Annotated in this window: 48 protein-coding genes and 3 CRISPR repeat arrays (1 of these 51 running past the window's edge); of the genes, 32 read left to right on the top strand and 16 right to left on the bottom strand. The window is 65.7% G+C overall.

Annotated elements, in window-relative coordinates; genetic code table 11:
- The 8 genes in view from cas3 to cas2e are tightly spaced (at most 10 nt apart) and all read left to right on the top strand, a layout consistent with a single transcriptional unit that may run on beyond the window.
- Positions 1-1043 carry the 3' portion of a CRISPR-associated helicase Cas3' gene (cas3, locus tag FB466_RS12675; RefSeq protein WP_141918847.1) on the top strand. 1855 nt of this gene lie to the left of the window's left edge, so only the last 1043 of its 2898 coding nucleotides appear in the window; its start codon lies off the left edge, out of view; its stop codon occupies positions 1041-1043.
- Complete coding sequence (casA, locus tag FB466_RS12670; protein ID WP_141918846.1) at positions 1015-2646, top strand: type I-E CRISPR-associated protein Cse1/CasA; 1632 nt, start codon at positions 1015-1017, stop codon at positions 2644-2646. The genes cas3 and casA overlap by 29 nt, the downstream gene beginning before the upstream one ends.
- Positions 2643-3347 (top strand): type I-E CRISPR-associated protein Cse2/CasB, encoded by a 705-nt coding sequence (gene casB, locus FB466_RS12665; protein ID WP_141918844.1) that lies wholly within the window; start codon positions 2643-2645, stop codon positions 3345-3347. The genes casA and casB overlap by 4 nt, the downstream gene beginning before the upstream one ends.
- Positions 3344-4477 (top strand): type I-E CRISPR-associated protein Cas7/Cse4/CasC, encoded by a 1134-nt coding sequence (gene cas7e, locus FB466_RS12660; RefSeq protein ID WP_141918842.1) that lies wholly within the window; start codon positions 3344-3346, stop codon positions 4475-4477. Before casB ends, cas7e begins: the two co-directional genes overlap by 4 nt.
- On the top strand, positions 4477-5199 hold the full coding sequence (gene cas5e / locus FB466_RS12655) for a type I-E CRISPR-associated protein Cas5/CasD (RefSeq protein WP_141918840.1): 723 nt from the start codon (positions 4477-4479) through the stop codon (positions 5197-5199). The genes cas7e and cas5e overlap by 1 nt, the downstream gene beginning before the upstream one ends.
- The gene (gene cas6e, locus FB466_RS12650; protein ID WP_141918839.1) at positions 5199-5882 is read left to right on the top strand and encodes a type I-E CRISPR-associated protein Cas6/Cse3/CasE; all 684 of its coding nucleotides are present in this window, start codon (positions 5199-5201) and stop codon (positions 5880-5882) included. The genes cas5e and cas6e overlap by 1 nt, the downstream gene beginning before the upstream one ends.
- 10 nt (positions 5883-5892) lie before the next feature.
- Positions 5893-6852 (top strand): type I-E CRISPR-associated endonuclease Cas1e, encoded by a 960-nt coding sequence (gene cas1e, locus FB466_RS12645; RefSeq protein WP_281285179.1) that lies wholly within the window; start codon positions 5893-5895, stop codon positions 6850-6852.
- Positions 6849-7214 carry a type I-E CRISPR-associated endoribonuclease Cas2e gene (gene cas2e, locus FB466_RS12640; protein ID WP_141918835.1) on the top strand — a complete coding sequence of 122 codons (366 nt, stop codon included), beginning with the start codon at positions 6849-6851 and terminating at the stop codon, positions 7212-7214. The genes cas1e and cas2e overlap by 4 nt, the downstream gene beginning before the upstream one ends.
- Positions 7215-7435: 221 nt before the next feature.
- Positions 7436-8901: a CRISPR direct-repeat array (repeat unit 27 nt; unit sequence GTGCTCCCCGCGTAGCGGGGATGATCC).
- A 576-nt stretch (positions 8902-9477) separates the two neighbouring features.
- Here the strand turns inward: cas2e and FB466_RS12635 are convergent.
- Positions 9478-11520 carry a HelD family protein gene (locus tag FB466_RS12635; protein ID WP_141918833.1) on the bottom strand — a complete coding sequence of 681 codons (2043 nt, stop codon included), beginning with the start codon at positions 11518-11520 and terminating at the stop codon, positions 9478-9480.
- On the opposite strand from FB466_RS12635, the gene FB466_RS12630 reads away from it, so the two are divergent.
- Both FB466_RS12630 and FB466_RS12625 read left to right on the top strand, forming a co-directional pair.
- Positions 11509-11781: a hypothetical protein gene (locus FB466_RS12630; protein WP_141918831.1), complete on the top strand. Its 273-nt coding sequence runs from the start codon at positions 11509-11511 to the stop codon at positions 11779-11781. The genes FB466_RS12635 and FB466_RS12630 overlap by 12 nt on opposite strands.
- A gap of 241 nt (positions 11782-12022) precedes the next feature.
- Positions 12023-12469: direct repeats of the CRISPR family, unit length 27 nt; unit sequence CTGCTCCCCGCGTAGCGGGGATGATCC.
- Positions 12470-12608: 139 nt separating this feature from the next.
- Positions 12609-14120: a leucyl aminopeptidase family protein gene (locus FB466_RS12625; protein ID WP_141918829.1), complete on the top strand. Its 1512-nt coding sequence runs from the start codon at positions 12609-12611 to the stop codon at positions 14118-14120.
- Between the two features lie 13 nt (positions 14121-14133).
- Here the strand turns inward: FB466_RS12625 and FB466_RS13925 are convergent, their stop codons facing one another.
- The 6 genes from FB466_RS13925 to FB466_RS12595 all read right to left on the bottom strand — a co-directional run bounded on the left by FB466_RS13925 (position 14134) and on the right by FB466_RS12595 (position 21294).
- Positions 14134-15072, bottom strand: a complete 939-nt coding sequence (locus tag FB466_RS13925) for a WxcM-like domain-containing protein (RefSeq protein WP_141918826.1) — start codon at positions 15070-15072, stop codon at positions 14134-14136.
- On the bottom strand, positions 15069-15494 hold the full coding sequence (locus FB466_RS12615; protein ID WP_141918824.1) for a GtrA family protein: 426 nt from the start codon (positions 15492-15494) through the stop codon (positions 15069-15071). The genes FB466_RS13925 and FB466_RS12615 overlap by 4 nt, the downstream gene beginning before the upstream one ends.
- Positions 15481-16458, bottom strand: coding sequence for a glycosyltransferase family 2 protein (locus FB466_RS12610; protein ID WP_246054669.1), 978 nt, complete (start codon positions 16456-16458; stop codon positions 15481-15483). Before FB466_RS12610 ends, FB466_RS12615 begins: the two co-directional genes overlap by 14 nt.
- A gap of 3 nt (positions 16459-16461) precedes the next feature.
- Complete coding sequence (locus FB466_RS12605; RefSeq protein WP_141918822.1) at positions 16462-17583, bottom strand: DegT/DnrJ/EryC1/StrS family aminotransferase; 1122 nt, start codon at positions 17581-17583, stop codon at positions 16462-16464.
- Positions 17583-19766 (bottom strand): hypothetical protein, encoded by a 2184-nt coding sequence (locus FB466_RS12600; protein WP_141918820.1) that lies wholly within the window; start codon positions 19764-19766, stop codon positions 17583-17585. The genes FB466_RS12605 and FB466_RS12600 overlap by 1 nt, the downstream gene beginning before the upstream one ends.
- A gap of 166 nt (positions 19767-19932) precedes the next feature.
- Complete coding sequence (locus FB466_RS12595) at positions 19933-21294, bottom strand: threonine/serine exporter family protein (RefSeq protein WP_141918818.1); 1362 nt, start codon at positions 21292-21294, stop codon at positions 19933-19935.
- Positions 21295-21395: 101 nt separating this feature from the next.
- Between FB466_RS12595 and FB466_RS12590 the strand changes: the two genes are divergently transcribed.
- From FB466_RS12590 to FB466_RS12580, 3 genes are read left to right on the top strand one after another with little or no spacing between them, the layout of a single operon-like run.
- Positions 21396-21605 (top strand): hypothetical protein, encoded by a 210-nt coding sequence (locus FB466_RS12590; RefSeq protein ID WP_141918816.1) that lies wholly within the window; start codon positions 21396-21398, stop codon positions 21603-21605.
- Entirely contained in the window at positions 21566-21922 is a 357-nt protein-coding gene (locus FB466_RS13545) for a hypothetical protein (protein WP_170206128.1), read from the top strand. Before FB466_RS12590 ends, FB466_RS13545 begins: the two co-directional genes overlap by 40 nt.
- A 36-nt stretch (positions 21923-21958) precedes the next feature.
- Positions 21959-22369, top strand: a complete 411-nt coding sequence (locus FB466_RS12580) for a hypothetical protein (protein WP_141918812.1) — start codon at positions 21959-21961, stop codon at positions 22367-22369.
- 374 nt (positions 22370-22743) lie between these two features.
- A CRISPR array of direct repeats spans positions 22744-24873; the repeat unit is 27 nt; unit sequence CTGCTCCCCGCGTAGCGGGGGTGATCC.
- Between the two features lie 176 nt (positions 24874-25049).
- Here the strand turns inward: FB466_RS12580 and FB466_RS12575 are convergent.
- Entirely contained in the window at positions 25050-25454 is a 405-nt protein-coding gene (locus FB466_RS12575; RefSeq protein WP_211344833.1) for a cupin domain-containing protein, read from the bottom strand.
- Positions 25455-25467: 13 nt separating this feature from the next.
- Entirely contained in the window at positions 25468-25746 is a 279-nt protein-coding gene (locus FB466_RS13800) for an MmyB family transcriptional regulator (RefSeq protein ID WP_342777461.1), read from the bottom strand.
- A gap of 123 nt (positions 25747-25869) precedes the next feature.
- On the opposite strand from FB466_RS13800, the gene FB466_RS12565 reads away from it, so the two are divergent.
- From FB466_RS12565 to FB466_RS12510, 12 genes are all read left to right on the top strand, one after another.
- Positions 25870-26604 (top strand): SDR family NAD(P)-dependent oxidoreductase, encoded by a 735-nt coding sequence (locus tag FB466_RS12565; RefSeq protein ID WP_141918809.1) that lies wholly within the window; start codon positions 25870-25872, stop codon positions 26602-26604.
- A 193-nt stretch (positions 26605-26797) separates the two neighbouring features.
- Complete coding sequence (locus tag FB466_RS12560; RefSeq protein ID WP_141918807.1) at positions 26798-27280, top strand: hypothetical protein; 483 nt, start codon at positions 26798-26800, stop codon at positions 27278-27280.
- The gene (locus FB466_RS12555) at positions 27277-28587 is read left to right on the top strand and encodes a S8 family peptidase (RefSeq protein WP_141918804.1); all 1311 of its coding nucleotides are present in this window, start codon (positions 27277-27279) and stop codon (positions 28585-28587) included. Before FB466_RS12560 ends, FB466_RS12555 begins: the two co-directional genes overlap by 4 nt.
- 2 nt (positions 28588-28589) lie before the next feature.
- Entirely contained in the window at positions 28590-29918 is a 1329-nt protein-coding gene (locus tag FB466_RS12550; RefSeq protein ID WP_141918802.1) for a hypothetical protein, read from the top strand.
- 443 nt (positions 29919-30361) lie between these two features.
- Positions 30362-30721, top strand: a complete 360-nt coding sequence (locus FB466_RS12545; protein ID WP_141918799.1) for an L-rhamnose mutarotase — start codon at positions 30362-30364, stop codon at positions 30719-30721.
- A gap of 37 nt (positions 30722-30758) precedes the next feature.
- The gene (rhaI, locus tag FB466_RS12540; RefSeq protein ID WP_211344841.1) at positions 30759-31928 is read left to right on the top strand and encodes an L-rhamnose isomerase; all 1170 of its coding nucleotides are present in this window, start codon (positions 30759-30761) and stop codon (positions 31926-31928) included.
- A 46-nt stretch (positions 31929-31974) separates the two neighbouring features.
- Entirely contained in the window at positions 31975-34011 is a 2037-nt protein-coding gene (locus FB466_RS12535) for a bifunctional aldolase/short-chain dehydrogenase (RefSeq protein WP_141918795.1), read from the top strand.
- Positions 34008-35504, top strand: a complete 1497-nt coding sequence (locus FB466_RS12530) for a rhamnulokinase (protein ID WP_141918793.1) — start codon at positions 34008-34010, stop codon at positions 35502-35504. The genes FB466_RS12535 and FB466_RS12530 overlap by 4 nt, the downstream gene beginning before the upstream one ends.
- A gap of 162 nt (positions 35505-35666) precedes the next feature.
- Positions 35667-36596, top strand: coding sequence for a 2-hydroxyacid dehydrogenase (locus FB466_RS12525; RefSeq protein WP_141918791.1), 930 nt, complete (start codon positions 35667-35669; stop codon positions 36594-36596).
- Between the two features lie 205 nt (positions 36597-36801).
- Complete coding sequence (locus FB466_RS12520; RefSeq protein WP_246054668.1) at positions 36802-37707, top strand: FadR/GntR family transcriptional regulator; 906 nt, start codon at positions 36802-36804, stop codon at positions 37705-37707.
- A gap of 9 nt (positions 37708-37716) precedes the next feature.
- Positions 37717-38997, top strand: a complete 1281-nt coding sequence (locus tag FB466_RS12515) for an alpha-hydroxy acid oxidase (protein ID WP_141918786.1) — start codon at positions 37717-37719, stop codon at positions 38995-38997.
- 165 nt (positions 38998-39162) lie between these two features.
- Positions 39163-39981: an AraC family transcriptional regulator gene (locus tag FB466_RS12510; RefSeq protein WP_141918784.1), complete on the top strand. Its 819-nt coding sequence runs from the start codon at positions 39163-39165 to the stop codon at positions 39979-39981.
- On the opposite strand, the gene FB466_RS12505 is transcribed toward FB466_RS12510, so the two are convergent.
- Positions 39903-40313, bottom strand: coding sequence for a VOC family protein (locus tag FB466_RS12505; protein WP_141918781.1), 411 nt, complete (start codon positions 40311-40313; stop codon positions 39903-39905). The genes FB466_RS12510 and FB466_RS12505 overlap by 79 nt on opposite strands.
- Before the next feature lie 341 nt (positions 40314-40654).
- Here FB466_RS12505 and FB466_RS12500 point away from each other — a divergent pair, with 341 nt between their 5' ends.
- On the top strand, positions 40655-41878 hold the full coding sequence (locus FB466_RS12500; RefSeq protein WP_141918779.1) for a DNA cytosine methyltransferase: 1224 nt from the start codon (positions 40655-40657) through the stop codon (positions 41876-41878).
- A 34-nt stretch (positions 41879-41912) separates the two neighbouring features.
- Entirely contained in the window at positions 41913-42764 is an 852-nt protein-coding gene (locus FB466_RS12495) for a GIY-YIG nuclease family protein (RefSeq protein WP_141918777.1), read from the top strand.
- A gap of 23 nt (positions 42765-42787) precedes the next feature.
- On the opposite strand, the gene FB466_RS12490 is transcribed toward FB466_RS12495, so the two are convergent.
- On the bottom strand, positions 42788-44458 hold the full coding sequence (locus FB466_RS12490) for a hypothetical protein (RefSeq protein WP_141918775.1): 1671 nt from the start codon (positions 44456-44458) through the stop codon (positions 42788-42790).
- A 35-nt stretch (positions 44459-44493) separates the two neighbouring features.
- Entirely contained in the window at positions 44494-48276 is a 3783-nt protein-coding gene (locus FB466_RS12485) for a bifunctional proline dehydrogenase/L-glutamate gamma-semialdehyde dehydrogenase (RefSeq protein ID WP_141918773.1), read from the bottom strand.
- Between the two features lie 207 nt (positions 48277-48483).
- Between FB466_RS12485 and FB466_RS12480 the strand changes: the two genes are divergently transcribed.
- On the top strand, positions 48484-49311 hold the full coding sequence (locus FB466_RS12480) for a siderophore-interacting protein (RefSeq protein ID WP_141918771.1): 828 nt from the start codon (positions 48484-48486) through the stop codon (positions 49309-49311).
- 89 nt (positions 49312-49400) lie between these two features.
- On the top strand, positions 49401-50003 hold the full coding sequence (locus tag FB466_RS12475) for a TetR/AcrR family transcriptional regulator (RefSeq protein WP_141918769.1): 603 nt from the start codon (positions 49401-49403) through the stop codon (positions 50001-50003).
- Between the two features lie 65 nt (positions 50004-50068).
- Here FB466_RS12475 and paaZ read toward each other — a convergent pair whose 3' ends face one another.
- Positions 50069-52105: a phenylacetic acid degradation bifunctional protein PaaZ gene (paaZ, locus tag FB466_RS12470; RefSeq protein WP_141918767.1), complete on the bottom strand. Its 2037-nt coding sequence runs from the start codon at positions 52103-52105 to the stop codon at positions 50069-50071.
- 141 nt (positions 52106-52246) lie between these two features.
- Here paaZ and FB466_RS12465 point away from each other — a divergent pair, with 141 nt between their 5' ends.
- Positions 52247-52594 (top strand): hotdog fold thioesterase, encoded by a 348-nt coding sequence (locus FB466_RS12465; protein ID WP_170206050.1) that lies wholly within the window; start codon positions 52247-52249, stop codon positions 52592-52594.
- 52 nt (positions 52595-52646) lie between these two features.
- Here FB466_RS12465 and FB466_RS12460 read toward each other — a convergent pair whose 3' ends face one another.
- The 3 genes from FB466_RS12460 to FB466_RS12450 are packed head-to-tail and all read right to left on the bottom strand — an operon-like array spanning position 52647 to position 55449.
- Positions 52647-53519: a 3-hydroxyacyl-CoA dehydrogenase family protein gene (locus tag FB466_RS12460; RefSeq protein ID WP_141916685.1), complete on the bottom strand. Its 873-nt coding sequence runs from the start codon at positions 53517-53519 to the stop codon at positions 52647-52649.
- On the bottom strand, positions 53516-54250 hold the full coding sequence (locus FB466_RS12455) for an enoyl-CoA hydratase/isomerase family protein (RefSeq protein WP_141916683.1): 735 nt from the start codon (positions 54248-54250) through the stop codon (positions 53516-53518). The genes FB466_RS12460 and FB466_RS12455 overlap by 4 nt, the downstream gene beginning before the upstream one ends.
- The gene (locus FB466_RS12450; RefSeq protein ID WP_141916682.1) at positions 54250-55449 is read right to left on the bottom strand and encodes an acetyl-CoA C-acyltransferase; all 1200 of its coding nucleotides are present in this window, start codon (positions 55447-55449) and stop codon (positions 54250-54252) included. Before FB466_RS12450 ends, FB466_RS12455 begins: the two co-directional genes overlap by 1 nt.
- A gap of 324 nt (positions 55450-55773) precedes the next feature.
- Between FB466_RS12450 and FB466_RS13535 the strand changes: the two genes are divergently transcribed.
- Together FB466_RS13535 and FB466_RS12440 are read left to right on the top strand one after the other, a co-directional pair.
- Positions 55774-56289: a hypothetical protein gene (locus FB466_RS13535; protein ID WP_170206044.1), complete on the top strand. Its 516-nt coding sequence runs from the start codon at positions 55774-55776 to the stop codon at positions 56287-56289.
- On the top strand, positions 56286-57671 hold a 1386-nt coding region (locus FB466_RS12440), incomplete at its 3' end, for a S8 family peptidase (protein ID WP_141918765.1). The genes FB466_RS13535 and FB466_RS12440, both read left to right, overlap by 4 nt.

Genomic DNA, 57671 nt, shown 5'->3' with positions numbered 1-57671 from the left:
CCCACTCCCGCTACCTGGCCGCCGACCGGATGCGCAAAGACGCCGAACTGCTTGACGCGTTCGGCTCGCCCCGCCGCAGCACCGGGCGACCACGCGCATGTATTGTGGTGGCCTCCCAGGTGATTGAGCAGTCCCTCGACATCGACTTTGACCTGATGGTGACCGACCTCGCCCCCATCGACCTGCTCTTGCAGCGCTCGGGGCGGTTGCACCGGCACCCGCGCGGGGCAGGCCAATCGGAGCGACCGGCCGCGCTGCGCACACCCCGGCTCGTCATCACCGGGGTGGACTGGACGACGACCCCGCCCGAGCACGACCGCTCCTACGGAAAGATCTACCACCCGCATGTGCTGCTGCGCACCCTCGCGGAACTCGCGGGGCGGGACACCCTCACGATTCCCGACGACATCGCGCCTCTCGTGCAGCGGGTGTATGACGGGGAGGGGTACGGGCTGCCCGGCTGGGACGAGGCCCTCACCGCGGCCCGCGAATCCTTCGAACGGGGTCGGGAGCTCACGGAGCACGAGGCGGACGGTTTCCGGCTGGGCGAGGTGCGGGCCACCAAGTCGCTGCTGGACTGGGCCCCCGTGGGGGTGGGTGCCCTCAACGACGACGCTCAGGCCACCGCGAGCGTGCGCGATAGCGGCGAGTCGCTGGAGGTGCTGGTGCTCACCCGCAACGCGGACGGCCAGTACACCACCCCGCCGTGGCTGGTGACGGATGGCGGCGTCCCGCTCCCCCACAACGAGCTGCCCTCGGATGCGCTGGCCCGCGTCATCCTCGGCACCGCCCTGCGGCTGCCCGAATCCATCTGCCGCCCGCGCGAGATCGACGCCCACATCGAACAGTTGGAGCGCTCATTCGATCTGCCCGCGTGGCACACCCACCGACTGCTCGGCGGCGAGCTGGTGCTGGTTCTCGACCGGGTACATCCCGGCGACGACTCCCCCTACCGCGCCACCCTCGGCACCCACACCCTGACCTACCACCACAGCACCGGATTGGAGATCGCCTATGGCTCAGCCACTCGACCACAGGGGTAGCGAGGTTACCCGATTCAACCTGGTGAGCGAGCCGTGGATTCTCTGCCGCCTGGCAGACGGCACGGTTGCCGAGTTGTCCCTGCGCGAGGTTTTTGCCCGCGCCAACAGCATCGCCGAGGTGGTGGGCGAGGTGGCCACGCAAACGTTTGCGATCACGCGGCTGCTGCTGGCCATCCTGTATCGCGCCCTCGGCGAGGGGTACCGCGAGAGCGAGGACTGGGCCGAGCTGTGGGCGGAGGGCCTGCCCCGGCCCATCATCGACGCCTACCTGGATGCCCACGAGCCCCGCTTCGACCTGCTGCACCCGGTCGAACCGTTTTTTCAGGTCGCCGACCTGCGCACCTCGAAGGGCGAGCACAAGGACGTCTCGCAGCTCATCTTCGACCTACCGGCCAACAACCGGTTGTTCAGCACGCGGGCCGGGGCGGGTATCGAGCGGCTGTCGTTCGCGGAGGCCGCGCGCTGGCTGGTCAACGCGCAGGCGTTTGACTCCTCAGGGATCAAGTCGGGCGCGGTGGGGGATGACCGGGTGAAGGGAGGCCGGGGGTATCCGATTGGTGTGGCCTGGGCGGGCCTGCTGGGCGGCATCCTGGTGGAGGGCGACACACTCAGCCGGACACTCCTGCTCAACCTTGTGGACCCATCGGAGTGGGGCGGCGCGGCCCAGAACGACCTGCCGCCGTGGGAGCGGCCCCAGTCAACCGAGGTGTGCCCGGATCGGCCACCGCGCGGACCGGTGGACCTGTACACCTGGCAGAGTCGACGGGTCCGGCTGTTTACCGACGCCTCCGGCGTGGTGGGAAGCCTGGTGTGTAACGGAGACCGGCTCACCCCGCAGAACCAGCACGGCGTCGAGCCGATGACGGCCTGGCGGCGCAGCACACCGCAGGAGAAGAAGCTGGGGCTGCCGCTCGTCTATATGCCGCTGGAGCACGACCCGAGCCGCGCCTTCTGGCGGGGTATCTCGGCGCTCATCCCCAAGCGGGTGGACTCCTACAGCGGTTCGGAGGCTGCCGCCCGCCAGCCCTCGGGTGTGCTCTCCTGGTTGGCCGGGCTCCAACTGGACGGCTACCTGCCTCCCGATACCGTCCTCCGGCTACGCGCCATCGGGGTCGTCTACGGCACCATGAGCGCGGTCGTATCCGAGATCGTGGATGACCGACTCACGCTGTCCCTCGCCGTGCTGTCGAGCGAATCGGCCCGGCTGGGCTCGATTGCCGAGGCCGCGGTGGAGCGGGCCGATAAGGGCGTGCGTGCCCTCGGTAACCTGGCGGCAAACCTCGCAATCGCGGCCGGTGGGGTGCCCGCCGGATTCGAGGAGCGCGCCCGCGAGGAGGGGTTCGCCGCCCTGGACGGCCCCTACCGCTCGTGGCTGGCCGGGCTCACCCCGGCGAGCGACCCGGATGCGGCCTACGCCGCGTGGCAGGCGAGGGCCTACCGAATCCTCCGCGACCTCGGCTCCGCACTCATTGACGAGTCGGGGCCCGCCGCGTGGGCCGGACGGGATCACCGGGGGAGCCGGATGAACACCGCCCGCGCCGAGCTGTGGTTCATCCGCCAGCTCACCACCACCTTCATCACTGCAAAGGAGCACAGCGCATGACCACCACACTGGATACCCCCAGCCGCCCGCAGACGGCATCGTCTCGACTGTTTCAGCACGTCAATAGGAGCGTCGCCCGGCTGCAAACGGGGTACCTGCTCGACCGGGCGTGGGCCGTCAGTGAGTTGGCCCGCATCCGACACGGCGTGGGGAAGCCGCTGGGGTCGAGCGTGGAGTTGATCGGCCTCACCACCGCGCAGTTGGAGCCGGAATCGCCCACGCTGCCGGATGCCCCCACCGCGCTGGAACTGGCCGCGTACACCGCGATCACGTTCTACGCCATGCACCAGCAGTCGCAACGGAAAGCCCCGATGCACGTACCCACGGTCTCACTCGGCACGGCCGCGTGGCGGCTGAGCACGAGCGGCGGCTCCGAGGAGGCCGTTCAGCGCCGCTTCGAGGCGCTCGGCACGGCCAGCACCTGGGAGGAGGCCACGTATCACTCGCGCGGGATTATCCAGCAGCTGCGTAGTGAGGCCATCCCCCTCGACTACGCACTCTTTGCGACCGACCTCTTTCTGCTGCACCAGCCCGAGTACGCCTCCCGCGTGCGCAACCGCTGGGGGCGCGACTTCTACCGCACCCGAAAAGAGGTTGACGGCGCGAGCACACCCCCGCCGAACGACGACGCAGCAACCGACTCCGACACCACCGACATCACGACCGCCGACATCACCAAAACCCCAGGAGAACCCTCATGACCCGCACAATCATCGACATCGACATTCTGCACACGGTGCCACCGAGCAACCTGAACCGTGACGACACGGGCAGCCCCAAGTCGGCCATCTACGGCGGGGTGCGGCGCGCCCGCGTATCCAGTCAGGCGTGGAAGCGCGCCACCCGGCTCGCATTCTCGCAGCACCTCGACCCCAGCCAGCTCGGCGAGCGCACCAAGCGCGTGGTTGAGGTCCTGGCCGACCGCGTGGTGGCGGGGGAGGCCTCCATCGCCCGCGAGGAGGCGCTCGCCCTGGCCGGGCAGGTGCTCACGGCCGCCGGGATCAAGCTGGCCACTCCGCGCGCCAAGAAGGGTGAGGAGCCCGGCCCCGATGAGTCGCAGTACCTGCTTTTCCTCAGCAGCCGACAGGTGGACCTGCTGGCCGAGATCGCCATTGCGGCGCACAGCAGCGACGACCCCAAGGCCAGTATCAAGGCGGCCGAACCCAAGAAGAAGCTGAGCCTGGAACACTCGGTAGATATTTCCCTGTTTGGCCGGATGGTGGCCGACTCAACCGACCTCAACGTGGATGCCGCCGCCCAGGTGGCGCACGCCATCAGCGTGCACGCGGTCGAGAACGAGTTCGACTACTTCACGGCCGTTGACGACCACAAGCAGGCCAGCGAAGAAGAGGAGGACTCGGGGGCCGCCATGATCGGTAACGTCGAGTTCAACTCCTCCACCCTGTACCGCTACGCGACCGTTGACGCCAACCGGCTCAACGACAACCTGGGCAGCGCCGAGGCGACGCGCGCAGCGGTGGAGGCGTTTGTGAAGGCGTTTGCAAGCAGTATGCCCACGGGCAAGCAGAACAGCTTCGCCAACCGCACGGTGCCGGATGCCGTGGTCGTCAGCATCCGTGATTCGCAGTCGGTGAACATGGTTGGTGCGTTCGAGGAGCCCGTGGTGGGAGTGCGGATTGCGACCGCTGCCGCGCGCCTGGCGGCCCACACCCAGGACGTAAACGCCAATTTTGGCACCACCCCCGTGGCCGTCTGGGTCGTCGCAGGTCAGGCCGCGCAGGCGCTCACCGTGCTGGGCGAGAAGGTCTCGCTCGACGAGCTCGTCGCACGGGTGGGGGCTACCGTGGCCGAGCGGATCACCGCACACTAATGGGCACGCTTCTCATCCCCCTGTCGGGCCCGCTCCAATCGTGGGGGTCAAGCAGCCGCTTTGCCACGCGCGCCACGGAGAAGGCCCCCACCAAGAGCGGCGTGATTGGCCTGCTGGCCGCGGCCCGCGGGCTGCGCCGCACCGACCCATTGGCCGAGCTCCTCACCCTGTCGTTTGGCGTGCGGGTGGATCAGCCGGGGAAAATCGTGCGGGATTTCCAGACGGAGCGCAGCCTGGACGGCTCGGTATCCATGCCGCTGTCCTACCGCTACTACCTGGGCGATGCCACCTTCCTGGCCGGAGTGGAGAGCCCCGACCTGACCCTCCTGGAGGCGCTGCAGCAGAACCTGAAGCAGCCGAGGTTTCCGCTCTACCTGGGGCGGCGCTCGTGCCCTCCGGCGGGGCCCGTGTGGGCATCCGTGGTTCCGGAGAACCTGGTGGACGCCCTCACCGACGCCGAGTGGCGGGCCACGGCCGTCCACCGGGCCGCACACCGCACCCAGGAGACCGTGACCCTGCAACTTCTCGTGGACGCCGAGGCAACCGACCCCTCGGCCGAAACCTACCGCGACGAGCCCGTGAGCTTTAACCCCGAACGGCGCGAGTACGCGTGGCGAAAGGTGCGCAGCAGCGATGTTGTGGTGCGGAATCCCGACTACGTCCCGTCCCACTCCGGGCGGCCGTCGCACGACCCCACAGACTTCACGGCGGAAGGATTTTAGTGTTTCTCACACGTTTCCAGCTCAACCCCCAGCGGCGAGGGGGTCGTAAACTTCTCGCCTCCCCGCAGGCGATGCACGCGGCCGTCCTGGCGGGCTTCCCGCACCCGGAGGCCACCGAGGCCGGTCGGGTACTCTGGCGAATCGACGCCGAGGACCACGCCGTGTACCTGTACATTGTGAGCCCCGGGCGGCCCGACCTCACCCACCTGGTCGAGCAGGCCGGATGGCCCACAACCGAAACCTGGACCACCCAGTCCTACCTTCCCGTGCTGGATCGTGTCCAGCCCGGGCAGCGCTGGGCCTTCCGGCTAACGGCCAACCCTATCCGGGTGCTACCGCCCGCCCCCGGTGAAAAACGGGGAAAGCGGATGGGGCACGTCACACCGCTGCACCAGCAGGAGTGGCTCCTACAGAAATCGGAGAGTAACGGGTTTCAGCTCACAACCCGCGTGGAGACGGATGCGCTAGGTGCCACACGGACCGCTGTGGATGGCCTCCTGGTCGGCAACCAGCTGACCCGGCGTTTCGACCGGGAGTCGTCGAGCGTCACGCTCAAAACCGTCACCTTCGACGGGGTGTGCGAGGTCACCGACCGTGACCGCTTCGTGCACGCCCTCACCCGGGGGATCGGACCGGCGAAGGGCTACGGATGCGGGCTGCTCACGATTGCCCCGGTCCCCTAGCATGAGCGGGATGGGCGCGCGTCCGCCGGAACTGACCGAACTGGCGCGGGTGGATGACCGGATCTCCTTCCTCTACCTGGAGCGCTGTGTCATCCACCGCGAGAGCAACGCGATCACCTCCACCGACGACCAGGGCACAGTGCACATCCCCGCCGCCTCGCTGGGGGTGCTGCTCCTGGGGCCGGGCACCCGGGTGAGCCACCAGGCCGTGATGCTGCTGGCCGAGAGCGGCTCAACGGTTGTGTGGGTGGGTGAGCAGGGGGTGCGGTACTACGCGCACGGTCGCTCCCTGGCGCGCAGCTCGCGGTTGTTGGAGCGTCAAGCCCTGCTGGTCTCGCGCCGACAGACCCGGTTGCGGGTCGCGCGGGATATGTACGGCATGCGTTTTCCCGGTGAGGACGTTTCGGGACTCACCATGCAGCAGCTGCGCGGACGGGAGGGGGCCCGAGTGCGCAAGGTCTACCAGACCCACTCGGCCCGGACGGGCGTCGAATGGAAGCGGAGATCCTACGAGGTGGACGACTTTTTCGCCGGTGACCCCGTCAACCAGGCGCTCTCCGCCGCCAACACCAGCCTGTACGGGGTGGTGCACTCGGTGATTGTTGCGCTCGGCTGCGCTCCCGGGCTCGGGTTTGTGCACACCGGCCATGTGCGCTCGTTTGTGTACGACATCGCGGACCTGTACAAGGCGGAAATCACAATCCCACTGGCCTTTGATCTGGCCGCCGACCCGCCGCTCGACATCCCCGGCGAAACACGGCGAGCCTTACGCGACCGGTTGCACGGGGGCGCGTTCCTGAACCGGTGCGTGGCAGATATCCAGAACCTCCTGCGGGTGGAGGGTGAGGCGGGGGAGGACGCGGCAGACCTCCCGGACCCCCACGAGGAGGACAGGGACGTAATGCGGCTCTGGGATGACGGCGAGGAGGATGTCGAGGGTGGCGTCTCCTACGGGGCTGACGACTCGTGATTGTTCTTGTGCTCTCGGCCTGCCCGCCCGGGCTGCGCGGCTACGTGACCCGCTGGCTGCTGGAAATATCCGCTGGTGTCTTTGTGGGGCACGTGTCGAAACGGGTTCGGGAACTCCTGTGGGAGAAATCCATCACCATGATCGGTTCGGGGCGGGCGATCATGGTTTTTACGGCCCGCAACGAACAGCGGATGTCCTTCACAGTTCACGGGCACCACTGGACCCCGGTAGATATCGACGGAATCTCGCTCATGTTGCGGCCGCACGACCCGGCGAGCCGGGAAGGGCCCGCCGGGTCGGGGAGCAGACCCAAAACAGGCTGGAGTAAGGCAGCGAAGCGGCGCAAATACGGCGGCGGGTAGCCGCGTTGGCCGGGGTGAAGGGTTCCTCGGGGTGAGAAGACAACAACACAATTTATGCATATGGTGCGTGACGGAGTAGGTGAGAGGTGAAACCTCAACGGGTTAGCGCGGAAGCCGCGACGCTAAGGCATACGATGTGCAGCATACAGTGGCACCTTGGTAGGTCAATAGAAGTGATTGTAAAACGGGAGTTTTGGGTTTAAAACACCTGATCAGTTAGTGTGCTCCCCGCGTAGCGGGGATGATCCGGTGGCGCGGCCGCCGCACACCGGCGGATCAGAGTGCTCCCCGCGTAGCGGGGATGATCCTGCTACCGCTGCTCGCCAAGCTGCCGCTCGTCGGTGCTCCCCGCGTAGCGGGGATGATCCTCATGACGTTGAACACTCCAAAATCAGTCTCCAGTGCTCCCCGCGTAGCGGGGATGATCCCTCTTCAAAGTACCGCGCGATAAGCGCTGACCCGTGCTCCCCGCGTAGCGGGGATGATCCCTTGGCGAGCAGGGTCGGGTTGTGCGACTCGACGTGCTCCCCGCGTAGCGGGGATGATCCGGGCATGGCCCTGGGAACGACCCTCGTCGGTGCGTGCTCCCCGCGTAGCGGGGATGATCCGATTAAAGGTTGTCCCGAGACCTGTTACTCCGGGTGCTCCCCGCGTAGCGGGGATGATCCTACAACCTCTTCTGCCGGTCGGCCCGCACCGTTGTGCTCCCCGCGTAGCGGGGATGATCCGTGGTCCGGTATACCCGCCCGGCTCGCGTGCCTGTGCTCCCCGCGTAGCGGGGATGATCCTACCGGCAGGGCTCCTACCTCACTGATGCTCACGTGCTCCCCGCGTAGCGGGGATGATCCCCGAGCGATAGCGACCTGGTGCCGGGTGGTCGCGTGCTCCCCGCGTAGCGGGGATGATCCGGGCTTGGCGGTCTGCTCAGTAGCCCGGAGATTGTGCTCCCCGCGTAGCGGGGATGATCCCGCTGACGGAACCGTGCAGGCCCGCAACGTTGGGTGCTCCCCGCGTAGCGGGGATGATCCCCTCGCCGGACGTGCCGGTCACGGCAGCGAGGTGTGCTCCCCGCGTAGCGGGGATGATCCGGCCCGGCTCTTCACCAGCTCAGCCGTGATGGTGTGCTCCCCGCGTAGCGGGGATGATCCCGGCGGCGACCTCGTAACCCAAACCCTCGACCCGTGCTCCCCGCGTAGCGGGGATGATCCGCAGCCCGTCCACCACCCCGCGGTACAGCTCCAGTGCTCCCCGCGTAGCGGGGATGATCCCAGCGTCTCCTCGGAGCAGGAGATGGGACACGCGTGCTCCCCGCGTAGCGGGGATGATCCGGTGCTTGGGCTTTACAGAATCTGGAGAACGGGTGCTCCCCGCGTAGCGGGGATGATCCTGGCGTCAGCCAGCTCGGTCCGCATTTCCGACAGTGCTCCCCGCGTAGCGGGGATGATCCCAAAGGAACTTTGGCGGAACGCAGCGTGCAGGCGTGCTCCCCGCGTAGCGGGGATGATCCGTTGGAAGCGGCCGGTGTGGCCCACGCAGCGGCGTGCTCCCCGCGTAGCGGGGATGATCCCCGCGGCCGAGGCGCTGGCGGCTGAGGGTGTGGGTGCTCCCCGCGTAGCGGGGATGATCCCGATTTCTGCCGCCGACACTGCCCGGACCGTGCGTGCTCCCCGCGTAGCGGGGATGATCAGGTCTGCTTTGGTTGTCGCCATGAGGAAGCCGCGGCAATGTTCCTGTCCTCAGCTACGACACACTGCCACCCGCCCGATTACGATTGGAGCCTCCCATGACCTAAAATGCTTAAATGGTGTTTGTTTTTTGGCACCATAACTTTCCCGACTCAACGGGATGATCCTTTCGCGATGGGTGGATTCCCTTCGTAAGAATTCTTCCCTGCGCAGCGGGGATATTACCCCGGCCCGCAGGCGGCTGCGTCCCGAGGTCTCTCGCGTAGCGGGAACGTAATGGCCGGTGACAACCTAGGTGCTTCCTAGGCACCCCCAACGACCAGGAAGCACCTGACAGATTCAACGCAATGGGATATTTTGTTCCCCTGCGGAGCGGGGATGAACCTGACGGTGTGCCCCGGTTTCCCGGGGCACACCGTTTCTCCCCGCGGCGCGGGGGTTACAGAACTACACATGAAGCGCGGCGTTTCGTCCAACGACGGGGTGCCACGGATACCCGGCGCACAGCCACCAACGAGAAGCCCCGCCCCTACCCGTGCGGGGTCCCCCCCACCTCGGCTGAGCCCCCGGGGAGCGGGCTACCCCAGCCCCTCCGGCAGCTCCCCCGAGAACAGCACCACCAGGTCCTGTGTCGCCCGGCTGAGCGCCACGTACAGATCCCGGTACTCGGGCGCGGTCAACACCCGCCCCGCGACTCCCGGCTCCACGAGCAACACCCGGTCAAATTCCAGACCCTTCGCGTCGCGCGGGGTGCCGAGCCAGACCCGCTCGTGCACCGGTAGCGACTCGCGGAGGGAGGTGAGGGCAGGGGCGGGCATCCCGATTCCGGCGATAATCGCGACGGTACCCTCGCCGGTGTCGGCCACAAACCTGGATGCCTCTGCGACGGCCCGCGGCACCAGGGCGTCCACCGGCACGCGCGTGAAGACGGGCGCACGCCCCGTGGAGCGGATGGCCGCGGATGGCCGTTCGTTCGGGTCGATGACGCGGAGAACTCCGGCTGCGGCGGCCATCACCTCGGCGGGGGTACGGTAGTTGACGGTGAGATCTTCGCGGCGGTACCGACGCACCTGGGTACCGAGAATGCTGTCCCAATTCGCCCGCCCCACGGCGACGGACGCCTGGTGGATGTCCCCAACGAGCGTCATCGACTGCATGGGGCAGCGTCGGATGAGTGAGCGCAACGCCATCGGGGTTAGCTCCTGCGCCTCGTCCACGATGATGTGACCGTAGGTCCACGTCTCGTCGGTACCGGCACGCTCGGCCACGGTGCGGTTGTCGGATTGCTGCTGTCGCTCCGCAAGCTGCTGGGCGCTCACCGAGGAACCAGCCTGGCCGCTGTCATCGGTTGTTGTGTCGCTGATGATGTCGAGCACGCCCTGCGCGTACTGTAGCTGCTGCGCCTCGCCCGCACGGCGTCGGGCTGCCGCCCGCAGTTCGGGGCGGGGGTCGTTACCGAGAAGCTCCTGCGCCTCGTCCAGGAGGGGAACGTCGGAGTCGCTCCAGGATGCCCGTCCACCGGCATCCGCTGGCCGGTAGCTGGCGGCGAGGGCGGCGCGCTCCTCGCGACTGAACCCGGGCGTGCAGGCGGCGAGTTCACGCGGGTCGGTCCACAGCCCGCGGAGGAGTTCCCCCGGGGTGAGGATGGGCCAGAGCCGGTCAATCGTGGCGGTCACCCGGTCGTCGTCGGCAAGTTCGTGGGCGAGGTCGGCGACATCCTCCGCACTGTTCGCCGAGTACACCGTGCTGAGTCGCTTCGAGCTGAGCACCCGGGTCGCAACCAGCCGACGAAACCGGTTCTCAAACACGGTACGTGCGGGGTTGTGCGGGCGGCGCAGGCGACGCATCTGGGTGCGCAGGTCGGCGAGGTGAGCGGATGACAGGGTGACGTCATCCCCCGATTCGAGCGGGATCGTAACCGGCTGTTGCGTCGAAACCTGGCGACGCTCCACCGCCCGCTTAATCGCCTGCGCCATCACGAGACGCCCCTTAATCTCGGCCGTGGCTGGGTCGTCGTGGCGGTCGGCGGTGATCCCGGGCAGCAGATCACCGATGGTCGTGAGAATGGCGGAGTCCTCACCGAGCGAGGGCAGCACATTGCCGATGTAGCGGAGGAAGGTGGGGTTCGGCCCCACAATCAGCACGCCCGAACGGGAGAGACGTTCACGGTGCTCATACAGCAGAAACGCGGCGCGGTGCAGCGCGACGGCGGTCTTACCGGTACCCGGCCCGCCCTGCACGAGCAGGGTGCCACGCAGCTCCGAGCGGATGATGTTGTCCTGCTCCCGCTGGATGGTCGCCACAATGTCGTTCATCCGCCCGGTGCGGTGCTGTGACACCGCCGTCATGAGCGCGTTGGAGACGCCGACGGATGCCGCACCCTCCGGTATCCGCAACGGGTCAAGCGACTCCGTACTCACCCGCGTAATGTCCCAACCCTTCGACTCGATGGTGCTGCGGTCGGCCGTGCCCTCGGGTTGCAGGGGGGTGGCGGTGTAGAAGGGGCGCGAGACGGGTGCCCGCCAGTCGATGAGAAGGGTGTCTTTGGATGCCGGGTCGGTAATCCCCATCCGCCCGATGAACCAGCTCTCCTCGTTGAGCATGTTGAGATGCCCGAACATGAGCTTCTCCCCGGCCGACTCCAGGCGGTGCAATTGCTGCTGCTGGTGGGCAGCCCGGGCATCCCGCTCCCACAGCTCGGTGGCATCCCCGGACTCACGCAGGGTAGCGGCGAGGCGTGCGCGTTCCTGCCCGGCCAACTCGGCGATGACGGCACGGAGCAGGTCGAGACGAGACTGGGCTTCAGCTGGGGTAGGGATGAGTGCGTCCTTCGGATGGGCGGGGGCAACTGGGGGGCAGCCTGGCAGTACCCGGCGAAATGACCCGCATCAACGATAGACCCTCTGGCTGTGGGGTGCCGTCTGGACGGGTGCAGAGGCCACGTGAGCGATGCGGGGGATCTGCGGGGTGAATCTTCGCGGTATTCGAAGGTACCGACTGCGCTTATTGCCATAGCCTTAGAGCATGATGTGGATTCACAATGACGCGAGAGGCAGGCTGCGGCGGCAAAAAGTTGTGATGGTAAAACCGGTGTTTGCGTCGCAAAGTTCCTGATCAGGTAGTCTGCTCCCCGCGTAGCGGGGATGATCCCCGCCAGGCGGCGGGGCAGGGGGGGCGTGATGACTGCTCCCCGCGTAGCGGGGATGATCCTGACCACTCCTGTCTCTACTGTGGCGGCACCGGCTGCTCCCCGCGTAGCGGGGATGATCCCTTTTCCCGCTTCCCCGTACTCACGGCCTGCCGCTGCTCCCCGCGTAGCGGGGATGATCCCGAGTAGACCGCGTCCGGTGCCAGCCCGCTGAACTGCTCCCCGCGTAGCGGGGATGATCCCCTCCTGTACTTGAGTTGAGATGCCGGTAGATCCTGCTCCCCGCGTAGCGGGGATGATCCGCACCATTCGAGGAACGACAAACGCACTCGTTTCTGCTCCCCGCGTAGCGGGGATGATCCCAACCTTCCCGGTAACTTTTTCGCCAGACCCAACTGCTCCCCGCCACGCGGGGATAACCCCGCACAGCAGGCACAACTCTTCAACCCCATAACCTCTCCCGCCCCCACCCCTAGACCCCGCAACCACCAAGGATTAAGCTGAGAACCACTCGGCGAGGCTCCGCCCGCCGCCAGGATTCAGCGTCGAAACGAGGACACCATGTCGCACCAACCTCACCGCCTTATCCCCTCCGACTTCACGCCGTGGCCCTCACGGGGCGCACAGGCTGAGGTGAAAATCACGAAGTACGTAGACCCCAGCACGGATACCGTGGGGCACGCCGTGTCTACCGACGGGGATGTCCCGTGGGTGATCGGCCTCGACCGTGAGGGGCTCGCCGCTGCGGGCTTCACCGGCAAGGTGGGCGAGACGCTCCTTCTCCCCCGGCACGGCGAACCCTCCCTCCTCGCGGTGGGGGTGGGTGCTGTCGGCTCACTCACCGTGTCGGCGCTGCGCAACGCCGCCGCCGCCGCAAGCCGCGGGGCCAAGCGGTCCCGGCACCTGGCGCTCGACCTCCTGGAGGCCGCACCCGACCTGGACGCCGATCAGGCCACCACCGCCGTGGTTGAGGGGGCACTCCTCGCCCGCTACCACTACGACGAGCTGAAGACCACCACAGACCACGTTCGCCTCGCCCGGCTCGACCTCCTGGGGTCACGCGAGAGCACCGCTGGTGCCCTGCGTGGGAGCCAGCTGGCCCGGGCCACGGCGCTCGCTCGCGACCTCGCTTTTGCCCCGCCAGCGCACCTCACCGCAACCGTTTTTGGCGAGTTCGCCCGCTCCATCGCGGCAGATTTTCACCTTGACGTAACCGTCTACGACAAGGCACAGCTGATTGAGCTGGGCTGTGGCGGGCTCCTCGGTGTGAACGCTGGCAGCGTTGAGGAGCCACGGATGATCCGAATCCAGTACACCCCCACGGGCACCCCCACGGGCCACCTCGGCCTCGTGGGCAAGGGCATCATGTACGACTCGGGCGGGATCGCGCTCAAGCCGGGCGACGCCATGCACTTGGCCATGAAGATGGATATGTCGGGCGCGGCCGCCATCTTCGCCGCGATGACCACGCTCGCCGAGCTGGGCTGCCCGGCGGCCGTCACCGGCTACCTGATGTGCACAGACAATATGCCGTCGGGCTCCGCAACCGCGATGGGAGACGTCCTCACGATCCGGGGCGGCACCACCGTTGAGGTGAAGAATACGGATGCCGAGGGCCGCCTCGTCATGGCCGACGCCCTGGTCCTCGCCACGGAGGACGGGGTGGATGCCATCGTTGACATCGCCACGCTGACCGGCGCATCCCTCGCCTCCTTTGGGCTGTTGACGGCGGCGCTGTACGGCAACAATCAGGACCTCATCGACCGGGTGCGGGAGGCCTCAGCCACAACCGATGAGGGGGTCTGGCAGATGCCGCTGGAACACCGCTACCGCGAGCAACTCAACTCCGACGTCGCCGATATCTCCAACCTGGGCGGGCCCTACGCTGGCTCGACGACGGCGGCACTCTTCCTGGAGGAGTTTGTCGCCGGAACGCCCTGGGCGCACATCGACATGTGCGGGCCGATGCAGTCCGATAAGGATGAGCTGTGGCGCACCAAGGGACCGACCGGCTTCGGCGCGAGACTCCTCGCCGAGTTCGCCACCGGCTTTCGCGCCGCGAGCTTGCGGTAGTTCCTAGAGCACCCTAGCCGGTGACCTCCGCAAGGAAGGTGTCGTAGTCGCGAATGTAGTCGCTGTTGTCGTACGGCAGCGATGCGAGTACCAGTAGGATCGCGTCCGGGCTGTACCGGTACTGGGTTCCCCACGTCATCCGGGGCATGTAGAGGGCACGGTCGGGGGAGTCCAGCACGTACTCTTCGCGGTTGGTCCCATCATCCACAATCGCGTGGACGGAACCGGACAGGCAGACCAGAAACTGCTGGCACTCGCGGTGCGCGTGGGCCCCACGGACCTCGGCCGAGGGAACATCGTGGACCGCAAAAAACCGCTGGGGTTGAAAGGGAACGTCGCCACCCACATCCCCGGCAACGAGAGACCCGCGCAGGTCGATTGCGCGCGTCAACCGCACAAATTTTACACCCTTCACCCGGCTGGGCGGGGTGGTGTCGGGGGCCGAGTCGATCGGTTCAACGGGGCCGCCATCCGACACGACCGAGGGCGTGTTCACGTAGCCCCTAATGTGTGCGGGGTTGCCCACAACGACGGCACCGGGCGGAACATCCCGCGTCACCACGCTACCGGCACCAATCATCGCACCCGCCCCAATCGTGATGCCGGGGAGAATCGTGGCGTTGCCGCCGATGGATGCCCCCTTCCGCACCACCGTCGTCAGAAACTGCGTCGGGTACTGGCGGCTCCGCGGGTGCAGGTCGTTGGTGAAGGTCACGTTGGGGCCCACAAACACGTCGTCCTCCAGCGTGATGCCGTCCCAGAGTTGCACCCCAATCTTGACCGTCACCCGGTCGCCAACGTGCACATCGTTCTCCACAAAAACACCGTCGCAGATATTGCAGTCGCTCCCGATACGGGCACCGGGCAGGATGTGGGCAAACGCCCACACCCGCGTTCTGTCACCGATGTGCGGAGACTCGACGAGGGCATTGGGGTGAAAAAACGCGGTCATGATTCTCTCTCTTCGTTGGCCACCTGTTGGGGTTCACGCTGGCGGAAGATGTACCGACCGCCCAGGAATGTCAGGGGCGTTGTGCACGCCAGAACGATCAGGCTCGTGACCGCGAGGCTCACAAAGCCCCGGGGATCAATCAGTCGGATGACCAGCTGGCCCACCCCAAAAACCACAAGGTACCAGGCGCAGAAAAGCGCCAATTGGGCGCCCCCCGCCCGGGCCCGGAAGACGATGCGCGACGACCCCAGGGTCACCCACACCAGGCCAACCCCGAAGGCAATCGAGTAGGCGATCCACGGCGGAATCACGAGCCCCAGCCCAATGAAAATCGCGTAGGTGATGAGGGTGTTGGAGCCACCGACGATCAGAAACCGGATGACCTGCCCGAGCGTCCTATCGGCTGCCCTAGGCATCGTCATCGTGAAAGACCTCTGTGCTCATGACAACAGAAGATGGACGATTCTTGGTGTTTTCGTAGGTTCGCCACACGTAGGTTCCGAGTACCCCGATAGCGAAGAGAACGCCACCGGTCGAAAAAAGCAGGACCAGCATGAGCGCGGTGTACCCCTGCACCGGCACGCTCCCCACCAGCCACGACACAAAAACCCAGAAGGCCGCAACCACCGAGAGCAGCGAACCGGTGAGGCCGAGCGCCAGAATCACGGTGATGGGCATACTCGTAAACGAGAACACGCTGTCGAGCAGGTAGTTGACCTTCTTGCGCATGGACCAGGCACTCTTACCGTGCACCCGTTCCTGACGGGAGTAGGGGATCTCGATGCGCCGGTAGCCAAGCCAGAAGAGCAGACCCACCAGGCTGGAGTGCGACTCGTCGAGCGAGACCAGTTTCCGGGCGACGGCACGAGTGGTGGCAAAAATATCGACGCCACCGGCGGGCATATCCGGCTGGACCAGCCTGCGGTAACTGCTCCAATACGTCCGGGAGAGCGTGCGGGAGACGAGTGGATCCTCGCGGGCCTCGCGGGTACCGACCGCAACGTCCCACTCGCCGGATGCGAGGCATCCAAAGAACTCCTCAATGAGCTCGATGGGCTCCTGAAGGTCGGCAGCCATGGCGGCAACGTAGTCGCCCCTGGCGGCAGCAAAACCCGCCTTGATCGCCGGGAATGAACCAAAATTGCGCGAGTGCGCGATGAGCTGGGATCGGATGCTCGCCTCCGGCAGGAGCTGCCGCAGGATGGCGAGCGAATTATCGGGTGAGCCGTCAACCACAAAGACGGCCTCCAGCGGGCCGTCGAGGCGGCCCTGCATCTCCCCCAGCCGCTCGACAACGGTGGGAAGGCTCCCCTCGTTTTTATACACGGGAATCACGACCGAGTACACAATCGGGGATTTCTGCCCCCCCGGAGGACCGCCTGTCATCACCTAGAGCTCCCGCAGCGCCTCAACGATTCGACCGGTTTCCTCGTCGGTGAGCTCCGGGAAGAGAGGAATCGACAGGATGTGCTCGGCCGCGTACTCAGAAACGGGCAGGGAGTAGGCCCCCGCCGGGGCCGTTGCCTGAAGATGATCGCACACGGGGTAGTGGATGTCGGTCTTTACCCCGTGCTCGGCGAAGACCCGGGCGGCAGCCTCGCGGTCTTCTACAACCACAACGGCCAGATGCCCCACATAGTCGTTGCGCACGCTGTTCAGCAGCCGCGCCGACGGGGAGGTGAGTGCCTGCTCGTACTGCGCGTGAATCGCCCGGCGGCGCTCATTCCACCCGTCAAGTTGACGAAGTTTGAGGCGCAGAACCGCGGCCTGCGCCTCGTCGCAGCGGGAGTTCATACCGCCAGAAACCACGTTGTGATACTTGGCACCCCAGCCGTACTGGCGCAGGCTCCGCACCCGGGCATCCAGGTCGGAGCGGTTTGTGAACACGGCGCCGGCGTCGCCGAGCGCGCCGAGGTTTTTGGTGGGGTAGAAGCTGGTGGTGGAGATATCCGCGATGGAACCCAGCCGGGCGTTCCCCGCCACACCGCCGAGCGCCTGGGCACAGTCCTCAACCACCGGAATCCCCCGGTCGTGTGCCCACTCGGTGATCCCCACGATGTCGGCGCTCGCCCCAAACAGGTGGGTGACGACGATACACGCGGGCTGGCGACCGTGTGTGGTAACGGCGTGCTCCACGCCCGCCCGCACCGTCTCGACGGTTACCAGGTAGCTAACGGCGTCAACATCCGCATAGACCGGGGTTGCCCCCAGAGCACCCGCCGCAATCGAGGTGTACCCACCGGCGTTGGCACAGGTGAGAACCAGGTCGTCACTCGTGACGCCGAGGGCGCAGAGGGCCAGGGTGAGGGCGTCGGTACCGTTCGCGACAAGCGCCGCACACTCAACACCCACAAAGGCCGCCAACTCTTTTTCGAGGGCGTTGTGCTCCGGGCCCATGACGAACCAGCCGCTCCCGACGACTCGGGTGATCGCGTCGATGATGTCGGCGTGAAGGCCTGGCTCGATGCGGCCAAGATCGTTGAACGGAACGATCTTCTTTTCAGCCGTCATCACTCAGTCACTTCCCTGCGCCGTGTTGTCACAACCGTTGTAGCAATGGTTACCAACAGTATCATCAGGCCCGAACCGAAGAGAACCCAACCCGCCCCCCGCCCCGGGGGCGAGTAGCTGAGGGAGAGCTCAAAGTCTCCGCTCGGCAACGCCAGCTGAATCGTGCCGTAGGGGCTCAACTCGGGGGTCAGGGGCACACAGTCGCCATCCGCGAAACAGGCCTCGGCCGACCATCCAGGGAAGTAGGCTTCGTTGAGGTTCGTGACCGTTGGGTTCGTGAGCGACACCTGATACACGTACTCGCCGGGGGAGTAGGAGACCGGGGTGGCGTCAACTCCACAGTCCTCGTTCTGCACGCAGTCGGATAGCGCGGTCTTCGTGGTACGCCCCTCCTCGGAGACGGCAAGAATCGTGCCGGGTAGCGCGAGGAATGCGGCGAACTCGTGGCGAATATCCGAGGTAAGGAGCGTTTGTTCCAGGGTGTCGAGGCTTTCTGACCCCCGGAGGTTGATGTACCCGGCAACGGAGTACTCCCCGCTGAAAAATGCCGCGTTTCCCTGGCGATTATACAGGAGTTTTCGGGTGAGGTCCTCGGGAAGCGGGGCCCGGGCGGGGCGCTGCGTCAGCTCACCCGTGTTGTCGGCGCGCTGGCTGATGAGGCTGTCAATCGTCGCACCGTAGGCCTTCAGCTCGATAGCCTCCCGGTTCACGTTCCAGGGCCCGGGAGTCGTGTAGGCCCACAGCAGCCCCGAGCCGGCCGTCGCCAGGATGATGACGATGCTGAACAGGGTGGCGAGCCCCCCGCGCGCGCTGCTCGCGAACCACTTTGAGTCACGGGCGTTATTATACACGACGAAAACCGTCACGAGCGCCACGACAAAACCGAGCAGCAGGAGCGGGTAGACAACCTCAGATTTGGTCTGACGGCCACTGACCGCAAGCACACTAAACCCGATCACGAGGAGGCTGGCGAGGGTGAGTGACACGGCCATCCCCCGGGTCACCCGCGGCTGGGTGAGCGTGGAGGTGAGCCTCCGCAGCCCCGAACAGGCCAGGAGAATGGCGGCGAGCACCAGGAAAAGTTTGAAATCGCTCATTGTGAACCGGCTCAGGCCGAGGCCCGGGAGGCTCTGGACCGCATTATACCAGGGGAGGAACGGCATCCCGAGCAGCAGGGCGGGCACCCCGAGGGCACACGCCAATTTGCAGAGCGGATCGGACCACCGGGCGAAAAGGGCCAAGACGAGCACCGCGACCGGGATGAAGAACGAGCGCATCGTCACATCGTTGGGGATGTCGTACTTGTAGTCGTAGCTGAAGAGGACGGTGCCCAGAACGGAGGGGGTAAAGCGGGAGGAATCGGCGTCCCGGGAAACATCGCCCCCTCCGTTGAGCAGAAAGTAGGGAAGCAGCCGGGGCATGGAGAGCAGCAGCGCGACAACCCCCGACACCGCCAGCGGCAGCAGAAAGGCCGTTACCCGGGGACGATACACGAGGCAGACCACCACGACCCACGGAACGAGAACGTAGACCGCAGCGACCGTCGTTCCCGGGTAGATCCCCGTGAGGGCCTGCCACACGATCAACGTGGCAACCGGGATGGACCACCACCTGTTCCATTTCCAGAGCGGGGTGAGGACCAGCAGAACCCAGGGCATCCAGGCATACGCCCGCGCAATATCGATATGTGACGCGTTACTGAAAAAGCCAACGCCAAAGAACATCGCCACCGACGCGAAGAGCGCGACAAAGAAGGGGGCCCGCAGCACCCGCAGCAGGAAATACATGCCGTACGCGCCGAAAGCCACGTGCATGGCGGCGAGAATCGCGGCCAGGTGCAAACTATACGGCCCGAAGAGTGTGATGATTCCCGTGGGAAGGTACCACCCGCTGTTTTGCAGGCCACTGGCCGACGGGTAGCCAGCCCACACGTAGGGAACCCACTCCGTTCGGTTGAAGAAACCCCCGTCGGTCCACCAGACAAAGGCGTCACCCGCATACGCACCAAGAAAATCGTAGGGGGGGATGCTCTGCCCCGTATAGAACGTGAGAAAGACGGCAAGTTGCAGAAGAACGATGCACGCGGTGAGCGTGATCCCGCGCCGCAGTGCAGTTGACGATAACACCCGCTCAACGGTGAGGAGCCAGGCAGAGGAAGGGCGGCTATCGGATGGGCTGCTCACAGGTTCTGCGCATTCCTTACTATGTGCGTCATCGCTCAATGCGACAGAATTTGATGGTTGGGATGATGCGATACCCCGTCATTATTCCACGGTTTTCCCCGTTTTTCCCTCCCGCGAGATAATCGTCGGCACCGGAAAATCTCGATGGCGGGCGGTCACCACAGCGCTAGGCGGTCGGTTCTCCGCCCGAGGGGGGCCGACGGCGGGAGCGGCCCGGGAACATCCGGGACCAGAGGGGCAGCGGCGCGGCGCGGGCGATGGTCTCGGGCAGGGCCACGGCGAAGGTTTCGATCTCCTTCGCGCTGTCACGCACCACACGGTAGAGGGCGGTACCGATGAGAATACCGATCGCAATCGACATCACCGTGGTCATGGCCGTCGCAAACCCGTACAGACCGGCCCCCGCCCCCGCCGCCTCGGTGAGACTAATCAGCCCCGAGGCGCCCGGCACGAGCAGCCAGAACGCGGGCAGGAATGTGATCTGCGACGGCGCCCCGCGGGGCAGCGCCGCGATGGCCAGCACCGCGGGCGTCATCGCGACGGCCCCGAGGAATCCGCTGAGGGTCGGACCGGCGAGGGCCGCACCCACCAACTGCCCACCAAACGCCACCAGGATCGCCACGAGCACCCACCCAAACGTGGCGGCGGGTGAGGAGAAGTGCAGGTACACCCCCACGGCAAAGAGCCCCACACCCGCGAGGGAGACCCACCACGGTAGCGAGGCGTCGTCCGGTTGGGTCATGTACCCGGCCTCCCCCACCCCCACGACGGTACCCGCCGCGATGATGCCAAACGCCAATAGGGCGAGCTGAACCACGCCGGTCACCAGCCGGGAGGCCCCCGAGATCATGTTGCCGGAGGCCAACTCCACGGTGGCCGTTGTGAGGGTTCCGCCCGGCAGGAAGGTGGCGAGCGGGGCGATGAGGAGTCGAAGCGGGTCGCCAATACCGATCTGCTCAGCCAGGAGGAACACCGCAAGAGCACACACAAACGCGGCAAACGTGGGGAATATCAGTTGCAATGTGGGCGAGCGGATCAGCTTGGCCAGGCCGATGAGAAGCCCCAGCAGAAACGCGAGAAGTGCACCCTGCCAGGTGGGCACGAGCATAAGCGACAGGCCCGCGGTAACGAGCGCGTGGCCCAGGGTGCGCACCACCCAGCCAAACCGCGACCGCATCGCACCGATGGCGTTAAGCCGCCGGATGCCGTCCTCCGGTTCGACCCCCGCCCGCTCCGCCTCGTGCAGCAGGTCGTAAAGCTCCGCGATCTGATCGAAGCGGAAGGTGGAACTCACCCGCGACCGGATCGCCACCCGGCCCTGCGTCACCCCACCGGTTTGTACCAGGATGACGGTGGGCAGAACCACAAAGTCGGTTTCGGGCACACCGTAGGCCCGGGATATCCGCACCAGCAGGTCGTGAATCTCATCAACCGACTCGTTGGCGGCGATCATCCCCTCGGCAAGGCCGAGGAGGAACTGCCGCAGCGTCTGCAACTCTGCGACGGAGTGAGCGGGTGCCGCATCCATGTCTCTAGGGAACCACAGAGCGGGGGCCGCTGGCTATATTAAGGTGCGGTCAAAATGCTGGGGAACAAAGATGCGACGAGGTAGAGGAATATTCTCACCGTGTGAGCACCGTCACCCGGCTAACCGATACCCTCAGCTCAATGCCGGATGCGGATATCCCGGCCTTCCTCACCGCCGATGCTTCCTGGTGGGTGCGCGAGGGCACCGCGATGGCCGCGCAACTGGTGGGAGACAACCGGCGGGATAAACTGCACCCCTCATCCGGGCCTGGATGCTCAGCGATGACCCCCTCACCCAGCGGGCCGCGATAGCCGGAATCTGTGAGCCCCGCCTGCTCACGCATCCCGAGACGGGCCGCTTCGCGGTGGAGGTCTGCCAGCGGGTGACGGACAGTTTTGTGCACCGACCGGCGGAAACCCGGAAGGAGCCGGACGTGCGCACCCTGCGCACGGGGCTCGCCTACTGCTGGAGTGTGGCCGTGGCCGGATGCCCCGGGGCGGGCCTGCCCGCGTTTGAGTCGCTCGATACGAACGATACGGATGTGGCGTGGATCGTGAAACGCAACCTCACCAAGGCCCGGCTGAAGCGAGTTCTGGCGCAGCGGGAAGAGTTAAGGGCAGAGGTGTGAGACCCGGAGCGTGGGACCCCGCCCTAAAATCGTTTTATGACACTACCCGGCATGCCGTACCCCCAGCCCCCACTCCGCACCCTGGTGCTGCACTCGCGGAAGCTCCCCGCGATCCTCACACCCTGGGTTGTTCCGGTGGTTCTCCTCGACGGGCAGCAGTTCCCGCTCGGCTGGGGAACCCAGCGGTACACCATCCCCGCTGATCGCCCCGTGCACGTCCAGTGCGAAATGCCCTTCATAATCCGATACGGCAAGGCGGCGGTCGTTCTCACGCCCGGATCAGAACCGGCCCAGCTGGAGTACAGCGCACCCGCATCCCAGTGGACCAGAGGTCAACTCGGCGCACCCGGCACAACCAAAACAACGGGAATCGGCTTCAACGTCGTCGCCCTTACTTTTGTGGGCCTCCTGTTCCTGGGGGTCATCGGCCTCACAGTGTTCGGCTGATCTTTGTAACGGGCTACCCGGATAGCGCCCCACGAAGGTTCCTCACCCCGGAGACGAGAGGCGTCATCACAGCTTCGAATACGGTGCCCTTCCTGAACCTGAAAAAACGCGAGCCCTAGAGCGGCTGGGAGAACGCCCAGAAGCCCCGTGAGACCCTGGGGCGGGTGACACGAGCGTCAAAGAAGACTCTTCCCGCCCTGAACTGCGGGGGATGTGCGGGGTGAATCCACCCCCGAATAAGGACACGACCGCGGCGAGGGGCTCTAGGCTAACCACATAACCACAGATGATTGGCCATACAGTTGTTGAGGAGGGGCGCGCGCGAAGTGAATCTAAATCGGCTGTTGCGTCGGTAAAGTACCTGATCAGTTAGTCTGCTCCCCGCGTAGCGGGGGTGATCCATGACCAGCGCCCTACAAGAAGCCCTCGGCCTCCTGCTCCCCGCGTAGCGGGGGTGATCCTACGCAGTGGCCCGCCACCGGATGCGTAGGCACCTGCTCCCCGCGTAGCGGGGGTGATCCCCGGGGGACAGTCATCAAGCCGCTCACCGGTCACTGCTCCCCGCGTAGCGGGGGTGATCCGCCCCGACTGATCCTGATGGATGAATGGTCGTACTGCTCCCCGCGTAGCGGGGGTGATCCGTACCCTTGTCAAGTCGGTGGAGCTACTCAGAACTGCTCCCCGCGTAGCGGGGGTGATCCTAGTGGTCGCCGGGCTGGCGTGCCCGAGTAGCCCTGCTCCCCGCGTAGCGGGGGTGATCCCGTGCAATGTGAAGCTTACTGAGCTTCACAGCTCTGCTCCCCGCGTAGCGGGGGTGATCCGGTGCGGCCCGACCAAATCTGTCCCAGGTACTCCTGCTCCCCGCGTAGCGGGGGTGATCCCGCCACATCACGATCCACCTCGACCCCTTCGAGCTGCTCCCCGCGTAGCGGGGGTGATCCCAGAAATTTGACGGGCTGGCCCAGGCAGTTTTTCTGCTCCCCGCGTAGCGGGGGTGATCCCGCCCCGAGGGTGATCTGATCCATCCCGGCGTCCTGCTCCCCGCGTAGCGGGGGTGATCCTTTCAGCTTCGGGCATTGACGAGAAGGGGTTGCCTGCTCCCCGCGTAGCGGGGGTGATCCTCACCAAGGCTCTAAGAGCCGCCCCTGAAACCGCTGCTCCCCGCGTAGCGGGGGTGATCCGCCCATGCGGGTCTCGGCAGCGTCTCCACGCTCCTGCTCCCCGCGTAGCGGGGGTGATCCAAGCCGTCCATCAGGCTGCCGTCACAGCGCAGACTGCTCCCCGCGTAGCGGGGGTGATCCGGCCTCACCCACCGCAGTCCTCAACGAATCGGACCTGCTCCCCGCGTAGCGGGGGTGATCCTAAGGAGAACATCATGGCTGAAATTAGGACAGCCTGCTCCCCGCGTAGCGGGGGTGATCCGCTCTGGTGTGAAGTCGAGTGCCTTGAGGTCTTCTGCTCCCCGCGTAGCGGGGGTGATCCTCTCGCGGCGCGCCGCGACCCGCACGGCCGGGACTGCTCCCCGCGTAGCGGGGGTGATCCCCCGAACGCCACCCGCTTGGGCTTGGTCTTCTTCTGCTCCCCGCGTAGCGGGGGTGATCCGGTAGCGTCCAGGTAGCGCTACCACCTCGGTGGCTGCTCCCCGCGTAGCGGGGGTGATCCCGTCGGCGCAGTCGGCACCGCCGCCTTCGCGGCCTGCTCCCCGCGTAGCGGGGGTGATCCCAGGAGCGTGGATACGATGCCCTGGTCGGTCTCCTGCTCCCCGCGTAGCGGGGGTGATCCCCTCGTTTCGGGCTTCCGTGACTCGGCGGCAGCCCTGCTCCCCGCGTAGCGGGGGTGATCCTACCACGGCAAGATTCAGCGGCATCTTCCACGACTGCTCCCCGCGTAGCGGGGGTGATCCCGATTCACAGGCGACGACGAAATCACTGAAATTCTGCTCCCCGCGTAGCGGGGGTGATCCGAACCCGGCGCGGTCGCCCGTGTCGGCGGCCTCCTGCTCCCCGCGTAGCGGGGGTGATCCGCTCGTCGCCTTCGTCGGGGTCTAGCTCCTGCACTGCTCCCCGCGTAGCGGGGGTGATCCTGGACGACGTATGCCCCCGCGGCCAGCGCATCGCCTGCTCCCCGCGTAGCGGGGGTGATCCGTCGACGCCCTGGTCGATGAGGTACTGGTAGGCCTGCTCCCCGCGTAGCGGGGGTGATCCTATCGTGAGCGACACGGTAGCCGACTCTGCCCACTGCTCCCCGCGTAGCGGGGGTGATCCGTTTTACCGCGCACCCCGCGAAATCTTTATCAACTGCTCCCCGCGTAGCGGGGGTGATCCTAGTCATGCCACATTTCGGTGGCGTAGGCTAGACTGCTCCCCGCGTAGCGGGGGTGATCCTATGGGGCGGGTTTCCGCCCGACCGCCGGGGAACTGCTCCCCGCGTAGCGGGGGTGATCCTGGGTTGGAAATGGGTTGCGAAGTTGGACTCCGCTGCTCCCCGCGTAGCGGGGATAATCCAACTCGGGTCTGTGACAACACTCGGGTCTACGACAACACCCGAGTCTCAGCTCAGCTCGCCGACCAACGAAGCCTGGCTCCACGTTCGCCACTGTCAGCATCCTGGAGCCGTCTGGTTACTTCGGCAGGTCCCTCCTCAACTTCTGCACATGTCTTTCGGAGTGCACCGCCACAGGCTAGTGCCGAGGGTACTCAGTCTCCGAGACGTGCTCTCCCCCACTCAGTTTCTGGCCCGTCCTGGCCCTCGCCGAGTGACTCTCACATCGCCAGGTGCCCCATAAAGTCCTACGGAGTCGCCCCGTGCCAGCGCCACTCCCCGGGTGGCCTGTAGACGGTGCCTCCGGCCGCATCTCGATCAGTTCGCCACAGCGAGACTGCACCAGTCCGCGGCCGTCGGTCACATGCAGTGTCTGGCCGTTGGCGTGCCGGTGCCACGCGGTTCGGGCTCCCGGCGCAAAGCGCACCGTGTTCACGCGCAGCCGCGACGGCGGCTCGCTCTGCGCAATCACATCAAAGTGCACGTCACCGGTAAACATCTCGGTAAACCCCGCCGTGGTGGGCTGCTTGGGGTTAGCTTTCATGAGCGATCCTTATCTATTCTGACCGTGCGGTGCGGATGCCTTCGGCAGGTTCGGCCGTGTACACGAAGAGTGTGAGGCCGGGGTCGGCGGGCAGCCCCATCGCCTCAATGGTGAGGCCAAGGTCGCCCACAGCAGGGTGGCGCAGGGCCTTGCGTCCGCTGCGGTGGAAGCGCACATTGTGCGAAGCCCAGCGGGCACGAAATGTCTCGCTCTGCGTCGATACATCCTGGTGGGGAAGCTGAACCCGGGCCGGGTGTTTGACCGGGTTGCGCCGGTCGGGCCGTCTGCTCACGCGCGCGAAAGAATCGTCGTGATGTACGGCCTCACTTTTTCCTGATGAACGGCGTCTACACAGTGGCGGTACTTTCACACCGCCCACTCACACGAGACACCCTCAATCGTCAGGAGAAAACCAATGTCCATTGCATTTATCACGGGTAGCACCAGGGGGCTGGGGTTTGCGACGGCGCAGGCCCTCGCCGAGGCGGGACACAGCGTCATTATTTCGGGCCGAACGGAGAAGGCCACGGACGAGGCTCGCGCCTTTCTCACCTCCGTAACGGGGGTCAACGTGGATGCCGTCACCCTCGACGTCACCGACGAGATGAGTATCCTGTCGGCCGCCGAGACAATCCGCACCCGATACGGTGTGCTCGACATCCTGGTCAATAACGCGGGCGTCGTCCTGGAGAGACCGGATATCCCACCAACCGAGTACTCCTCGGTGGACGTTTTCCGCGCCACCTTCGAGACAAACGTTTTTGGGGTTATCGCGGTCACGAATGCGCTGACCCCGCTGCTTCGGACAAGCACCGCGGGGCGGATCGTCAACGTTTCGAGCACGATGGGATCACTCAGCGACCAGGCCGACCCGGATTCAGCCTATTTCTCATCACTGGTGCACGCTTATCGAACCTCGAAGGCGGCGCTCAACAGCGTGACGATTGGGTTGAGCAAACAGTTGGCCGACAGCACTATTGTGGTCACGGCGGTCTGCCCGGGCTTTGTCCAGACGGAGCTCACCCCCCTGAACCAGGACGCCCCGCTCACCGCAGGGGAGGCTGCGGGTGTCATCCTCAACGCGGCCCTGCTCCCCGCGGGCTCCCCCAGCGGAACCTTCGTTGACGCGCACGGTCCCGTGAGCTGGTGAACAGGGCCTGGGGCAGGGTACGCACACTCTCCACAAAACAACTCCCCTGTTTGCGATGCCTCCATGTCCGCAGTAGCCTGAAACCATTTCCCGCCGGGCTCACAAGCCCCGGGTAAAAGAGGTTGTGGGGGCGCTACCGACTTTGGTCGGTAGCGCCCCCACCTTTTTCGGCCACGGACGGAGCACAGCGGATATGACGTACACAATCGAGATCAGAGAAGAAGAAGTTTTGGCGGCAATCAAGAAACTCCAACAGGCCGAGGGGGACATCGCGAAGGCTAGTTCTGGGCCAACGCCAAACCTCACCTGTGCGGCACAGCCCACCGCCATGCAAGAGTTTGATGACATGATCGACTGGGCATTGGTGGAACTAAAAGTCAGGACCAATAATTGGCAGCATTACTTGGCCACGCAAGCCGATAACATCAAGGCCACGGTGGAAGACCTCATCGCCCGGGACGAGAGCTTCTCTCTAGATCTCAACACCGACACTGGCTGGGTGGAGAATGTTCAGGCGACGACGGGAACCGCACCAGCCAGCGACACGAGCACACGGAGCACCGGAAGTCCTTCCGTGGATCCAGGTGAGGGAGAAACCGAATCCACCCCAGCACCGGCAGGCTCCGGCGGCTCAAGCCGCCCCACACCGGCAACCGACGGAGAGGATAACGGATGAGCAGTATTCACTGGAACGTTAAACACACGGTGCGACTACTGAGTGTCCTCCTCACAGCATCACTTTTCGGCATGATCGGGATGTCTCCTGCGACAGCCGATGGAAACCCTGGCCTGTGGTACTTTGACGACTACGGAGTCCAGCAAGCACACGACGAAGGTTTCACCGGTAAAGGTGTCACAATCGCCATCATAGACACGCCGATCTACAGCGATATACCTGGGCTCGATAGTGCAGACATCACTGTGCACGAACCCGGATACTGCGATATTAGCGGCACCCCCGGAACCCGTGCACCCGCAACCAGCACTGACCCCCGAGCCTCCACACACGGGACCGAGATGGCTCTTCTTATCGCGGGAAACGGAAAAGGCTCCAACCCTGGAGAAACAACCGCACGCGGAGTCGCCCCCGGTGCGAAAATAAACTACTATGCCACCTCTTACCGTGAAGTAGATTTTGTTGAGTTGTCGAGTGACATCAACTGCTTCCGCAACGGTGAGGACGGCCAAGAGGATTCCGTTATCGAAGCTCTCTCCCAGGCCCTCAAAGATGGTGCCGACATCATCTCTATGTCCTTCGCAACGGGCTCCTCACCTAAGCTTGAAGACCTAGTTTCTGAAGCGCTCAAAACGGGAGTTATCCTTGTCTCGGGTACCTCCAACGATAAAAATCGCTCCATGGGGATGGCCTCATTCAATGGTGTCGTCACCATGCAATCTGAAACCAAGGATAGCGAAATATATGCTGACGCGAAAAAACCAGATGATTCAATCACGGCCGTAGGGCCGGGAGTAGAAGTTCTGGGTCTCGATGAGCACTGGGGGCCCAAACTCATTACCGGAACATCACCTTCAACGGCTATTACTGCCGGGTTCTTGGCTCTTGTAAAGTCAAAGTATCCCAGCGCAACCGGAAATCAAATCATTCAATCCCTCATTAAAAACACTGGCGCCTCGGAGCACACTGTTTACTATGATCCCCAAAAATACTGGGGATACGGGTCCATGTCGCTCAATCAGATGCTCAGTTTCGACCCAACGAACCTTCCGGACATCAACCCGCTATTCAATAAATTATACGGTTTTCCGAAATACGATGATGTTTTCGATGAAAAAATTTCCATTCCGACGACAAAGGAGACTTTAGCTCCATCGAAAGAAACTGACACATCAATACTCATGCTGAGCATTTCTCTTGGGGGGATACTTCTCGCCGGAGGAGCAGTCTTCTTAATAATTTTACTCAACAGTCGAAGAAAAAGAGCCAGAAATTCTCTTCCCTCGACCTTCGAGAAAGGACTCTAGTCATGGGATACTACGAAGAACTTCTTTACCGATCTGCCTATCGTGCAAAGATAGACTCGACCGATTTCCAGAAAATACAGCGTGCCGCAGATAGCGCTTCGCTGGCCCTCAAAAAAGTTGCCGGCACACCCGGCTGGGATGGAAAATCTGCAGACGCGGCAGTCAGCATTTTCGATACCACTGGAAAGAAAATGGCAGAAAGTGCCGACTATCTTAATGAAATCAAACGGATAATTGATGGGGCAAATCGCCTCATCGACTACGCACGGGATGCTTACGAGGAGATTCAGAACATCGGCCTCACCTCGGTCGAAAAAGCTGCAATTGTTGCCGGTGGAACTCTTCTCGTACCCGGGGTTGGAACCATTCTCAGCACAGCTGGGATCGCAACAGCAGAAGCGGCGTTGGGTTGCCCTAGAGAAGAAAAATCAAAGGCCGCCCTTGAGGCGCTCTCCGAAGAGTCTCAAACCCTTGCTCACAGCGTGGAAAATAATGTCAAAAACATCTGGAAGTGGGCTCCCGGTCAGGACCCTGTTACCGATGTTCCCCGCCACGAATACCCGCCGCCGACGGAACGCGGTACGACCGGCGATCCTGGCCCCGTCGGTGGTACCGGCTCTACCGATGGTGTTGGCGGTATCGGTGCGGGTCCGGTTTTCCCGGGCCCTGGTTCCACGGTTCCCGGTCCGATCACCGGTATAACAGACCCCGGCCCCGGTGGCGGTGGTACCGGCCCGGGCGGTTCCGGTCCCGGTGGTGGCGGCGGCGGTGGCGGTACGGGCGTCCCGGTTGTGTCCACGCTGCCGGGTGATGGAATCGTGTGGGATCCTGAGTCTCCGTACTATCCCGGAGACACGTCCGCGGATGACGGCAGTGGTTCTGGTGGCGGTACCACGGGCGGTTTAGGGAACGGTACCGGCGGTGTCCTCGGGGGTATCGCGGGTGCGGGAGTAGCCGTAGGGGCCGCGAAACTCAGCACGGGCGGCCTGGGCGGCGGCGGTGTGGTCCTGGGTGGTGGTAACACCCCGGGCGGTACAGGACTCAAACCCGCACCCGCGAGCACGACCCCCACGGGTGCGGGTGGTGCTCGTGGTGGGATGGGCATGATGGGCGGCGCCCCGGCCGGTAGCGGGTCAGGAGAGAAAAAACGACCCACCACACGAGGACTCATCGCGCCGAGACTCGAAGACGATGAACCCTTCGTGCAACCTAAAGCCGGTGCCGGCTCACGCGTCCCCGGTGATCCCCTGTATGAAGCCGCGCAAGCACAACGCCGCGCCGAAGAAGAACGCAACAAACCCACACCCAAAAAACGATGGTGGCACCACTAACCACGAGAGACCCACTCTCCGCCATGACCTACACAGAGACCCTCGATCATCCAACCCCCACCCAGGGCAGTGCCCCAGCGCCGCCCGCAGCAGGGAGAGGCTAGCGCCTCACGACAGTTCTCCGTTTCAGGACGGGGCGGAGATCACGGTTGGGCTCACCCACTACCCCGTAGACCCGGCCCTATTATCGGGATGCGCGGGACCAGCGCGGCGGTCGCGTTAATGGAACTCCGCTCACGGTACGTCATGATTCTCGCACCTCACATTCACGACTGATCTACCCGTCTTCGTGGCCCACCCGCCGGTCGCCGTGGGAACCCCCGATTGACGAACCCCCACAGAGGGGACTACTCTAGCTACAAATTGAAACGATTCATTTCGAGCATGACTCGGAGTGGGTTCCGCATCCGTACCCGACCGTCCCGCAACGAGAGGACTCAACGTTGAGCACTCACACACCCCACCAGCGCGTGTGCTTTCAGCTCCAGGTGAAACCCGAGCGCATCGCCGAATACAGGGAACGGCACGCCGCCGTCTGGCCCGATATGCTCCGCGCGCTCTCCGACACCGGCTGGCACAACTACTCCCTCTTCCTCCGAGACGACGGCCTCCTCATCGGCTACCTCGAAACACCCAGCCTGGCCGCAGCCCAGGCCGGAATGGCCGCCACCGAGGTGAACGCCCGCTGGCAGGCCGAGATGGCCGAATTCTTCATCGACCTCGACGGTGCACCCGACGAGGGTTTCCTCCAGCTGACCGAGGTGTTCCACCTCGAAGACCAGCTCGCCCCGCTCAGTAACTAACCCCACAGACCAACACCCTCACACAGAGAACGGAACCATCGTGAGTCTCAGCCCCGACATCCTCGCCCAGCTCGACGCCCAGGCCATTGAAGTACCCTCCTGGGCCTACGGCAACTCGGGCACCCGCTTCCGCGTATTTGGCACGCCCGGCACACCCCGCACCCCGTTTGAGAAGGTGTCGGACGCCGCCCAGGTCAACAAGCTGACCGCCCTCGCCCCCACCGTGGCCCTGCACATCCCCTGGGACCGGGTGGACAACTTTGCCGACCTGCGCAAGCACGCCGAAGACGAGGGCATCCGGCTCGGCACGATCAACTCGAACACCTTCCAGGACGAGGCCTACAAGCTTGGCAGCCTGACGCACAGCGACCCCGCGGTGCGCCAGAAGGCCATCGACCACCACTTCGAATGCATCGACGTGATGAACGCCACGGGCGTCACCGACCTCAAAATCTGGCTCGCAGACGGCACCAACTACCCCGGCCAGGCGGATATCCGCAGCCGCCAGGACCGCCTCGCCGAATCGCTCGCCACCATCTACGAGCGCCTGGGCGACGACCACCGGATGCTCCTGGAATACAAATTCTTCGAACCCGCCTTCTACCACACCGACGTACCCGACTGGGGCACCAGCTACGCGCACACGAGCGCCCTCGGCGAGAAAGCCCAGGTGGTGCTCGACACCGGCCACCACGCCCCCGGCACCAACATCGAGTTCATCGTGGCCCAGCTGCTGCGCCTGGGCAAGCTCGGCGCGTTTGACTTCAACTCGCGCTTCTACGCCGATGACGACCTGATCGTGGGTGCGGCCGACCCGTACCAGCTGTTCCGCATCATGTACGAGGTCATCCGCGGCGGCGCGCTCGATCCCGAATCGGGTGTGGCGTTTGTGCTCGACCAGTGCCACAACATCGAAGAAAAAATCCCCGGCCAGATCCGAAGCGTGATCACGGTGCAGGAGATGACGGCCCGCGCCCTCCTCGTGGACCGCACCGCCCTCACCATCGCCCAGGAGGCCGGCGACGTGCTCGGAGCCAACCAGATCTTCATCGACGCGTTCTACACGGATGTTCGCCCCGACCTCGCCGCGTGGCGTGAGCGCCGCGGGCTGCCTGCCGACCCGATTGCGGCCTACACGGCATCCGGATACCAGGAAAAGATCAACGCCGAACGCGCGGGCGGCACCCAGGCCAGCTGGGGCGCCTAAGCGCCCACCCACCCCACACCTCAACCCCACCACCAGGAGACACACCATGAGCAGCGACGCAGCACGGCAGTTGATTGCCCGGTCGAACCGCCTCGGTTCTGACCCGAAGAACACCAACTACGCCGGGGGTAACACCTCGGCAAAGGGCACCGACACCGACCCCGTCACGGGTGAGGATGTTGAGCTGATGTGGGTGAAGGGGTCGGGCGGAGACCTGGGCACCCTCACCGAACAGGGCCTGGCCGTGCTCCGGCTGGACCGCCTGCGCTCACTCGTAAACGTGTACCCGGGGCTTGACCGCGAGGACGACATGGTAGCCGCGTTTGACTACACCCTGCACGGAAAGGGCGGTGCGGCACCCTCCATCGACACGGCCATGCACGGGCTCGTGGAGGCGGCACACGTTGACCACCTGCACCCCGACTCCGGCATCGCCATCGCCACCGCGGTGGACGGCGAAGAACTCACCGGAAAGATCTTCGGCGACACGGTGGTGTGGGTGCCGTGGCGTCGCCCCGGCTTCCAGCTGGGGCTCGACATCGCGGCAATCAAGGCGGAGAACCCCCAGGCGATTGGCTGCATTCTGGGCGGCCACGGCATCACGGCCTGGGGTGACTCCAGTGATGAGACAGAGGAACGCTCCCTCTGGATCATCAACACAGCGGCCGACTACATCACGGCCCACGGGAAGCCGGAGCCGTTTGGCCCGGCCCTCGACGGCTACGGCGCGCTGCCCGAGGCCGAGCGCCGCGCGAAGGCGGCGGCCCTGGCCCCCACCATCCGCGGCCTCGCCTCGGTGGACAAACCCCAGGTGGGCTCCTTCAGCGACGCGGAGGTGGTGCTCGACTTCCTCGCGTCGGCCAACCACCCCCGCCTGGGCGCGCTCGGCACCAGCTGCCCCGACCACTTCCTGCGCACCAAGGTAAAACCGCTGATCCTGGACCTGCCGGCCACGGCATCCGTCGAAGACTCCATCGCTCGGCTCACCGAGTTGCACGAGCAGTACCGCGCCGACTACCGGGCGTACTACGACACGCACGCCACAGCGGACTCGCCCGCGATGCGCGGCGCAGACCCGGCCATTGTGCTCATCCCCGGCGTGGGTATGTTCAGCTTTGGCGGCAACAAGCAGACGGCACGGGTGGCCGGTGAGTTCTACATCAACGCCATCAACGTGATGCGCGGGGCCGAGTCGCTCTCCACCTACAGCCCCATCAGCGACGCCGAAAAATTCAACATCGAGTACTGGGCGCTCGAAGAGGCCAAACTCCAACGGATGCCGAAGCCGAAATCCCACGCCTCCCGCGTGGCATTCGTGACGGGGGCCGCCTCGGGCATCGGCAAAGCCATCGCCGCCCGCCTCGCCGCGGAGGGAGCCTGCGTGGTGATCGCCGACCTCGACCTGGCGAAGGCGCAGGCCGCGGCAGCCGAGCTGGGCTCCACGGATGTGGCCATCGGCGTGCAGGTGAACGTGACGGACGAGGCGCAGGTGCAAGCCGGTCTCGATGCCGCGGTGCTCGCGTTTGGCGGCGTCGATATCGTGGTAAACAACGCGGGGCTGTCGCTGTCAAAGCCGCTGCTAGAGACCACCGAGGCCGATTGGGACCTGCAACACAACGTGATGGCGAAGGGATCCTTCCTGGTCTCGAAGGCCGCCGCGCGCATCCTCATCGACCAGAAGCTGGGCGGCGATGTGATCTACATTTCCTCGAAGAACTCGGTATTCGCCGGGCCCAACAACATCGCGTACTCCGCGACCAAGGCTGACCAGGCCCACCAGGTACGCCTGCTGGCCGTCGAGCTGGGCGAGCACGGGGTGAAGGTCAACGGTATCAACCCGGATGGTGTGGTGCGGGGATCCGGCATCTTCGCCTCGGGGTGGGGTGCCAACCGCGCCAAAACATACGGCATCGAGGAGGATGACCTCGGAAAATTCTACGCGCAGCGCACAATCCTCAAGCGCGAGGTGCTGCCGGAGAACGTGGCCAACGCGGTCGCTGTGCTCACCGGGCCGGACCTGAGCCACACCACCGGCCTGCACATCCCCGTGGACGCGGGCGTTGCGGCGGCATTCGTGCGATGACCGACTCCACCGTGATTGCCGTTGACCTGGGCGCGACCAGCGGCCGGGTCATCTCGGCCACCGTCAGCCCCAACCGTCTACAGTTGGGGCTGACGAGCCGGTTCCCGAACAACCCGGTGACGGTGTGGGCGGGACAGGCCCCCGCGATGCACTGGAACCTCCTGGAGCTGTACCGCGAGGTGGTGGACGGGCTGCGCGTCGCGTTCCGCGAGGCACAGCGGGCGGGGGGCTCGGGTCTCGGCTCAATCGCGTCACTCGGGGTGGACTCCTGGGCGGTCGATTACGGGCGGATGCGCGGCGGGGCCCTCGCGGGCATCCCGTACCACTACCGCGACGCCCGCACCGCTGCCGGGGTCGAGGCGGTACACGGCGCGATATCGCCCGCCGAGCTCTACGCAGTCAACGGCCTCCAGTTTCTCCCCTTCAACACGGTGTACCAACTGGCGGCCGACCGCGACGCGGGGCTGCTCGACGGCATCGACGAGGCCCTCCTGGTTCCAGACCTCATCAACTACTGGCTCACGGGTGAGCGCCGAGCGGAACGCACCAACGCCTCCACCACGGGCCTGCTCGACATCGGCACGGGCCGCTGGTCGGATGCGCTGCTCACGCGCCTCCGCCTGCCCGCATCCCTCCTCCCGCCGCTCATCGCCCCGGGCGAGACGGTCGGCTCGCTGCTGCCCTCGGTACGGGACGAGCTGGCGCTGGGCCTCGGCGCGGGTGCGGCCTCCGCGCTGAGCACCGTGCCCGTCGTGAGCGTGGGGTCGCACGACACCGCCTCCGCGGTCGTGGCTGTGCCGTCCACCGACCGCAACATCGCCTACATCTCCTCGGGAACCTGGTCCCTCGTGGGCCTCGAACTCGACTCCCCCGTGCTCACGGAGGCCAGCCGCGCCGCCAACTTCACCAACGAGGGTGGGGTAGATGGCCGCATCCGTTTCCTGCGCAACGTGATGGGCATGTGGCTCATCAGCGAGTGCCTGCGCGAGTGGGAGAAGGCCGGTGTCTCCGCGGACCTGCCCACGCTGCTGGCCCAGGCCGAGGCGCTACCCGGCGGCAGCGTGTTCGACCCCGACCACCCCGACCTGCTGCCCGCAGGCCCCATGACCGAGCGGATCGCCGCGCGCTGCGCCGAGGCGGGCCAGCGCATCCCGTCGAACCCCGCGGAGTATGTGCGCAGCATTGTCGAGAGCCTCGCGGAGGCCTACCACAGCACCATCCAGCAGGCCGCGTCGCTCTCGGGCACCTCGGTCGAGGCGATCCACGTGGTCGGTGGCGGCTCCCAGAACGCGCTCCTGTGCCAGCTGACCGCAGACCGCACCGGCCTCCCCGTGATCGCCGGCCCCGTCGAGGCCACCGCCATCGGCAATGTGCTGGTGCAGGCCCGCGCTGCCGGGGTCATCTCCGGCGACCTGGAGTCGCTGCGCGCGCTCGTCGCCGCCTCGGTGCCCCTCACCCGCTACACCCCTCGCCGCCCGAGCCACCCCCGGTAACGCCCCACCCACGGTGACTTTTCCTCACAGATCGACGTTTATTTCCCTACCCCGTAGCCAGAACTCACCCTGAGTGCGCCACCCGGCCCGTGCACATCCGCGCCCGTGCACACCACCGCCGTGCACACCACCGCCGTGCACACCGGCCGCTAAACTCACCTCATGGCCAGAACTCCGCTCACCGTCAGTCTGCCCGGAAACACCCTGCGCGACCTACTCAGCCCCGCGCCCACGGGGGTTGAACTGCTCCTCTGGGACCTGAAAACGCCACCGCCCGCCGCGCACATCGACATCGTCGTTCCGCCCTACATGGGCACAGAGAGCGTACTCGGGTCCCTCAGCGCCGTCACGACCCAGCTGGTGCAGAGCCAGTCCATCGGCTTCGATAATGTGGCGGATGCGCTGCCCCCCGGCCACCGCTTCGCCAACGCCAGCACCGTGCACGAGGCATCCACCGCCGAACTCGCGGTGGGCCTGATCCTCGCAATGCAGCGGGGCATCCCGGACGCCGTACGGGCAGCCGATGCGGGCCACTGGGCCCCCCAGCGCCGAGCGAGCCTCGCCGACCGCACCGTATTAATCGTGGGCTTCGGCGGCGTGGGTCAGGCGATTGAGGAGCGGCTGCTACCGTTCGAAACGAGCGTTACCCGGGTGGCCCGCACCGCCAGGGAGACACCAACCGGCCCCATCCATCCGATGAGCGAGTTGCCCCGCCTGCTGCCGCACGCCGACATCGTGGTGCTCGCGATGCCACTCACGGCCGAGAGCACCGGCATGGTCAACGACGCGTTCCTCACGGCCATGGCAGACGGCGCGCTACTCGTCAACGTGGCCCGCGGCCCCATTATCGACACGGATGCGCTGGTCGCCCACCTACACACGGGTCGCCTCCGCGCGGCCCTCGACGTGACCGACCCGGAACCGCTACCCGCGGAGCATCCGCTGTGGTCCTGCCCCGAGGTCCTGATCACGCCGCATGTGGGCGGGGCGACCTCGGCGATGATGCCGCGGATGGCCCGGCTCATTCGACAGCAAATTGAACTGTTGCAGAGCGGGCAGGAGCCGGTGAACGTGGTGATTGACGGGCGGTAACCGGCATCAATAGTGGCGTGCCGAGAGACATCCAACAGCCTGTGGTCTACCTCGCGCCTGAATCCTCACCGGTGTGGATCTGGCCGCGCCGCCCCGACATACCGCCGACGTCGCTGTCGCTCACACCAACGGGCTGCGGGTATTGCAATGCCCCAATATGCGTATACACTTATGTGGTCTGACCACATCATCAGGAGTATTCACATTGGACGACGCGCTGCTCGACGCCGAGCCGGCCTCAGCCGGTAATATCGCCGCGCGCTCCGACACTGCTACCGATCCCACAACACCCGTCGCTCCTCCCCCGCCCGCCGCGACCGCCAAAGCCTGGGAGACCGTGCTCGCACACATCGAGGCGCAGCTGGCCGCCGGCATCCTCAGCCCGGGCGACCGCCTACCCGGCGAGCGCGCCCTGGCCACCGGTCTGGGCGTGGGCCGCTCCTCGGTACGCGAGGCGCTGCGCGTGCTGGAGGTGCTCGGGCTGATCCGCACGCAGACGGGTTCTGGCCCGTCCTCGGGGGCGATCATCGTGGCGCGCCCCTCCGGCGGGATGAGCATCCTGATGCGGTTGCAGGTCGCTGCCCAGGGGTTTGCGGTGGCCGACGTGGTGAAGACCCGGCTCGTCCTGGAGACGGCGGTGGCGCGGGAACTCGCCGAGACTCGCGCCCACACCGCCGCGGCCCGCGAACTGCTCGACGCGATGGGGCGCGGTACCCTCACCGACACCGAGTTTCTGCTTCTCGACGCCCAGTTTCACCTGTCCCTCGCCGAGGCCACCGGCAACGATGTCCTCACCGCCACGATGGCCGGGCTGCGCAGCGCGATCGAGGCCTACGTGATTGATGCCTCCGCGCATGTGCCCGATTGGCCCCGCACCATGCGGCGGTTGCAGCAGGAGCACCGAGATATCCTCGCAGCCATCGACGCGGGCCGCCCCGGCGAGGCCGCCGAGCGCGTCGCCGCACACATCAGCGGTTACTACGCTGAGACCCGCATCACGGATGCTGGTCACCATCACACGTCCCCCACCACGTCAGATAGACCCCCGGAGATGGCCCCCCACTCGACACTGGCATCTCACCCCGCACTCGCTCACCCCACCACTACGTAAGGAACACTCATGGTTGAACGCCGTTTCCCCAATCCCCGCGACCTCGCGCCGCTGATGCAGTTTAAAATGCCCGAGCTCAACGGCCGTAAACGCCGCCTGGATGCCGCCCTCACCATCGCCGATCTGCGCGATATCGCCAAGCGCCGCACCCCGAAGGCCCCGTTCGACTACACCGACGGCTCGGCCGAGGCCGAGATCTCGCTGGGCCGGGCTCGCCAGGCGTTCCAGGATGTCGAGTTCCACCCGGCCATCCTGCGCGATGTGGAACACGTCAACACACGCAGCACCGTCCTCGGCCAGGAGGTCGCGATGCCGTTTGGTATCGCACCGACCGGGTTTACCCGCATGATGCACACCGAGGGGGAGGTCGCCGGGGCTGGCGCGGCGGGTGCGGCCGGCATCCCGTTCTCTCTGTCCACGATGGGCACGTCCTCCATTGAGGATGTCAAGGCCGCAAACCCCAACGGCCGCAACTGGTTCCAGCTGTACATGTGGAAAGACCGGGATCGCTCGATGGCCCTCGTGGAGCGTGCCATCGCCTCAGGCTTTGACACCCTGCTGGTCACCGTGGACGTGCCCGTTGCCGGTGCGCGACTGCGGGACAAGCGCAACGGGATGTCGATCCCCCCGGCGCTGACCCCGATGACCGTCATCAACGCGCTACCCCGCCCGTGGTGGTGGGTGGACTTCCTCACCACCGAACCGCTGTCCTTTGCCTCGCTCGACCGCTGGTCGGGCACCGTCGGTGAGCTGATCGACTCGATGTTCGACCCGACCGTCACCTACGAAGACCTGAAGTGGATCAAGGACCAGTGGCCCGGCAAATTTGTGGTCAAGGGAGTGCAGACGCTGGACGACGCCAAGCGGGTCGCTGACATTGGCGTGGACGGCATCACGCTCTCCAACCACGGCGGTCGCCAGCTCGACCGAGCCCCCATCCCCTTCCACCTGCTCCCCGAGGTGGTTCGCGAGATCGGTAACGACACCGAAATTCACCTCGACACGGGCATCATGTCGGGTGCGGATATCGTGGCCTCGGTCGCCCTGGGCGCCCGGTTCACGATGATCGGCCGCGCCTACCTGTACGGCCTGATGGCTGGCGGGCGCGAGGGGGTTGACCGCGCCATCGAGATCCTGTCGGGGGAGATCATCCGCACCATGCAGTTGCTCGGGGTCAACAGCCTCGACGAGCTCACCCCCGGCCACGTTACCCAGTTGCAGCGCCTGGCACCGCGCGCTGTGGCCCCCGAGGTGGCGGCCGCAGCCGCCACCACCCGCGCACGCACGTAGCGCTCCCCACGCCGCGTGTCCGGGGTGGCGGTGCTTGCCACCCCGGACACGCACCCCGCGCCCTCGCGCCCCCGCTCTGAGCCCCCGCCCCCAAGCGCCCACTCCGGGTGAGAAAACCTCACACATCGACGATTATTTCCCGGTCGTATGCACAAAACTCACCCGTTGCCCCCCACCAGGCCAGAGCCCGACGCCACCCGCCACTACGCTGAGCGCGCCTCACACATCCCCGGCGCACTCATCTGGCGAGCCCAATCACCGGCCCTGACCGAGCGTCTCATCCTGCCCGACGGCTGTATGGATATTCTCTGGGACGGGGGCACCCTTGTGATTGCCGGACCAGATACTCGGGCACACGTTTTTGCCTCCGCCGCACCCAGCACCATCATCGGTCTGCGCTATGCACCGGGGATACTGCCCCTCCTCCTCGGCACCCCCGCCCACCTGCTCGTCAACCAGCGCGTTCCCCTCGCAGAGGTCGCCCCTCGCCCGCTCACCGACGCCCTCCTGTTGGCCGTTGACGGTGCCCGCGCGCCCGGCCGCGCCCTTGAGGCCGCCTGGTTGCCGCTCCTGGGCGAGCTCGGCGCAACCGAACGCGGCTTCCCCCGTGAGGCACTGCGTCTCACCCGCGCGGGATATGGAGCCGCAGCAGCCGCACGCGCCCTCAACCTCTCCGAGCGCCAGCTATACCGCCGCAGCATCAACACGTTTGGCTACGGCCTGCGCACGCTCGGTCGGGTACTGCGGCTTCAGGATGCGGTAGCGACACTCTCCCGCACCCCCGGCATCCCCCTGGCACAACTCGCCGCTGAGGTTGGGTACACAGACCAATCACACCTCACGCGGGAGTTCCGCAGCCTGGCGGGGGTGACACCGGGCGACTACCTCGCTTCGCACACGCCCAACTACCCCGCCGCAGCGCCACCCGGCAGTGCCGCAAACAGGTCAACCGCGTTACCGTCGGGATCAAGCACGGTGGCGTAGCGCTGACCCCAGAAGGCATCCCACGGCTCAACGTGACCCTTGTGTCCGGCGGCAATAAGTGCTGTAAATGTCTCGTCAACCTCGGCCGGAGTATCGCAGGCGAAGGCGAGCGCGAGCCGGTGACTTCCGGTGGGGGCCGTCCAGCCGGGGTCAAACGATCGAACCGTCTCGACCGTATCCCAGCCGATACGCACGCCGGGAACAGCCTCAATCTCCACGTGAGACTCCCCCTCAATGCCCTCCGGGAGGGGGAGCCCCACCAGCCGGTAGAACGCCAGCGAGCGGGCGAGATCGTGAGTCACAATGCCGATGAAATTGAATAAAATTGCCATACGGCCAGGATATGTGGCACCTCCGACACTGCGATAGTACGTTTCGGACGCCCGCTTCCACCCCCGCTCACCACAATCCGCCAAAAAATAGTTTCCTTTTTGCGAGATATTTTGATGATTCACGCATCTTATATAGTGATGGCCGCGTTAGCCCTCCTATCCCCCCCGGGGCGGCCGACGCGGCCATTCTTCTTATGGGCCTTGCGCTGGCGGGTCTGAGCCGTCTTCTGTGCGACCCACCGGCCCTCACAGGTGCGAATGACGACCGAATGTCGGTCCCTCCAGGTATCCTCAAAGAGCGTCACAACCCGTGAGCTCACCGCCCCAACCCCGAGGATCCCATGACCGCACTGCGCCTGGTTGACAGGGTACCCGCAGTACCCGCCGAGCCAGCCGTCGCCGAGTTTTTTGCCGGTATCGGCCTCGTCCGCCTCGGCCTCGAACGGGCGGGCTATCGGGTCGTCTGGTCCAACGACATCGAACCGAGCAAGCACGCCATGTATGCTCAGCATTTTGACACGGAGACCGAGGCTGCTGCGGGAACCGACCACACGTTTGCCCTGGGCGATATCACGCACGTTACCGCCGAGCAGATCCCCGGCCCACTCGCACTCGCATGGGCCTCCTTTCCCTGCACCGACCTATCGCTCGCCGGTGGTCGCGCAGGGCTGGACGGCTCTGCCAGCGCCACCTTCTGGCACTTCACGCGCATTCTGCGAGAGATGGGCGAGGCCCGCCCGGCCGTCATCGCCCTCGAAAACGTGGTGGGGTTTGCCACGAGCCGCGGTGGGGATGACCTAGCCGCCGCCATCCGCGAGCTCAATAAGCTGGGCTACTCGGTGGATGTGATCACACTCGATGCCCGGCGCTTTGTACCGCAATCGCGGCCCCGCCTCTTCCTCGTGGGAGCGCTCGCGCCACCACGCAACGCCGAGCATCCTCAGAGCGAATTACGACCCGACTGGCTGCAGGCCGTTTTTGGCGACCCCACCCTCCGCACCCACCGGGCCGAGCTGCCCGCGCCACCACCACCACTCACCGCAGGCCTGGGCGAGATGGTAGAGAAGATCAGCCACGCCGATGAGCGCTGGTGGGATGACACCCGCCTAACCGCCTTCCTCACCTCCCTCTCCCCCGTGCAGGCCGAGCGCGTTGAGCGCCTGCGACGCGGTCGCGTCACCTCGTATCGCACCGCTTACCGCCGCACCCGCAACGGTGTTGCCGTGTGGGAGGTGCGGCCCGACGATATCGCCGGTTGCCTCCGCACCGCACGCGGCGGCTCGTCCAAACAGGCCGTCGTGAAGATCGGTCACGGCCGCGTGCGCGTGCGGTGGATGACCCCACTCGAATATGCGCGCCTGATGGGGGCTGGCGACTACACCCTCGGCACCCTGCGCAACAACCAGCTCTTCTTCGGGTTTGGGGATGCCGTGTGCGTCCCTACCGTGGAGTGGTTGGCCCGCAACTACCTACGTCCCCTCAGCACAGGGACGCTCGGCTCGGCCCCCGCGTCGGGCAGCAGTTCCGCCCCCGCACCCCTCACCGCGGTGAACAGCGGTGTCTGACCAGCCGTCAGGAGAATTAGATTCGGGAGAGCCAGTGTCACACGAACCGGTTCCGCGTAAAGGTAGCCTCCCCGCCACTGATGTCCAACAGTTTCGCGCCGCCCTCAAATCCGTACTTGACGAGTGCGATGCACAGGGGCGCTGCTGGGGCGACAGCCCGTGGGGGGTCTACGCGTTCTATGACTACGATGGCGAGCCCATCTACGTGGGCCAGACCAACGAGAAACTGCGTGTGCGTGTGCAACGCCACCTCACCAATCAGCGCACGGATGCCGTGGCGATGCGCATCCTCGATGTCTTTGAGGTCGCAGAGATTGAACTGTGGCCGCTCTGGTCCCTCAGCGGAAAGCCCACGACGGATGCCGCAGCCCGCTCGCAGCTCAACACCGTCGAGTACACCGCTTACCTCCAGGCCATCGAGCACTCACGCTTTCAGGCGATCCTCAACGAGAAGATCCCGCCCGTCTCTACCCGCGGCGAATTGCCACCCTCGCTGCGGCGGCCGCTTATCTCCGCCGAGATGCGGGCCGACCGCGGGCACCCCGATATTCGCATCGCCCGCCGGGCCGAAACAATCTCGCGACTGTCCGCCGTAGCTCGGGAGCGGGGGGAGGTATCGGAGGGGCTACGACGCGTGTTGGTCATCCAGGCCATCCGCCTCGCCTACCTGTCCGCAGAACGCCTCGCCTACGTGACCGGCCGGACCAGGCCCGATCCTGCGGCGATTGATACCGAACGGCTCATCGGGTCGGTGCTGTCGGAAAGACCAGTGCTGTCGGAAGGACCAGTGCTGTCGGAAAGACCAGTGCCAGCAGAAAGACCAGTGCCAGCAGAAAGACCGGAACCAGCAGAAGACCCAGCGCTCTTTGACGCGCTAGAGTTCTGAGACCTCCCGCACCGCGCCGACGGTTAACGGCACTTTGCCGCCACCGCCACCTGCGCATCCGTGGGTCGCCCGTAGAGCAGATCACCAGCCCCGTTACCCTGGAACCCGTGGCTGAAAGCCCAGGCAGTCGCCCACATCTCATTATCCTGGTTGAACGTGGGTCCACTGAAGAGCGGCCAGCACTGTGGAAGCACCGCAACCGCGTGGCCCACCTCGTGCGCCACGAGCGCCTTCACGCCAGACTCACGGGCCCACATCTCCGCAACGCTGTACGAGAAGTCGATGGTGCCGAGACCGCCGTCCTGACCGGTGGCCGAGGTGTAGCCACCAAAGCTATAAGCGCCACCCCAGCCAGACACGACGGGTGCCCAGTTGAAGTCCAACCGCAGCCCGAGGGCGAGCGAGTTGGCGTACCCCTCCACCTCAGCCCTCGTGGGGTACATCGGGTCGGCTTTCATCGCCTCACGTGCGGCGTGGGCCGCCTCGAGCGCCTTCGCGGCGGTGATGTAATCGCCAACAGCCGACGGGAGATCGGTCACCGCGGTTGCGCTGGTCAGCGCCTCCCGAGCCGTATCCAGGTCAATCCGCGTGCGGAAGCTGGCCGAGGGGCTGGCGGCCACGATCTCGTCGGCACGCACCTGCGTCCCCGCAGTGAGGGTCGCCACCGCCGCATTCAGGGGGTAATCTGCCGTCGCCAACGCCGTCATCCGGGCATCCACCTCACCGGCCACGCTCGCCAGGTCATCGGCGGACCGCTCAACCCGCTGTGCTGCCTCGTTCAGCTCAGACGTATCGGTAGGTTTCGCGGCCGTGGACGGAAGACCCGTCAACGTGGCTGCCAGATCTGGCCCGGCGGTCGCCAAGATGGCGGAAACGTCCTCCTGTACCGCGGCGAGGTCGGCAGCGGCCTCAGCGGGCACGTAGGCGGGCGCGGCTGCGGCGAGCGAGAGCGTGATGTTGTCAACCGTTTCCTGCGCGGCTGCTTCAGCGTCGCTCAGGTCGGTGCGGACATCCTCCACCCGGGTAACGGCGGTATTGAGGGTGGCAGCGGCCTGGTCATAGCGATCAGAGGCCGCGGCGTGCAACAGGTTCTGCACAACAAAGGTGGCGCCCACGCCAATAATCACGAGTGACGCCACCAGGATCGGGATGCCCAGGGCCACAAACTTCTTGACGTTGCGCGACCGACCGGTCGGCATCGTCGCCGCGGGGTCCACATAGGGGGCAGGGGCATTGGGGTTCATGAACGGGACCGCGGCATTGATCCTGTGCGCCGAGCCCGAACCCGAGAATGGAGGCTGTTGGGGGGCAGGTTGACCGAGGTGGTGCTGCACCGGATAGGGGTGCGATCCGAGTTGCGGCCCGGGGTGTAGCCCGGTAGCCGGCCGGATATACGGCTGCGCGTACTGCTGCCCGTACGGCTGCGCGTACGGCTGCGCGTACGGCTGCGCGATGGGAGGCGCAATGGGAGCCTGGGGCCCGACCCGAACGTTGCGCTCAGTGGAAAGCTCCTCCCGAACGTTCCGCTCAGTGGAAAGCTCCTCCCGAACGTTCCGCTCGGTCGAAAGCTCCTCACTCACGTTGCGCTCCGTCTCGGCCGGTCCGACAACCCGCCGCTCGGTAGTCCCCGCCCAGCCACCGGGGGGTGGCTCCTCTTCGCGGGGCGCGTCACCAGTGTGGGAGTTTTTTCTCATGAGTACAGTATGCCCGTTAGCCGGTACGCCCAAATCTAGAACAGGGTGTCGGTGAGCTGGGCGGGGGTACCGAAGCGATGAGCGGCAACCGAGATCACCTGCTCCCGCACGAAGGGCAACAATTCGAGTCGCCCCGCGTTGGTCACAGGGTTGGCGTACACACTCACCCCCGGATGCCCGACCACACTGCGCGCCAGCCGGTCGCGATCTCCCCCCAACAACCGGATGCGCCGCACCCCCGGCACTCCAATGGCCAGCCGCTCGTACCAGTCGTCGTCACTCTCGATGCTGACCGGCACGTCCTCCTCGGCCAGCACCGCCATGATGGCGGTGGGCAGCGGGCGGGCAGAACTCACCGTGAGCGATGCCCGCGCCAGGGTAGCCGCGGCAAGCACACGCAGCAGATCGGTGAGGCTGCCGTCTGCGCACATGCGCACCTGCGCATCCGCGGGCCAGTAACGCAACAGGTTGCGCTCGATACCCAGCCGCGAGACGTCGCGCACCCGGCCAAACTCGGTCCCCCACAGCAGGGCATCGCTGAGCGCGGCGCGGCGCAACAGGTCGAACTCCTGGTAGTCGAGCGATAGCTGGGCCGCTTCGATCAGGGCGGTGACCCCGGTGGATAACCCACGCAGGTGCAGGGTAGAACTTTGCTCTCCCTCCAGTGACTCCCACTCGCCCAGGGCAAATAGGTAGTTGGGGCCGCCCGGAGCACCGCCCGGACCCACCCGCGAATGCTTCCAGCCACCACCGGGTCGTCGTTCCACAACGGGAGGCGTGATCGCACGGTTAACATACAGCGTGGCGGCGTGCACATTATCGACCCAGACGCCGATCTCTTCAGCGTCGAGTGAGTGCAGGCCCGCCGTGAGCCCGGACCCCACCGCGTTATGAATCTCAATGGCTTCGGTGAGGGTGAAGGCGTGCAGGATGCCCACCACGGGCACCGCCGCGCGGTTCAGATGCAGAGTGGACCCCTTACGCACCCCGGCCTTAACCCCCGGAGACCAGAGCGTCCCCTCCGCGTCAACACGCTCGGGCTCAACCAGCCAGGACTCCCCACCGGCAAGCACCGTGAGAGCGTCGAGCGCCGCGCCGGTGGCCGGTTCACCGAGCGGCCCCACCTGAGTGGCGGGGTCGGTGGGGACACCCACTCGCAGCGCGCGTACGGCATCCTCTAATTGCCGCAGAAATCTCTTCGAACGGGCCATGCTACCCACCAGAATAACCAGGCTCGCGGCCGAGGGGGATTGCCCGGATCGGCCATAGGCGCTGGCCACAATCTGCGTCACCGCCTGGCTCACATCGGCACTCGGGGTGACGGTGATCGCGTTGACCCCGTCGCTCTGGGCTAGAATTCGGGACTCTGGATGCTGCCGCTCGTGCGCCCGAGCTTCCTCCCAGTCTCCCCGGAACAGCAGCCGGCCGACGCCCGGGTGACTAAGCAGGTAATCTCGCAGCGCAGCATCCTTCGGCACGCCCAATCCGCACAGTTCGCGGGGCACACCGGCCTCCCAGAGCACCCCGGCAAGCACGGCGGCCGAGCGTTCGGCCCGGCTATGCGGCACCAGCAGCACCCCGCTACCGGCGGCGAGTGCAGCGAGGACACCGTCAGCCACCGCCGCAATGGGAGACTCCCACGAGGCAGCCACCGCAATGAGCGAGCAGGGCAGGAATCGGGCACCGACCGTGCTGTGGAGCTCGGTGCCACGGGCAGCGTAGTAACGGGCGGCATCGACGGCGTAGCTGACCTCGGGATCGGCATCCGCAATGGTCATCCCGGTTTCGGCGACCATGACCTCGACGAGACGGTCACGATTGGCGATGAGGGAGAGGGCCACCCGGCGCAGGACGGCGGCGCGCTCGGCGACGGGCTGGGCACCCCACCCGACACCGCGGGCGGAGACCCGGGTAACCGCGGCATCTGCCTCCTCAACGGTGTGCACCACAGCTGCCACGACCCCTTCCGAGCCGATAGTGCTGTCACCAACACGCCCAAGCACCCCGGCTGCCCACTCCCGGTTGGCGGGGATCGAGGGGTCGGTGTTCGGCTCGTGAGCAAGGCCGGTGTGTGAGACGACGGGGATCTGGTCCGGCACGGCCGCGGGTTCGAGCACGGGTTGCTCGTCGGTATCGCCCCCCGAACCACGGGTGAGCCCCAGCACAGCCGCAGTCAGACCACCGGCCTCCTGGCCCGGGTCGGTGAGGTCGGGGGTGCGGTAGTAGAGGGGGCTGTCGCGGTCATCCTCGCGCCACTCGGTTTGCCGGTTTTGCGTGCGATTCGTGGACGGTAGCTCACCGTCGAGTCGGGAGATGGAGTCGAGAAAACGGTTGCGCTCCCGCTCAAAGAGATCGGTGTCGTCCTCGATATCGGCGATGGCCGAGAGGAAGTTTTCACTGTGAGCGCTCTCGTCGAGCTGGCGCACCAGGTAGCCGACGGCGGCCTCAAACTCACTCGGCTTGACCACGGGTGTGTAGACCCGAATACCGCCCACCGTCTTACCGACGGCCCGAATGTGACCGGGGGCCATCCCGAGCAGCACCTCCCACTCAACGGGTGCCGAGGTGATGCCGTGCATCTGGGGCAGATCCCCGCCCGATATAGTGTGCGGCGCAACGACGGTGGTGCCGTGTGGGCCGAGCAACGGGTCAACGATGGCCCCGGCCGACAGATTGGAGCGCACCGTGAGCACATCGCGGCGGGATGCGAGCAGCCACGACAGCGCGATATCGAAAAGGTTATGGCTGGCCACTCCGACGTGGACCGCATCGACGTGCTCGGGGCGCAACGCCCACTCCAACATCCGCTTGAAATTGGCGTCGGTGTCGATCTTGGCGGAAAAGGGCGCGAGTGGCCAGCCGTTGAGAGTGGAGTCCACCCGCTCCATCGCGAGGTTAGCCCCCTTCACGATGCGCACACGTACGGGGGCACCACCACTCGCCACCCGCTGCTGTGCCCACTCGGTCAACTCAACAAGGGCGTCGTAAGAGTCGGGCAGATATGCCTGCAAGGTGAGACCGGCCCCCATGCCGCGCATCTCGGGGCGATCCATCAGCCGACGGAAAACGGCAGTGGCCAGCTGAAGATCGCGATACTCTTCGGCATCCAGGCTGAGGAAGGTACCCGTGCGACCGGCGTGCTCCAGGAGGGGGATGAGGCGGGCCACCACCCGGTCAACGGCCTCCTCCCAGCCCCACATGGTGAGATTACTCGCCACGGAAGACAGGGAAAAAGACACAAAATCAACATCCTCCCGGTCACACAGTGCACGGATGTTCGCCACCCGGCGACGCGCCTCGGTCTCGCCCAGCACAGGCTCGCCGAGCATCGTGATGTTGGGCCGCGAACCCGCGGAACGGAGCCGCGTGAGCGCACGGGCGAGGGGGTCGGGGCGGGCATCCGGGAGCGGGGCGGGACCATCTGCGGGGGCATCCACCACGAGGTGACCCACCAGGCGACGGAGGGTGCCGCGGGCGAGCGGGATGACCGCCCAGGGCAGTGTGAGCGAGGCAACCCCGCCGGCGCGCACGGCGAGACGCAGCCCCAGCGGCAGGAATCCCGGGGCCCGGGCAGCGAGCCGGTTAAAGTTCACGGCGGCCACAAACGGATCCTCGGGACGGGCAACACCGTCAACAAAGTCACGGGTAAAGGACAGGCCTCCCTCCTCGCCGAGAAGGCCAGCGAGCAGACGCGCACCCTCACCGCCCTCCACCGTGCGGGCATCAGCGATTCGGCTCTCGGATAACCAGCTCCGCACCAGGTGAACGGCGTCGGCAGCAAGGTCCTTCGGGAGAACGGGCTCTGCTCTATCTACCATGCGTCCAGACTAGGGCGCGGTGGCCGCGAATGGCACACCTGATGGGCAGTTGTGGAGAACACTCAGCTGTGCCCGGGCTGTGGAGGGGCGGTGGCTACAGGCTGCTCTCACCCGGCAGCCACAGACCCTGAACACCATATTTCTCTCTCCGTGGAATCAAGACGGTAGGATACTAACTATTTGATCCCCCCTCCCGAAAGATTTGCTATGCAGCCTAGAGGCGTTCTCCACCATCCCCTCGCCGCCCGACGCGTCACCGTGGTCGGCACCCGCCAGGTCGGCGGTGGCCTCCTGCGCGTCACCCTCCGCGGTCCCGAATTGGACGGATTCAGCGCCCTCGGCCCCACCGACCACATCAAACTTTTTCTGCCAGACCCGGCAACAGGCGTGCTCCACGCACCGTGGATCACGGATGACGGCGGTCTCCAGCGGCCCGATCACGGCGTCTCCATCTCCCGCGACTACACCCCGCTCAACCACGTTCCGGCCACGGCAAACGGTGAGGCCTCGATTGACATTGACTGTGTCCTCCACAAGAATCCCGGTCCCGCTACCCGCTGGGCGGCCCAGGCCGCACCCGGCCAGGAGGTTGTCGTGGTCGGCCCGCGCGGCTCGGTGCTCGCACCGACGGCCACCCCCCATGTGGTCCTCATTGCCGACGAAACGGCGCTCCCCGCCGTCTCCCGCTGGCTCGAATTACTCGACCCGGAAACCCGCATCACCGCCATCCTGCAGGGTGAGGACGAGTCGGTCGAAGACTACCTGACACCCAATCAGCACGCGCGAGCGGCCATCGAGTGGCTCTACCGCGAGGATGGCCCCGGCCAGGTGTACGAGGCCGTACGCTCACTCACTCTCGACGACAGCACGTACGTGTGGGCGGCCGGTGAGGCCACCGAGCTCATCCCCGTGCGGCGTCACCTGCGCCGCGAGTTAGGCTTCGAACTGGATCAGATGTCGGTACAGGGCTACTGGAAACGCGGGGTAGTGAACCTCGACCACCACGCCCCCATCGACGAAAGCGACCCGGAATAAGGGCACCCACCGGGTCGCCGAGCAGGCCCGCGACCCGCACACACCGAGACATCCCGGATACCGCCCCCACCCGTGCCAGAATTGACGGGATGGCCCACCAACCCGGTACCAAACGCGGACGCCCTGGTTACGACCAGCACTCGATGCTCGTTGTGGCCGTCGAGGCGTTTAACGAGTTTGGCTACGATGCAACCTCAATCGGCACGCTCGCCGCGCGGCTCGGCACCTCGAAGGCCGCCATCTACCACCACTTCTCCTCCAAGGAGGAGCTGCTGGAACTCGCCCTCGACGAGGCGCTGACAGCGCTGGAGGGGGTACTCGGTGACGAGCAGGCGGACGAGGGAACGGCATCCGACCGACTCGCCCTGGTGGTGCGCGGGGCGGTGCACGTGCTCGTGAACAAGCTGCCCTACGTGACGCTGCTGCTGCGTGTGCGCGGCAACTCCGACGTGGAGCGCAATGCCCTCGAACGGCGCAAAAACTTTGACCGAGCCGTCACCCAACTGCTGTCGGAGGCGCGAGCCGAGGGCTCCATCCGCAGCGACCTCGATCCGAGCGTAGCCGAACGCCTGCTGTTTGGCATGATCAACTCCATCGTGGAGTGGTACAAACCGAAGAGCCCAGAGGATGCGGCCCGCCTCGCCGACGATGTTATCGCCGTAGCCTTCGACGGGCTCCGCGTCCCCCGCTAGCCATCCCTATATATAGGGGTTGGGGATGCGCACCGCACGCACCCCCAACCGGCCCGGTTCCCCGGCTACACCCACGCCCCCTCTTTCGCCACCAGGGTCAGCACGTCGTAGGTCGCGACCGTCTCGTCGTTCTGGTTGTGCAGCACCGCATCCCAGCGCACCTCGCCGTACTCGTCAGTCACCCGGGGGGTGATCTGCTTGGCCGTGAGAGTCACCCGGATGCTGTCCTCGGGCGAGACCGGCGTGAGGAAACGCAGATTTTCGAGGCCGTAGTTCGCAAGAACAGGCCCCGGTTCCGGGTCCACAAACAGGCCTGCTCCCCAGGATACGAGCAGGTAGCCGTGGGCAACGCGGCCGGGGAAGAACGGATTCGCGGCCGCAGCCTCCTCATCCATATGGGCGTAGAAGGTATCACCGGTAAAGTTCGCAAAGTGCTCGATGTCGTCGAGGGTCACGGTGCGCAGACCCGAGACCACCTGGTCACCGATGGCGAGATCGGCGAGGCTCTTGCGGAACGGATGCGTGCCCGTGTTGGCGGCCGTCGCCCCCGCGTGCCACACGCCCGTCACGGCCGTGAGCAGATCGGGCGACCCCTGGATCGCCGTGCGCTGCATGTGGTGCAAAACAGCGCGGATGCCACCCAGCTCCTCGCCCCCGCCCGCCCGCCCAGGCCCGCCGTGCACCAGGTGCGGCACGGGCGATCCGTGCCCGGTCGATGTGCGCGCGTCGTCCCGGTCGAGCATCAGCACGCGTCCGTTGTAGGCGGCCATCCCGGTCACCAGCTCCACCGCGACCGCCGGGTCATGTGTAGCAATCGAGGTGACCAGCGAACCACCACCCCGCGCCACGAGCTCCACGGCCTCCGCAACTGTCTCGTAGCCGAGCACGCTCGACACGGGACCAAACGCCTCGATGCTGTGGACGGCATCCGCCCGATTATCCGCAAAGCGCAGCACAATCGGCTCCACATAGGCACCCACGCCCGCCCGGGGCTCTACGGTACCGATAACCACCTCGCCACCACCAGCCACCAACCGCCCCGCCTGCGCGAGCACATCCCCACGCTGCTCGAGCGAGACGAGCGGGCCCATGCTCACCCCCTCGGCACGCGGGTCACCCACGACAATACGCTCAGCTATGCGAGTGGCCAGGGCCCCGATCAGGTCATCCACCGCGCCATTCGGCACGATCATGCGGCGGATGGCCGTGCACTTCTGCCCCGCCTTCGAGGTGATCTCGGCGACGGCCTGACGCACAAACGCGTCGAACTCGGGGGTGCCAACCACGGCATCCGGGCCCAGTACCGAGGCGTTAATCGAGTCGGTTTCGCTCGTAAAGCGCACACCACCGGTGAGCACGGCGTCGTGCGAGCGCAGCGACTCGGCGGTCGAGGCCGAGCCGGTGAAGGCCACCAGGTCGCCCAGGCGCAGGTTCTCAAACAGGCCGGGCAGCGCGCCCGAGACCAGCTGCAGGGAACCCTCGGGCAGCAGACCCGACTCCGCCAGGATCCGAACGAAAGCTTCCGAGACGTAGCCGGTGGGGGTGGCCGGCTTTACCAGCGTGGGAACGCCAGCGAGGAAGGCGGGCGCAAACTTTTCGAGCGAACCCCACACCGGGAAGTTGAAGGCGTTGATCTGCACGGCGACGCCCGGCAGGCGCGTGTATATGTGACGACCCGAGAACGAGCCGTCCTTTGAGAGGGGCTCAACCGGGCCATCCAGGTACACGGTGGTGTTCGGCATCTCACGGCGACCCTTCGAGGAGTAGGTGAAGAGCACGCCGATGCCGCCGTCAATATCAACCATCGAGTCATTTTTTGTGGCACCGGTTCTACTCGACAGCTCGTACAGTTCAGACTTGCGGGCCGTGAGAGCCTGGGCCATCTGTTTGAGCAGCAGGGCGCGCTCGTGGAAGGTGAGCTGCCCCAGGGAGGCCTGGCCAACCGTGCGAGCGTAGTGCAGCGCACCGGCCAGGTCGAGCCCCGCGGAGGAGACGCGCGCAATCGGTTCGCCCGTGGCGGCATCACGCACGAGGCGGGCACCGGCATCCGTCTCAGGGGTGAACCAGGAACCCTGGATGTAGCTGGGAATGATGGTGGTCATGGTAATTCTCCTCAAAAATTATTGGCTAAGCTCGTCGCAGATGCGCCCGCCAACGGGGCCGGGCGCGCGCCGAACCCTTGGAAAGGGGCCAGTGTGTCGAACAGTGACTGGAAGATCGTGCTCGGTGAGCTCGAAAAAAAGATGGGTGTTGAAATCCTGGAGGAATCCGGGAATCGGGTCGTGGCCACCATGCCCGTCGAGGGCAATCGGCAAGCATTTGGCCTGCTGCACGGGGGTGCCTCGGCGGCGTTTGCGGAGGCTCTCGGCTCGTGGGCTGCGATCCTGCACGCCGGGCCGGGCACAACGGTTGTGGGTGTCGACCTCAACGCCACGCACCACCGCTCGGCAACCGGGGGCACCGTCACCGGCGTGGCCACGGCCATCAGGCTGGGCCGCACACTCGCCAGCCACGAGATCATCATCAGCGACGACCAGGGTCGGCGGCTGTGTACCGCGCGAATCACCAACCTGATCGTGAGGGGCGAGTAGCCCTCCCGCCGGAGCGGGGTGCCGACCGGATGTGCGACCCCCGGCTGGCACCTCACCCCTCCCCCCACTCGTAGAACCCGCGGCCCGACTTGCGGCCCAGCTGCCCCTCCGCCACGAGCGCGCGCAGCAGCGCGGGCGGTTCGAAGCGCGCACCCAGCCGCTCGTGCAGGTACTCGGCGATGCCGAGACGCACGTCGAGACCGACAACGTCGGTGAGCCGGAGCGGCCCGATCGGGAACCTGTAACCCAGCACCATCGCGGCGTCAATATCCTCGGCGGAGGCGACGCCCTCCTCGAGCATCCGGATCGCTTCCAACCCAATCGCCACGCCCAGCCGGGAGGATGCGAACCCGGGGGCGTCGTTGACGGTGACGGGCGTCTTACCCAGCGCCCGCACCCAGCCTTGCGCGCGCACCACGAGCGCGTCGTCAGTCGCCGCGCCGCGCACCACCTCGACCAACGCGGAGGCGGGGACGGGGTTAAAGAAGTGCATTCCGAGGAAAGTTTCCGGCCGAGCAAGGTTCCCCGCGAGGTCATCAATCGAGATAGAGGACGTGTTACTCGCGAGCGCCGCGCCCGGGGCGAGCACCGCCTCCACCCGCCGCAGCGACTCCAGCTTAAGCACCGGGTCCTCCGGCACGGCCTCCAGTACGAGCCCGCAGTGACCGAAGAGCGCGTCATCGGTGTCGGCGCTCAGCCGAGCGGCCACGGCGTCGCGATCCTCGGTCATCGTGCCACGCGCAACCCCCGCATCCACGGAGGCCAGCACGCGGGCTCGGGCGGCAGCGGCCTCGGCTGCGTTGCGCTCAACCACCACCACCTCAGCCCCCGAGACCAGGAACGCGTGGGCGATCCCGGCACCCATCCGGCCGCCACCGAGCACACCCACCCGCGGCGGAACACCCGTCTTCTCCGGTGCGATCATCGCTTTTTCCTCTCAAGAAACTCGGTCATTCGCCGAAACTTCTCGGGCGATTCGAACAGTTCGGCCTGCGCTGCCAGGTCCACGGCGGGATGCTCCTCCCGGGCCGCGTGGAACACCGCCTTGGTGTGCCGCGTGGCGAGCGGGTCCTGCCGCGCGATGCGGTCGGCCAGCGCGTGCGCGGCCGCGAGGAGTTCGTCGGCGGGGTGAATCTCGGTGACGAGATGGGCGGCACGGGCCTCGTCGGCATCCAGCACCCGACCCGCGAGCAGAATCTCCTTGGCAAGCGGCTCACCCACAAGCTCGCGCAGTCGCCAGGTGGCCCCGGCCGCGGCGATGATGCCGAGCCCCGTCTCCGGGTTCCCCATTTTCAGGGCGGGTGTGCCGATGCGGAAGTCGGCGGCGTAGGCGAGCTCGGCTCCCCCGCCCAGCGCGTAGCCGTCGATGGCCGCAATCACGGGCATTGGCAGCGCGGCGATCCGCTCAAAAGCCCGGGTGTTGATGCCCGCCAGGGCGTCAGCGGCCCGGCGCTCACGTAGCTGCCCGATATCGGCCCCGGAGGCAAAGACGCCGCCCGCACCCGCAATAATGAGGATGCGCGGCGATGTCTCCAGCTCGGCACACACACCGTGCAGTTCCTCAATCATCTGCCGGTCAATCGCGTTGCGCACCTCCGGCCGGTTGAGAAGAACAACGTAGCGGTCATCGCGCCGCTCCACGCTGAGGGCGGCCATCACACACGCTCGACGATCATCGCGGAGCCTTGGCCCACGCCCACGCACATGGTGGCGAGACCGTAACGGGACTCCTCGCGGGCCATCCGCCCCAGCAGGGTAACCAGGAGCCGCGCCCCGCTCGACCCGAGCGCGTGGCCCAGGGCAATCGCACCGCCGTCGGCGTTCACGCGCGCCGGGTCGAGCCCGAGGCGACGGATGCACGCGAGGGACTGCGTCGCAAACGCCTCGTTGAGTTCAACCGAGCCCAGGTCGCCCACCTCGAGGCCCGCGCGGGCAAGCGCCTTCTGCGTAGCGGGCACGGGGCCCATCCCCATGATCTCGGGGGCAAGCCCCACAGTCACACCGGTCACAATGCGCGCACGCGGCACGAGTCCGTAGCGTTGGACCGCTGCGCCGCTCGCGACAAGGAGGGCTGAGGCTCCGTCGTTGAGGGAACTGGCGTTGCCCGCCGTCACCACGCTGCCGCCGGGCACCACGGGCCGCAACCCGGCGAGGGCCGCCAGCGTGGAGTCGCGACGCGGACCCTCGTCGAGGAGCACCTCGCCCGAACGGGTGGGCACCCCCACGATCTCGTCCGCAAAGCGGCCCGCATCAAGTGCGGCGGTGGCGCGCTGCTGGCTGGTGAGGGCGAAGGCGTCGGCGTCCTCACGGCTAATCCCCTCCACCCGGGCAACCTCCTCGGCCGTCTCCGGCATCGAGAACGTGGCTTTATCGCGTGCGGCGAGGCGCGGGTTGGTGAAGCGCCATCCGATGGAGGTATCAAATTGCGGGCCGGGTTTGGCAAAGGCGCGCTCGGGTTTACCCTGCACCCAGGGCGCACGAGTCATCGACTCAACACCACCGGCCACGATCACATCGGCGTCCCCCGCCCGGATCGCCTGGGCGGCCATCGTGATTGCGGAGAGACCCGAGGCGCACAGCCGGTTCACCGTGATGCCCGGGATGCTGTCGGGCAGCCCCGCGAGCAGGGTCGCCATCCGCGCCACATTGCGGTTGTCTTCACCGGCCTGGTTGGCGTTGCCGAGAATCACCTCGTCAATGAGATCTGTGTTGAAGAGCGGGGAATCGGCTTGTGCGCGACGCACGGTCTCGCCGATGACGAGCGCGGCCAAATCATCCGCCCGAACCGTGGCGAGGACCCCACCGTAACGTCCCACCGGGGTGCGGGCACCGCCCACCAGAAATGCCTCTGCCATGTTTTCTCCTTGACCGCGCTGTCGATGGGATGAACGTAATAATTACCGAACGTTCGGACAGTAATTGTCTCAGGGATGCCCCGCGGGTGCAAGCCGAACCGACACGCGCGACCGACACGCGCGGGCCGCACCGGCTCTCGCCGCGCAACAGCATGAAGTTATCCACAAAACGGGCTCTCCGTTTTGCAACCTCAGAGAGGCTCCGTTACGCTGGGGATGTTTTATGTTGGGTGTGTGTGCCTGGCGTGCTGGTTGTGGGGGCGTTACCGAGTTGTTCGGTGGTGCTCCTTTTTTTTGTTTTTTGTGCGGTGATGGAGTAGGGATATGACGTACAACATTGGGATCCGGGAAGAAGAGGTTCTCACGGCTATTCAGAAACTCCGAAATGCGCAGGAAGATCTCGCGGCGGCGTATCCTGGTCCGCCGCCGAATCTTACGTGTGCGGCGGATCCTACGGCTACTCAGGAGCTTGACGATACGTTGGACTGGGCGATGGTGCAGTTGAAGAAGCGTACTGATGGGTGGCAAGGGTATCTTGCGACTCAGGCGGATAATATCAAGGCCACGGTTGAGGATCTTAGTGCTCTTGATGAGAACTTTGCGCATGAGTTGCGGGTTGAAACGGAGTGGGTTGAGGGTGTCGTGGCCGCTGTGGTCCCGGTGTCTTCGCCGGTGGCCGGGCCGGGTGCGGCTCCGGGTGGTGCGGGCGGTACTGGTGCTGCGGCACCTGGTGCGGGCACCGGGCCGGGTGTGGTGTCTGGTGGTTCGGGGCCGGGGGCGGCTCCGGGTGGTGCGGGTGGTTCGGGGAGTAGTGCGTCGTCGGCTGGGGGCGAGGGGTGACCCGCCCCTGGAGGGTGGGGGTGCGGGTGTTTGGTGCCGGGGTTGTGGTCGCGGTGCTGGGGGGTGTGGGGCTTGTCCCGGCTGCGGCGGAGGGCACTCCCGGGCTCTGGTACTACGACAATTATGGTGTGCAAGAGGCTCATGACAGTGGGTTCACGGGGCAGGGTGTCACGATCGCTATTATTGACTCGCCTTTGTATCGTGAGATGCCCGCTCTCGCGGACGCGAATATCACGGTGCGTGAACCGTCTTACTGCGATCTTTCCGATACCCCGGGAACGCGTGCCCCGGCCACCAGCAGTAACCCGGAAGAGGCCAGTCACGGAACCGAGATGACCATGTTTATCGCGGGTAATGGGGATGGCGGTGCGCCCGGGGTGCAGGCACCCCTCGGCGTCGCACCGGATGCCCAGATCAACTACTACGCGGCTTTATTCCGCAACTTAGATTTTGGACCTGATTTTAGTTCAGTTGCTGATTGCTACCGCGACAAGAAGGGCGCATTCCAGGAGGCCTTGGCTGAGGCGATTACGCAGGCGGTTGATGATGGGGCAGACATTATTTCCATGTCACTCGGAGCGGGTGCTACTCGTCCGGTGGTTCAGGCGGTGACCTACGCGTTGCAGAAGGGGGTTGTGCTCGTTTCGGGGACCTCGAATGATCTGGTCACCGCCTCGGGACTCTCTACGCTCAATGGCGTTGTGACTCTGCAGGCGGAAACGCCCGCGGGTGCGATTGTCGCTAACTCCGCGAAAGTGGATCCAGCGGTGACCGTAGTCGGTCCCGGTGGAGACATCCTGACTCTGAATCGTTCGTGGACAAGTTTTGGGACGAGTTCGGGAACGTCGATGGCGACCGCGATTACGTCGGGTTTCTTGGCCCTGGTGAAATCAAAGTATCCAGAGGCCACGGGAAACCAGTTGTTACAGACTCTTATTCGTAATACCGGGAGTGAGGATCATGATCTTTTCTTTGATCCCGCTGGGTATTGGGGGTATGGGTCTGTGTCGTTGCAGCATATGCTTCGTGTTGATCCGACGCAGTACCCGGATGTGAATCCTCTTTTCGACAAGGATTTCGGTTCTCCGTTGTTTGAGGATGTTTTTGGGGCGTCCGCGCAGCCGACCTCGGCCGCGCCTGCGGGTGCGGTAACTCTGCCTGATCTCTTGCTGTGGGGTGGGGTGGCGGTTGGCGGGTTGGTTGTTGTTGCAGCGGTCACCACGGTGCTTATCCTTCGAAACCGACGAAAAACGACTCCCACGACTCCCACGACTCCCACGACTCCCACGACTCCCACGACTCCCACGACTCCCACGACTCCCACGACTCCCACGACTCCCACGACTCCACGACTCCCACGACTCCCACGACTCCCACGGAAA

Source organism: Klugiella xanthotipulae (assembly GCF_006716695.1).
Lineage (GTDB): Bacteria > Actinomycetota > Actinomycetes > Actinomycetales > Microbacteriaceae > Klugiella > Klugiella xanthotipulae.
The sequence above is the reverse complement of the archived record's forward strand: the minus strand, read 5'-3'. Positions and strand labels throughout refer to the sequence as shown.

What these genes read in the sequence shown, in the direction of transcription:
- FB466_RS12580 (WP_141918812.1), top strand. Translation starts at nt 21,959, where the DNA reads ATGACACTACCCGGCATGCCGTACCCCCAGCCCCCACTCCGCACCCTG.
- FB466_RS12560 (WP_141918807.1), top strand. Translation starts at nt 26,798, where the DNA reads ATGACGTACACAATCGAGATCAGAGAAGAAGAAGTTTTGGCGGCAATC.
- FB466_RS12490 (WP_141918775.1), bottom strand. Translation starts at nt 44,458, where the DNA reads ATGAGAAAAAACTCCCACACTGGTGACGCGCCCCGCGAAGAGGAGCCA.
- FB466_RS12475 (WP_141918769.1), top strand. Translation starts at nt 49,401, where the DNA reads ATGGCCCACCAACCCGGTACCAAACGCGGACGCCCTGGTTACGACCAG.
- FB466_RS12505 (WP_141918781.1), bottom strand. Translation starts at nt 40,313, where the DNA reads ATGGCAATTTTATTCAATTTCATCGGCATTGTGACTCACGATCTCGCC.
- FB466_RS13545 (WP_170206128.1), top strand. Translation starts at nt 21,566, where the DNA reads ATGCTCAGCGATGACCCCCTCACCCAGCGGGCCGCGATAGCCGGAATC.
- FB466_RS12610 (WP_246054669.1), bottom strand. Translation starts at nt 16,458, where the DNA reads ATGACAGGCGGTCCTCCGGGGGGGCAGAAATCCCCGATTGTGTACTCG.
- FB466_RS12555 (WP_141918804.1), top strand. Translation starts at nt 27,277, where the DNA reads ATGAGCAGTATTCACTGGAACGTTAAACACACGGTGCGACTACTGAGT.
- FB466_RS12635 (WP_141918833.1), bottom strand. Translation starts at nt 11,520, where the DNA reads ATGTTCGGGCATCTCAACATGCTCAACGAGGAGAGCTGGTTCATCGGG.
- FB466_RS12630 (WP_141918831.1), top strand. Translation starts at nt 11,509, where the DNA reads ATGCCCGAACATGAGCTTCTCCCCGGCCGACTCCAGGCGGTGCAATTG.
- casA (WP_141918846.1), top strand. Translation starts at nt 1,015, where the DNA reads ATGGCTCAGCCACTCGACCACAGGGGTAGCGAGGTTACCCGATTCAAC.
- FB466_RS12575 (WP_211344833.1), bottom strand. Translation starts at nt 25,454, where the DNA reads ATGAAAGCTAACCCCAAGCAGCCCACCACGGCGGGGTTTACCGAGATG.
- FB466_RS12525 (WP_141918791.1), top strand. Translation starts at nt 35,667, where the DNA reads ATGGCCAGAACTCCGCTCACCGTCAGTCTGCCCGGAAACACCCTGCGC.
- FB466_RS12565 (WP_141918809.1), top strand. Translation starts at nt 25,870, where the DNA reads ATGTCCATTGCATTTATCACGGGTAGCACCAGGGGGCTGGGGTTTGCG.
- FB466_RS12460 (WP_141916685.1), bottom strand. Translation starts at nt 53,519, where the DNA reads ATGATCGCACCGGAGAAGACGGGTGTTCCGCCGCGGGTGGGTGTGCTC.
- FB466_RS12500 (WP_141918779.1), top strand. Translation starts at nt 40,655, where the DNA reads ATGACCGCACTGCGCCTGGTTGACAGGGTACCCGCAGTACCCGCCGAG.
- FB466_RS12625 (WP_141918829.1), top strand. Translation starts at nt 12,609, where the DNA reads ATGTCGCACCAACCTCACCGCCTTATCCCCTCCGACTTCACGCCGTGG.
- FB466_RS12530 (WP_141918793.1), top strand. Translation starts at nt 34,008, where the DNA reads ATGACCGACTCCACCGTGATTGCCGTTGACCTGGGCGCGACCAGCGGC.
- paaZ (WP_141918767.1), bottom strand. Translation starts at nt 52,105, where the DNA reads ATGACCACCATCATTCCCAGCTACATCCAGGGTTCCTGGTTCACCCCT.
- FB466_RS12485 (WP_141918773.1), bottom strand. Translation starts at nt 48,276, where the DNA reads ATGGTAGATAGAGCAGAGCCCGTTCTCCCGAAGGACCTTGCTGCCGAC.
- FB466_RS12535 (WP_141918795.1), top strand. Translation starts at nt 31,975, where the DNA reads ATGAGCAGCGACGCAGCACGGCAGTTGATTGCCCGGTCGAACCGCCTC.
- FB466_RS12480 (WP_141918771.1), top strand. Translation starts at nt 48,484, where the DNA reads ATGCAGCCTAGAGGCGTTCTCCACCATCCCCTCGCCGCCCGACGCGTC.
- FB466_RS12455 (WP_141916683.1), bottom strand. Translation starts at nt 54,250, where the DNA reads ATGGCCGCCCTCAGCGTGGAGCGGCGCGATGACCGCTACGTTGTTCTT.
- FB466_RS12450 (WP_141916682.1), bottom strand. Translation starts at nt 55,449, where the DNA reads ATGGCAGAGGCATTTCTGGTGGGCGGTGCCCGCACCCCGGTGGGACGT.
- FB466_RS12605 (WP_141918822.1), bottom strand. Translation starts at nt 17,583, where the DNA reads ATGACGGCTGAAAAGAAGATCGTTCCGTTCAACGATCTTGGCCGCATC.
- cas1e (WP_281285179.1), top strand. Translation starts at nt 5,893, where the DNA reads ATGGGCGCGCGTCCGCCGGAACTGACCGAACTGGCGCGGGTGGATGAC.
- FB466_RS13925 (WP_141918826.1), bottom strand. Translation starts at nt 15,072, where the DNA reads ATGACCGCGTTTTTTCACCCCAATGCCCTCGTCGAGTCTCCGCACATC.
- cas7e (WP_141918842.1), top strand. Translation starts at nt 3,344, where the DNA reads ATGACCCGCACAATCATCGACATCGACATTCTGCACACGGTGCCACCG.
- FB466_RS12595 (WP_141918818.1), bottom strand. Translation starts at nt 21,294, where the DNA reads ATGGATGCGGCACCCGCTCACTCCGTCGCAGAGTTGCAGACGCTGCGG.
- FB466_RS12515 (WP_141918786.1), top strand. Translation starts at nt 37,717, where the DNA reads ATGGTTGAACGCCGTTTCCCCAATCCCCGCGACCTCGCGCCGCTGATG.
- FB466_RS12615 (WP_141918824.1), bottom strand. Translation starts at nt 15,494, where the DNA reads ATGACGATGCCTAGGGCAGCCGATAGGACGCTCGGGCAGGTCATCCGG.
- cas5e (WP_141918840.1), top strand. Translation starts at nt 4,477, where the DNA reads ATGGGCACGCTTCTCATCCCCCTGTCGGGCCCGCTCCAATCGTGGGGG.
- casB (WP_141918844.1), top strand. Translation starts at nt 2,643, where the DNA reads ATGACCACCACACTGGATACCCCCAGCCGCCCGCAGACGGCATCGTCT.
- FB466_RS12550 (WP_141918802.1), top strand. Translation starts at nt 28,590, where the DNA reads ATGGGATACTACGAAGAACTTCTTTACCGATCTGCCTATCGTGCAAAG.
- FB466_RS12465 (WP_170206050.1), top strand. Translation starts at nt 52,247, where the DNA reads ATGGGTGTTGAAATCCTGGAGGAATCCGGGAATCGGGTCGTGGCCACC.
- FB466_RS13535 (WP_170206044.1), top strand. Translation starts at nt 55,774, where the DNA reads ATGACGTACAACATTGGGATCCGGGAAGAAGAGGTTCTCACGGCTATT.